Here is a 57,671-nt window from a genome sequence, read left to right as displayed (position 1 = left end):
AGCAGCCAGCGCTGCGCCGGCGCAACACCACGTCGCGCCTTTTGCCACTGCAGGAACTGCAGCATCCGCTTCAGGTATGTGTAGACCGGCGTGAGATCCTGCCGCGCGAGCCACGCCGTGTAGCGCGGTACGTTCGCGTACGAATCCATCGCGCACACGAACGAATGCTCCATCAGCATGAATTCCTCGTCGGCGAGCATCGCATCGAGCGGATGGATCGTCAGGATCTGCGGAATGCAGTCGATCATCATCGCGACCTCGGCCTGCGCGCGCGCGATGCGCACGGCCGGCGCGTCGAGCGTCTCGCCGGCGAGCGGCGCCGGGTAGCGCGTTTCCCACCATGCAGCCGAATGAAAGCGCGGATCGACGGCCAGCAGCCGCTGCAGCAGCGTCGTACCCGTGCGCGGCAGGCCGACGATCACGAGCGGATCGTCGATCGCGATATCCGCAATTTCCGGATGACGCCCGAAGTAATCCTCGACGACGAGCCGGTTCACGAGCTGGCCGACGAGCTTCTCGCGCATCATCTGCGCGCCGCGTGCGGACAGCTTCGCTTCGTCGATCAGCGATGCGCACATCACGTCGAGCGCCTCGCGATACGGCCCGTCGCCGAACGCAGTGAGCCCGCCCGTGCGCGACACGGCCTCGGCGATCAGGCCGTCGGGAGCCAGCAGTGTACGAATCTGGTCGAGCGGCGCGTTCATGCGGCCTCCTTCAGCGTGGCGAGCTTCACGACGCGCGTGCGCGGATGCACCGGTTGCGCCGCGCCGACCCAGCGCCAGCAGATCGTGCCGGTGCGATGTCCGGCCGTATCGAGCCAGTTCGCGTCGCCCGGCCGCGCGGCCGCAACGACGACCGTCACGCCGCCGTCGGCATTCAACCGTGCGCTGTGCTTGTTCACGCAGATGTCGAAGTGCCGGTAGTCGAGCGACTCCATCCAGTAGTTGTTGAGCTGTACGTTCCAGAAGTCGCAGTCGGGCACCGTGTCGACGTCGATCACGAGCGCCTCGTCGTCGGCCAGCGCCCAGCACGAGTGGTAGTAGTAGATATTCGGGTCGCCGCCGACCGACTGGCACAGCGCCTGGTCGGCGGGCGGCAGTGCGTTCACGTGCGACCGGTAGCTCGCGGCCCAGTCCGCGAACAGCTTCGACGTCTGCTCGACGAATTGCGCGGCGCGCGTGAGGCCGCCCTGCAGCACGAGCGGATCGAGAGGCGCCGGCCGAGCGTCGGCGCCGATGCGCTCGATCTTCAGTTGCGCAGGCGTTTCCGTGCGCCGGTCGAGGAAGGTCTGGCGCACCAGCAGCGCGTTCGTGCCCGGCTCCATGCGCACCCAGTTGCCCGCGCGCGGCGTCTCGCCCAGCACGATCTCGAAGCTGCCGTCCGGTGCGATCTCGAGCTGTTTCGCGTCGAGAAAGCCCGTCTGCAGCATCTTGCCGTCGGTTTCGTAGCCGCCCTTCTGCGTGCCGAAGCTCAGGTACGCGACTGTGCCGCGCCGCCCCGTCACGCGATATTCGCAGCGGCCGTCGAGGCGCGCGTACTGGTACAGGTTGTCGGGATTGTCCGCGCCGATCTTCGCGGTCTCATGCGACGGCGAGAAAAAGCCGGGCCACGCGCCGTCCGCGAACTCGACGTGCATTTCGAGCGCGATGCGCATCAGCCGGCTCAGGTAGCGGAAGCCTTCCGCGCGTGTCAGCGGATCGTCCGGCGCTTCGGCGCGCAGGATCTGTTCTCCGCTGCGTTTCAGGGTGTCGCAGAAATCGGCCCAGGTCTGGCCCGAAAGCAATTGCGTGGCACGTGTGTCGTCCGTCATGTGTCGTCTCCGCCGATGGTCGAGCGCTCACCTTAAGCGCCGCCGCCGCGCGCCACTTCGTCCGGGTGGACTAAGGAAAGATCCGCTCCGCCGCCGCATGACGGTTTAGTCCACCCGGACGAAGAGCGGCATGCCGCTCGCTCGATACCGTTGGCGTCATGCACGAAACGCCGCACATGTCGCGCGGCACCGGCATGAAACAAGGAGACGAACGATGTTGACCCACTTGGAGCGGCTGGAGGCCGAAAGCATCCACATCATGCGCGAGGTGGTGGCCGAGAGCGAGAACCCGGTGATGCTGTATTCGATCGGCAAGGACAGCTCGGTCATGCTGCATCTCGCGATGAAGGCGTTCTACCCGGCGAAGCCGCCCTTTCCGCTGCTGCACGTCGATACGACGTGGAAATTCCGCGAAATGATCGCGTTTCGCGACGAGACGGCCGCGCGCCTCGGCCTCGACCTGCGCGTGCACATCAACCCCGAGGGCGTCGCGAACGACATCAACCCGTTCACGCACGGCTCGGCCGTGCACACCGACGTGTGGAAGACGCAGGGGCTCAAGCAGGCGCTCGATCACTACGGCTTCGACGCCGCGTTCGGTGGTGCGCGCCGCGACGAGGAGAAATCGCGCGCGAAGGAGCGCATCGTGTCGCTGCGCTCGGAACAACACCGCTGGGACCCGAAGCGCCAGCGCCCCGAGCTCTGGTCGCTGTACAACGCGCGCAAACGCAAGGGTGAAAGCCTGCGCGTGTTCCCGATCTCGAACTGGACCGAGCTCGACATCTGGCAGTACATCCAGCTTCACGACATTCCGATCGTGCCGCTCTACTACGCGAAGGAACGGCCCGTCGTCGAACGCGACGGCGCGTTGATCATGGTCGACGATGAACGATTGCCGCTGCGCGACGGCGAGCAGCCGCAGATGCGCAAGGTGCGCTTTCGCACGCTCGGCTGCTATCCGCTGACGGGCGCGATCGACAGCGATGCGAGCTCGCTCGACGACATCCTGCAGGAAATGCGCGAGACGCGCACATCCGAGCGCCAAGGACGACTGATCGACAGCGATTCGGCCGGTTCGATGGAAAAGAAGAAACAGGAGGGATATTTCTGATGGCACACGTACTCATTGCGCCCGACGAGCTCGCGCGCCACACCCCCGAAGCGCCCGCGACCGGCGACGCGCCCACGCAAACCCAGGACCTGCTGCGGTTCATCACCTGCGGCAGCGTCGACGACGGCAAGAGCACGCTGATCGGCCGGCTGCTGTACGAGTCGAACATGCTGTTCGACGATCAGCTCACGCAGCTCGAAGCCGATTCGAAGAAGGTCGGCACGCAAGGCGGCGAACTCGATTTCGCGCTGCTCGTCGACGGCCTGTCGGCCGAGCGCGAGCAAGGGATCACGATCGACGTCGCGTACCGCTTCTTCGCGACCGCACGACGCAAGTTCATCGTCGCCGATACGCCCGGCCACGAGCAGTACACGCGCAACATGATCACCGGCGCGTCGACCGCCGATCTCGCGGTGATCCTGATCGATGCGCGCAAGGGCGTGCTCACGCAGACGCGCCGCCACAGCCATCTCGTTGCGCTGATCGGCATCAAGCGCGTCGTGCTCGCGATCAACAAGATGGATCTGGTCGACTACGGCCAGGCCGTGTTCGACCGCATCGACGCCGACTATCGCGCGTTCGCGGCCGAACTCGGGCTCGCGGACATCGTCAGTATCCCGATGTCGGCGCTGCGCGGCGACAACGTGATCGCGCCCAGCGCGCGGATGCCGTGGTACACCGGAGCGTCGCTGATGCAGCATCTCGACCACCTGCCGCTCGCCGCGCGCGTGACGCGCGACGAGCCGTTCCGGCTGCCCGTGCAGTGGGTCAACCGTCCGCACCTGAACTTCCGTGGCTATGCGGGCAGCATCGCGTCGGGCGAGATCCGCGTCGGCGAGCGCGTACGCGTGCTGCCGTCCGGCAAGGAGAGCCGTGTCGCATCGGTGATCACGCAAAGCGGCGACAACGACATCGCGCGCGCCGGCGACGCAGTGACGCTCACGCTCGCCGACGAGATCGACATCAGTCGTGGCGACATGATCGCGAGCGCCGACGCACCGCCGGAAGTCGCCGACCAGTTCGAGGCGACGCTCGTGTGGATGCACGACGAGCCGATGCTGCCCGGCCGCCCGTATCTCGTGAAGCTCGGCACGCAGACGGTCGGCGCGACCTGCGCGACGCCGAAGTACAAGATCGACGTGAACACGCGCGAGCATCTCGCCGCGCGCACGCTCGCGCTCAACGAGATCGGCGTGTGCAACCTGAGCTTCGACCGGCCCGTCGCGTTCGATCCGTACGACCGCAATCGTCATACGGGCGGCTTCATCGTGATCGACCGCTTCACCAACGACACGGTCGGTGCCGGGATGCTGCACTTCGCGCTGCGCCGCGCGCACAACGTGCACTGGCAGGCCGTCGACGTCGATCGCGACGCGCGCGCGATGCAGAAGGCGCAGACACCGCGCATCGTGTGGCTGACGGGGCTGTCGGGCGCAGGCAAGTCGACGATCGCGAACCTCGTCGAAAAGCGGCTGCACGCGCTCGGCAAGCACACGTACCTGCTCGACGGCGACAACGTGCGGCACGGGCTCAATCGCGATCTCGGCTTCACCGAGGCCGATCGCGTGGAGAACATCCGGCGCGTTTCCGAAGTCGCACGGCTCATGCTCGACGCGGGGCTCATCACGCTCGTGTCGTTCATCTCGCCGTTCCGCGCGGAACGCGAGATGGCCCGCGCGCTCGTCGGTCCCGACGAGTTCGTCGAAGTGTTCGTCGACACGCCGCTCTCGGTCGCCGAGGAGCGCGATCCGAAGGGCCTGTACAAAAAGGCGCGGCGCGGCGAGCTGAAGCACTTCACGGGCATCGACTCGCCGTACGAGCCGCCCGCGCAGCCCGAACTGCGCGTCGACACGGTGGCCGAGTCGCCAGAAGAAGCAGCCGATCGCATCGTCGCGTACCTGCTGCGCGAGCGCGCGGCGTAAGCGCCGCAGGCGGGCGGCCCGATGCTTGCCCGCCGGCCCGCGTCGTCTACTCCGTTCGGATGACGCGGGCCGCCAGCCGGCCGGTATGCTGGTCCGGGAACCCTTCATCCCGACCAAGGAGAACACGAGCATGCGGATCGCGCTGGCACCCGGCGATACGACCACGCACGACGGCTTCGACGACGCGGCCTGGACGGCGCGCGAACTCAGCGCGTGGCTCGGGCTCGTCTATCAGGGGCCGTCGGAAACGACGCCGTGGGCCGGCTTTCTCGAAGCGGCTCGCGTACGGCTCGAAGCGAGCTTCACGACGCTCGTGCTGCGCAATCCGGGCGGCGCACGGCACGGGCTCATCATCAACGCGTCGACGCACGGCCCGATGCTGCCCGGCGAGCCGTCGTACAGCGAGCAGTTCTATGCGCTGTGCCCGTTTCTCGACCAGCCGCCTGGCCAGGTCTTCACGGCCGACCGGCTGTTCGGCGAAACCGCATGGCGTGCGCACGACTTCTACCGTCAGTACCTGCAGCCGCTCGACCTGCGCTACATCCTCGGTGCGAACCTGCGCGGCGAACGCGGCGTCGAGTGCGCGTTCTTCGTGAGCCGCGCACACGGCAGCCGCGATTTCGACGCCGCCGAGCGCGCGCAGGTCGCGACGCTGCTGCCGCACCTGCAGCGCGCGGTCGAACTCCATGCGGCATTCGATGTGCTCGATGCCGAACGCGCGCTGTACGCGGGCACCGTCGACCGGCTCGATGTCGGCACCGCGATCGTCGACGAGGACGGCCGTGTGATCAAGCGCAACCGCATCGCCGAACGGCTGATCGAGCAGCAGGACGGGCTGTGCGTACGCCAGGAGCGGCTCCACGCGTCGTGCCCGCTCGACGAGCGCCGGTTGCAGAAAGCGCTGCAGGCCGCGCTCGAGCATTTCCGCGCCGGCGCGCTCACGCGCATCGAAGCCACCACGCTGTCGCGCCCCGGCGGCGCAATGCCGCTGAGCGTGCTGTTGCGCCCGCTCGCGCCCTATCGCGGCGCCGAGGACCGCCAGCACCGGCCGGCCGTCGCGGTGTTCGTGCGCGATCCCGCGTCGTCGCCGCAGACGTCGCGCGACATGCTGCACCGGCTGTTCCGGCTCACGCCGATGGAAACCGAGATCGCGCTGCTGCTCGTCGACGGGCTGACGCTCGACGAAGCGGCCGCCGCGACGGGCATCACGAAGAACACCGCCCGTGCGCACCTGCGCGGCATCTTCGCGAAAACGGGCGCGACGCGGCAAGCCGTGCTCGTGAAGACGCTGCTCAACAGCGTCGTGTCGATGGCGTAGCGCGCCAGCGGCCAGGCGCTGGTTGGTCGGCGCTATCTTGGCTCATGTCATACGTCATCAGACATTGATGATCATCACGCCAGCCTCGTGAAATTCCCCAATATTTGGGTTTTTTCGGGTAAACCCGCGACGTCTTCATCCGCACTCAGGCGTACCATGTCATACGACGACATACTACATCGACTGCTACCCAGACGCCGACGCGGGCCGCCGCCCCGTCCGCCGCCGCCCGACCGGAGACACCCTTGAACCCGCCCTCGTCCGCCCTGCCCGGCCGCGACCCGCTCGCGTCCGCCGTCTCGAAAGTGAAGTGGCACGTGCTGCCGCTCGTGCTGATCATGTTCATCGCGAACTACATCGACCGCGTGAACGTCGGCTTCGTCGATCGCCACCTCGAAGCGTCCATCGGCATCGGCGCAGCGGCGTACGGGCTCGGCGCCGGGTTGTTCTTCGTCGGTTATGCGTTGTTCGAGGTGCCGTCTAACCTGTTGATGCAGCGTTACGGTGCACGCGTGTGGCTCGCCCGCATCATGGCGACGTGGGGCATCGTCGCGGCCGCGATGGCGTTCGTATGGAACGACACGTCGTTCTACACGCTGCGCTTCCTGCTCGGCGTGGCCGAGGCCGGTTTCTTCCCGGGCGTCGTGCTGTACCTGTCGCAATGGCTGCCGCCGCAGGAGCGCGGCAAGGCGATGGCGATCTTCCTCGGCGGCTCCGCGTTCGCGTCGGTGCTGTCCGGGCCCGTGACCGGCGCGTTGCTGTCGATCCGCGGCTTCGGCCTCGAAGGCTGGCAGTGGATGTTCCTGATCGAAGGGTTGTTCTCGGTCGCGCTGTGCGGCGCGAGCTGGCTGCTGCTGAAATCGCATATCCGCGACGCGACGTGGCTCACGGCCGAAGAACGCACGGCGCTTCAGAACGCGCTCGACGAGGAACGCGCGGCGCGCGACGTCCGCTCGAACGTGCCGGTGCGCGCCACCGCGCTGCTGCGCGACCCGCAGATCATGCTGTTCTGCTTCCTGTACTTCTCGATCCAGCTGACGATCTACGCGGCCACGTTCTGGCTGCCGACGATCATCCGCAAGATGGGTGGCCTCACCGATTTCCAGGTCGGCCTGTACAACACGATTCCGTGGATGATCGCGATCGGCGCGATGTACGGCTTCGCGGTACTGTCGTCGAAATGGAAGCATCCGCAGCGCTGGCTCGCCTGTGCGCTCGTGCTCGCCGCCTGCGGGCTGTTCGCATCGACGTCGCACGATCCGGTGTGGTCGTTCGCGTCGATCTGCTTCGCCGCGCTCGGCTTCAAGGCCGCGTCGTCGCTGTTCTGGCCGATCCCGCAAGGCTATCTCGACACGCGCGTGGCCGCGGCCGTGATTGCGCTGATCAACTCGGTCGGCAACCTCGGTGGTTTCGTCGCGCCGACGGCGTTCGGCTATCTGAAGCAACATACGGGCTCGATCACGGGCGGCCTGTATGCGCTCGCGATCGCTTCGCTCGTCGCCGCGGTCGCCGCGCTGTTCGCTCGCACGCATCGGCGCAGCGATCCGCCGCGCGGCCTGCCGGCCGACGCATCCTTCACGAACGCTTCGATGCTCCGCCATGCCGAACACTGACCGCCTGACCGTCGTCGTCTCGAATGCCGCCGACGGCGACCTCGCCACGTTCTCCCTCGCCGGCGACGGCACACTCGCGCCGCTCGCGCGCTACCCGGCGGCCGACGTCGCGATGCCGATCGCCGTACAGGCCGACCATGCACGGCTGTACGTCGCGACGCGCGGCGAACAGCCGACGATCGTCGCCTTCCGCATCGCCGTCACGGGTGTGCTCGCACGCATCGGCACGACCGCGATCGACGCGAGCCACGCGTACCTGTCGCTCGAGCGCAGCGGCCGCTGGCTGCTCGGCGCGTCGTACGGCGGGAATTCGCTGAGCCTCTACGACGCCGCGCGCATCCGCGACGGCGACGGTACGCCGCTGCAGGTCGCGGGCGGCATCGCGAACGCGCACTCGGTGATCGTGTCGCCGGACAACCGTTTCGCGTACGTCAGCTCGCTCGGCTCGGATCGCGTGTTCGGCTTCGCGCTCGTCGAGGATGCGGCCGGCCTGCGTGCGGTCGAACACGGCGAAACGCGCGTGCCGGCCGGTTTCGGCCCGCGTCACCTGCAGTTCGCGGATGACGGCCGCACGCTCATCGTCGTCAGCGAATTCCAGGCCACGCTCGCGACCTTTGCACGCGACCCCGACACCGGCCGGCTCGGCGATGCGCACGTGAGCCCGCGCCATCCGGCCATCGCCGAACTCGCGCCAGGCCATGCGCGGCCGCCCGCGCCCGCCGAGCCTTCCGTCTGGGCCGCCGACCTGCACCTGACGCCCGACGAACGCTTCGCGTATGTCAGCGAGCGCACGTCGAGCCGCCTGCTCTGCTATCGCCGCAACGAAAACGGGGCGTTCGAACCCGCACACGCGACGGCGACCGAGACGCAGCCGCGCGGGTTCGCGATCGATCCGTCGGGACGCTGGCTCGTCGCCTGCGGCGAACAGTCGGAACACGTGGCGGTGTATGCAATCGCACCGGACGACGGTGCGCTGACGCCGCACGCACGCGTGCCGGGCGGACGCGGCGCGAACTGGATCGCGATCGTCTGAGAAAAGGAAACGTGGGGCATGAATCGGCACGCCCGCCACGCAGGCCGATGCACGCCCGCGTTCAGCGCCGCTCGCTCGGCGCGACGCCCGTCCAGCGCTTGAACGCACGCGTGAAGTTCGCGCGATCCGTATAACCGACGCGCACCGCGATCTCGTCGACCGGCAGGCGCGTGCCTTCGAGCAGCCGCAGCGCGTCGCGCAACCGGATCTCGTCGAGCAGCGCCGAATAGGTCGCACCGTAATCGGCGAGCTTGCGCTTGAGCGTGCGCGCCGACACATGGAGTTCGCGCGCGACGTCGTCGACCGACGGATAGCCGTCGTCGCCGCAGATCAGCAGGTTGCGCACGCGCTCGACGATGCTCTCCGCATAGCCGAGCCGCGCGAGTTCGGCCTCGCATTGCTGGACGATCATCTGCGCGGTCTGCGCGTTCGCGGTGCCGATCGGCTCGTCGAGCAGCGCGACGTCGCAACGGATACGGTTCGCGCTCGCATCGAAATGGCAGCGCGGCAGCCGCGCGCGATAACGCTCGAACCACGGCGGCTCGGGCCATTCGAAGTGGAGTTCGGCACGCGACTGGAGCGTGCGGCCAGGTGCCGGATACAGCAGCGAATTGAACAGGATCGCGGTCTCGACCAGGAAATTCTCGACCGCGAACTGGCGCAGCCTGCCGAGCGGAAACGCTTCGAGCACGTCGATGTCGACGATGCCGTCGAGCTGCGTGAGCCGCACCGAGAAGAACGGCACGCGCGTCGGCAGGTAGCGGATGCCGAGCGCGATCGCCTCGCCGAGCGTCGCGCAGCTCATCAGCCCGAAGCCAATCAGCCCCGCTTTCGTCAGGCTGCTGCGCAAGCCGATCTCGATTGCGATCGACGGATCGTCCGTCGCGTCGAGCAGATTGAACACGATCGCCGCCTGCTGCAGCGGCGTGATGCGCGCATCGGGCTGCGCGAGCCGGTCGCGCTCGACGCCCGAGCCGGCGAGAATGCGGCCGCCGTCGATGCCGCGCTCCTCGGCCAGCATCAGCATGAACAACGCATACGCGGACGACACCGTCGCCTTGTTCAACTGGCGCGCGGCATCCGGGACGGACAGGACCATGCGGCGGACTCCGGAGCGGTTTCGGCGGATTGTAGCGTCGCTGGCCCGCAATGACACCACGGCGGCACTCTAGCCCGGCGGCCAGCGTGGCCCGAAATGACACCGTCATTGGCACGGGCGGCCCTCGCATGCGGTCCGGCGGGCGCCTATGCTTGTCACATCGGCATTGCGCCCTACTCTTTCCGCACGGATTCCGTTCGATGAGCCAACCCGCACGAACCGTCTTTCGCCACGACGCAGACAAGGTCGCGTACGTCCGCCGCGAAGTCAACGCCGCCAGCGATGCGATCCGCGCGCGCTTTCCGCTGCTCGACAACCAGAACCTCGTCGGCGCAACCGTGATGGCCGTGTCGGTGAGCGCGATGCTCGCGATCGCATGGCTGTATGCGCGCGGCACGATCGCGTGGTACGTCGCGTTGCCGCTCGCCGCGTTCGTCACGTCGCTGATCCACGAGCTCGAGCACGACCTGATCCACCTGATGTACTTCAAGAAGACGCCGTGGGCCTATCACCTGATGATGGCGCTGTGCTGGCTCACGCGGCCCGGCACGATCAACCCGTGGACGCGGCGGCGCATGCACCTGCATCACCACAAGGTGTCGGGCGGCGAATCGGATCTCGAGGAATTCGGCATCACGAATGGCGAACGCTGGGGCGTGAAGCGCCTGCTGATGATCGCCGACGGCATGCTCGCCGTCGTGCTGCGGCCGGCCGCGATGCGTCGCAAGGTGAAGCAGTACGTGGCCGCGCAGCCGGTGCAGGATCCGTCGGAACGCCTGCAGCTGCGCGTCGAGCAGGTGTCGTCGTACATGCCGGTCGGTCACCTGTATTACGCGCTGTGGCATGCGTTCGTCGTCTATCACGTCGGCCTGTTCGCGCTGCATGCGTTCGGCTACGCGGTGACGGTGCCGGCCGTCGTCGAGCGCGCGATGAATGTCGTCGACTTCCTCGCGGTGGTGTGGCTCGGTCCGAACTTCGTGCGCAGCTTCTGCATCAACTTCGTCAGCTCGAACATGCACTACTTCGGCGACATCGATTCGCGCAACGTGATCCAGCAGACGCAGGTGCTGAACCCCTGGTGGATGGTGCCGTTCCAGCTGTTCTGCTTCAATTTCGGCAGCACGCACGCGATCCATCACTTCGTGGTGCGCGATCCGTTCTACATCCGGCAACTGACCGTGCGCACCGCGCATGCGGCGCTACGTGAAGTCGGCGTGCGCTTCAACGACGTCGGCACGTTCGCGCGCGCGAATCGCTGGGGCGGTTATCGTCCGTCGCGCGGGACGCGTCAGGCACCGGCCGACGCGTAACGCGCCGAATCAATCGCCGATCGGCGGCATCGGGCCCTGCCCGCGGATCCACGACCAGTTCGCGAGTTCGGCCATTTCCTTGTCGCCGCGGCTGTCGCCGTACGCGAACAGCTGCTTCGGGGGCCGGTTGCCCCACCATCCGCGCAGCCGCACGACCTTCTGCGGCCCCCAGCAGTTCTCACCGTCGAGCCGACCGGCGAACCTGCCGCCCTCGAACGCAAGCTGCGTCGCGAGCACCGCATCGAAGCCGGCCGTCTTCGCCCACTTCTCCAGATACAGCGACGGCGACGCGCTCACCAGCACGACTTCGTGCCCGCGCGCCCGATGCTCGCGAATGCGGTCGAGCATTTCCGGACGCACGAGGCCCGGCAGATAGCTGTCGACGAACGTGCGCGCCTGCGCATCGAGCGCGTCCTTGCGGATCGGCCCGAATGCGAACGACGCGAACTTCGCCTTCGCGTCGCCGCGCGACAGCAGCCCGGCCTTCATCGCGATGATCCACGGCAACGCGCGCAGCCCGGCCCATGCGAAGCGCGGCGTGCCGACCGCGTAGCGGACGAAATGGCGAAAGCTGTCGGTAGTCGTGATGGTGCCGTCGAAATCGAACGCGGCGACGATGCGGTCAGTCATGGAGAATCGGCGGGAAAGCGATGGAATGCCCGGGAAGATAGCAGACTCGCGGCGCCACGCGTGAAACGCCGTGATGCGGCGTGGCTCGGGCAGCGGCTGCACGCGCCGCCATGCGCATGGCCGCCGTGCCGTTTGCTCAGCGCTGCGGCCGCGCGGCGAATGCCGCCGGCAACACGACGTTCATCAGGTGATCGGCGCGCGACAGCAGATCGGTCACGCGCTCGTCGAGCCCGCGCAGTTGCGCCGGCTGCATGCGGATCTGCTGGACGGCCTGCCCGACGATGTTGCGGCGGTCGAACAGCGTGCGCTCGACGCCGGCGTCGTCCGGTGCGCGCACGACGTCCGACACCGCGCTCAGCGCCGCAAGCACGACCACGAGGTTTTCTTCCGCATGGCGGACCTTCGCGGCGAGCTCCTCGGTGCGGCGCGGGAAGAAGCCGAGCGACTGCTTGAGCGCACCGATCGCCGCGCGGTAGTCGACCTGCCCCGACGCCGCGCCGAACCAGCGTTCGAACACGCCGGCCTTGCGCGTCGCCTGCGAGAGCATCCCGGCCATCATGTCGGCCGCGCCGAGTTCGTTGAATTCGCGCGTCGTCGCCGCGACGGCTTCGACGAGATTGCCGGCCGTCTCCAGCGCGCCGTCGCCGATCGTCGCGACCGTCGCGAGCTTCAACGGCACCAGTTGCCGGATGTGCCGCTCGATGCGCGGCGCGTAGTCGGGATAAAGATTCGGGAAGCTGGCCTGCGCGGCGCGGAAGCAGGCTTCGAGCTGCGGGTGGTTCGATTCGCCGAACAGCGCGCGGCCGACCGCTTCGGCCGGCGCCGCGCGCACGGCGCGATCGGACGACGGCGCCGGCCCGAAGTCGAGCGCCTGCGGCGCGGGCCGCTCGGGCGCACGCGCGGACGGCGCATCGGCCGCGGGCGGCGCGTCGAACGCAAGACGCCCGGGCGTGCGCTCGGGCGTCGTATCGAACTCGAGCTGCTTCGGCTCGTCGGACGGATTCGTCATTGCCGCTTCCTGCCCGGCGCGGCGGTGTTCCGCACGCCGGGCTGCCGCCAGTCAGACCGCGCCGCCGTACGCGCGCACGAAATCGCCGAGGCCACGGTTGTAACCGGCGCCGACCGCCTTGAACATGAAGTGGCCGTCGCGGCGATAGAAGCTGCCGACCTGCACCGACGTCTCCATCGAGAAGTCTTCCTCGAGCGCGTACTTCGCGATCACCGCGCCCGTCACCTCGTCGGCGATCTGGATGTAGCTGTTGCGCACCTGCCCGAAATTCTGGCGACGCGCTTCGGCCTGGTCGATCGTCACGACCACCGAGATTTCCTCGATGTCGGCCGCGAGCTTCGTCACGTCGATGAAGATCACTTCGTCGTCGCCATCACCGCTGCCCGTGCGATTGTCGCCGCTATGCACGACGCCCAGGCACTTCGACGCCGGCATTCCGCGCTTCGGGAAATCGTCGCCCGGCTGGATGAAGGTGTCCTTGCGCTCCATCGTGCGCACTTCGCTGTTGTAGAACACGAAGTGCTGATCCGAGATCAGCCTCGGATTGCTCTGCGCGTCGTACTTGCACAGGAACACCGACACGTCGAGATCGAAGTCCGTGCCCGTGTCCGTTGCGTTCGCGTCCCAACCGAGACCGATGCGGAATTTCTGCGTGCCGGGCGCTTCCTTCGACAGGTTGACGCGACCGCCTTTCGACAAATTGATCATCTGAACCTCTTCTGCTGGAACCGCCGTTGCGCCGGCGGCAATGCCGGGCCGCACGGCGCGGCCCTTCGTTGATGGTTTTCGTGACGCGCGTGACGCGCGCTTATTCGCCCGCCACCGCGGTGCGGTCTTCCCTGCGCTGCACGACGATCGACGACCACACGGCCGCGGCGATCATCGCCGCGCCGATCAGGCCAGTGACGACCTCGGGTACCTCGAACTTCACGCCGAGGAACATGATCGTTGCGAGCGCACCGATCGCCCAGAACGCGCCGTGCTCGAGAAAGCGGTACTGCGCGAGCGTGCCCTTCTTCAGCAGCACGAGCGTCATCTCCCGGATGTAGGCCGCGCCGACGCCGAGGCCGAGCGCGATCAGGAAGATGTTGTTCGACAGTGCGAATGCGCCGATCACGCCGTCGAAGCTGAACGACGAATCGAGCACTTCGAGATACATGAAACCCGCGACGCCTTCGCGGACCACGCGTGTTCCCGTCTCGCCGCCGCCGACCAGGTCGCCCACGCCGTGCGCGATCACGAAGCCGATCACGCCGAACGCGCCCGCGAGCAGGAAGCTGACCTGCTCGGCTGCCGGCACGTAGAACGACGCGACGATCACGATCGCGAGCGTCAGCGCCACTTCGAGCGCGGTGATGCGGCCGAGATGGCGCATCGGTCCTTCGAGGAAGCCGATCCAGTGCTCGTCCTTCTCGGTGTCGAGCATGAACTTGAAGAACACCATCAGCAGGAACGCGCCGCCGAACGCCGACACCTCATGATGCGCGGACGTCAGCACGGCCGCGTACTTCTCGGGCGACTCGATCGCGAGTGTCAGCGCATCCCACAGGCCGATGTGACCGATCACCGCGACGATCAGCAGCGGGAACACGAGCCGCATGCCGAACACCGCGACCGGCAGGCCGAACACCATGAAGCGGTTGCGCCACTTCTCCGACCAGTTCTTCAGCACCGATGCGTTGACGACCGCGTTGTCGAGCGACAGCGAAATTTCGAGCACGCACAGGACCGCGACGATCAGCATGTCCTTCACGCCGCCGAGGAGATAGGCCGCGATCAGCGCGAGCGCCGTGAGCGACAACGGGATCTTGAAGTCTTTCAACATGATGGGGTAATCGAGTTCAGAAAAATGGGCGTGCGGGCCGCGCTTACTTCGCGCGCACCCAGTCGCAGAATTCCTGCGTGATCAGCTGTTCGTAGATCTGTTCGTCGCTGATATTCAGCGATTCGAGATGCAGGAAGCCGACGTTCGGCATTTCGTCCGCGATTTCCGCGAGGAAGCCGAATTCGCTCGGATCGCCGACGCCGACGAGCGACCAGTACAGCGGGAAATGCTGCGACTCGGCCAGCAGCTGACGCACGCGCTTGCGGTCGTTCTTCGGGTTCTGGCCGTCGGTGACGAACAGCACCCATGCGGGCAGATGGCCGTTCACCGGCGCGGAGGCGGCCTGCGCGGACGTGTCGTCCGCACTGCCGAACAGCCGGCTCAGGAAACCGCGCTTTGCTTCGCGCTTCGGCTCCGGCGCGCGGAAGAAGAAGTCGACGATGTCGTTCATCACCGGCGCGTACTGCGTGCCGCCCCACTTCTCGATCCGTGCCTCGAGCACGTGATCCGAGATGTACGAGCCGTAGTTGTCCGGCGTCGCGGTCGGCAGGCGGTCGTAGCCTTCGGTGAAGGTCCATGTGTCGACTTCGCCGTTGTCGTCGAACTTCAGCGCGATGCCGAGGATCCGGTCGTGTGTCTCCTGGATCACGCCCGACTGGTACAGCGGCTTCGCGGAACCCGAGATGTCGAGCGCCGCGCCGACACGCACGACGGGCGGCTTCAGGATCTGGCGTTTTTCGAGGACGATCGCGACCTTCGCCGCGCGTTTCTCAAGCGTAATCATGCGGTGTTCTCTCAGTTCTCTCAGTTGTGCTTCGGAGCGAATCGGGTGATCAGGTCCTGTTCGAGCTGGCGCAGGCGCGGCGCGTCCTGCTCGCGCTGGCGCTTGCCGTCGGCGATGATCTGCGTGATGTCGTCGAACGCACCGAACAGCTGCTGCTGCGCGTATTCGAACGTATCGGTCGAGATCACCGGACGCTGGCCGAGCTTCGCGACTTCCTGCGCGTTCTGGCGGTTCAGGTCGGCCTGCGCGCGGATCGCCTCGTCGGCCGCGTCGTACGTCGCGTTCGCGAGCGCCGCCGCGCGCTTCGTGCTGAGCTGCTCGAGGTAGAGCGCGAACGCGTTGGTCCACGCGGGGATCAGCACGGTCTTGATCGTCATGAACTTCGACGTCAGCGTGCGTTTCTGGTCCTGCTCCATCCGGATCTGCGGCGCGAGCTGCTTCGACATCAGCATTGCGCGATCGAGGTCGTCGAGCTTGCTTTCGAGCGCGTTGACCTTGCGCTTCACGTCGAGCAGGCGCTGCGCGGCGAACGCATCGTCCGCCGGCTGCTGGCCGGCCGCCAGATGCGCGCGCAGCGTCGCGAGCGCCGTTTCGCCGTGCGCCTTCGACTGCGCGAGCTCCTGGTGCAGCGCGTAGTTGTCGTTGTACATCCGCTCGAGCTCGTCGATGCCGGCCTTCTGCCGCTGCGCATGGTTTTCGAGCTCGACGACGAGCGTATCCATCCGCTTGCTCACCGACTCGTATTGCGACAGCAGCTTCTCCTTGGTCGAGCGGAACAGCCGCGTGACCTGCGTGAGCAGCCCGCCCTTGTCGGCGCCGCGCGGGTCGAGCCCCTTCGCGGTGGCGATCAGTTCGTTGAGCTTGTCGCCGAACTGGTCGGCATCCGACGCGCGAACGCTCGCGAGAATCTGCTGGGAGAAGGCCGCGATCCGCGTGCCCTGCGTCGCGCCGAGCTGATCGATCTCGTCAACGGTGATCAGGCGCGCATGCTCCGTCGGCGGTGCGCCCGGCACGACGACCTCGGCGACGGCAGCTGGCGCGGCGACGGGTGACACAGACGGGGTGGAAGGACGGACGCTTACCGCATCGGATTTCTTGTCATCGAATAGCGGCTTCATGTGGCTACCACGTTTCCTTTTCTGCTTTTTGCTACGTGTTGTCGTCGTGCGCGCAAGGCGCGCATTCGCGATTGCCGTCGTGCTCTCTCACGGGCGGCAGACGGACAATAAATGGCGACGGTGCGGTGCGTCAAGCGATGCAAATCTTTCCATTACCATACGCTTCGTAATATGTTCGACAAAAATCTCGGCAATGCTTCTTGTGACGTCGAGGCCAATGCCTTGATGGAGCGAGAATCCGGATTTCTCGCGAAGCGTCGGCAACGAAGAATAGAAAGTATTTTGAAAGATCATGCTTCTCGCCATTCCGCAGATTATTACATGTTGATTAACGTCGGAAGGACGTTGTCGCCACGCACGGCGGGCGGTGAATCCGCCGATGCCTGCCGTGCGCGCATGCGATGTATTGCGGCAGTCGCCTGCGCCAGGCCCTACTCCGAATAACCTTGCGACGCTGGACGCGCATCGTGACGGCGACCCCACCACGGCAAGTACGCGTTGTTTTCGCCACGTGCGCGGAACCAGTTCTTGCTGGCGTCGATCGGTGTCAGCTTCGACGGCGCAACGACGACCACTGCAGTCGGATGCTCGGTGTCAGTCGTTCCCGCCACGAGCACGTTTCCACCGAGGTGATTCGCACGGCCGATCGCAAGCGCCACATTGGTCAAGGCTGCACCGGCACCCATGTCACCGAGTAACGCTGCGGTGTTGAAGGTCTGTCCGCGAAGGTCGCTTTCCGGCAGGGCTTCCGCGAGTCCCAGCAAGAGGGGCGCAGCCCTTGCCGACGCGGCATCGCGACCCTTGCCCGCGTCATGAATGACGTAGTTCAGCGACGAGACGGTGACACCCGCATTGCGTGCCGCCGCATCGATAATCGTCGATCTCCATGCATGTGCCGCACGGTTTGCATCGGTGCCCCCGTCGAAATCCCGAAGGTCGCTCTGTGCGGCCTTGCCGATCCAGGCAAGCGGCTCACGGTCGGTCTTCAAGCCCGGACCAGCGAGAAACAGCACCACCATGTTTTCGTTGATCTGTTCGTCGTGCGGGGGGAAACTGGGTGCGTCCCAGTTCATCACCCACACGCTTTTGTCGGGGTGCGCAGCGAGATAGTCCAGCGCGGCGTTCAGCGACGTGAAGCCGGCGTTTCCCTGGCCCGACGTCACGCGCACATCGGGCGGCGTGTCACGACTCCAAAGATTTTTTGCGGACGGGTTGCCGATTTCATACGCATTCACCATTTCGTCGCGCAAGTACGCTCCGGCAGCTATCGGGTCGAGGCGGCCGACAGGAAGTGCGATTTCGACTCGCACCCCGGCCAGTTCACGCCACTCCCTCTTGTACTTCGAACTGACGGTGTAAAAATAATCCGGATTCGTCACATAGCGCGTACGAAACAACACAAGCAGCTCGTCGACGTACTTTTCATAGAATCCGGAAAACGTCTCACTTCCCCGGTTGCCATCCGCGACGATGGATACCGGTTGCAAGGTCGAGTATTTCACGGGCTTTGTCCGCACCATATCGTCATTGCTGTTCGGCTTCACCAACCCGAGCGTCCACAGCAACTGCCACTCGGTCGGATAGTCGCGACGCTGCAACGGATTGAGCCATTCAAGTCCGACAACCTGGGCAACGAACGGCGCAGCGGACACACCTTGGACCGATTGCTTCGGCGCGGTACTCGTCTCAGCCCGCAACGGCGAGTCCGACAAAAGGGCGGCCATGACGAATGAGACGAGCCCAATGCGTCTTGCAAGAGTGATGCGATGCATGGATATTCCCGGTCGACCCTGCCAACGACGACTGCCGGTTCGGCAATTCATTCCCGTCCGGACGACGCCAGACTCGAAATCAGCGTCGCGCCACACGATGTCTTGTGACCATCGAAGGCGGCGGGTTTTCCGTCGACGATGACCTGCGGATCGCCTTCGGCGATAAAGCAGGCCTGATGGCCCGCGATCGGGCAGACACATGTATCACCGAGTCGGGCAACCGGCCGCCCCATCACTTCACTGACCGCACTGCCGGTCACGACCTGACCGCCGTGGCTTGTCGCATCACCGACTCGAATGATTCCACGCATGCGTGCTCCTTATTGCGAATAGCCTTGTGTCGTCGGGCTCGCATCGTGACGGCGGCCCCACCAAGGCAAATAGGCGTTGTTTCCGCCACGCGCGCGGAACCAGTTCTTGCCTGCGTCGATCGGTGTGAGTTTCGACGGCGCAACGACGACCACTGCAGTCGGATGCTCGCTGTCGGTCGTTCCTGCGACAAGCACATTTCCACCGAAGTGATTCGCTCGACCGATCGCCAGTACCACATCGGTCAAGGCTGCGCCGGCTCCCATATCACCAAGCAGAGCCGATGTATTGAAGGTTTGCGTACGGAAATCGTATTCCGGCAGCACTTCCGTCAGCGTCTGCGACAGTGAGGCGATCCGCGTCGATGCAGCATCGCTGCCCTTCCCCGCGTCATGCACGATGTAATTCAATGACGACACCGGCACACCTGCATTACTCGCCGCCGTATCGATCGTCGACCTCCATGCCTGTACCGCACGGCTTGCACCTTGCTTCGCTTCGAAATCCTTGACGTTGCTTCGTGCGGCTTTGCCGATCCATGCCAGCGGTTCACGCTCGGTCTTCAGATCCGGGCCGGCAAGGAACAGCACCACCATGTTCTCGTTGATCTGTGCATCGTTCGGCGGAAAGCTCGGCGCGTCCCAGTTCATCACCCATGCACTCTTGTCCGGATGCGCAGCCAGATAGTCCAGCGCGGCATTCAGCGATGTAAAGCCGGCATTCCCTTGGCCCGTCGTCACATGCACGTCGGGCGGCGTATCGCGGTTCCACAGATTTTTTGCGGACGGGTTGCCAATTTCGAAGATATTGACGATACGCTTGCGCAGATATGATGCAGCCCGTGCAGGCTCAATCCGACCAGAAGGAATAGCCAGCTCGACGTGCATGCCGGCCAACTCTCGCCATTTCGCTCTATCATCCGGACTGACGGTATAAAAATAGTCTTCGTCGGTAAAATACGGAACACGAAAAAGCAACGTCAATTTATCGACATATTTTTCATAAAATCCGGGGAAAGACTCACTCCCTCGATTACCATCCGCGACAATGGAAATTGCCTGCAACGTCGAATACTTCTTCGAATTTGTCCGAACCATATCATCGTTGACATTTGGCTTGACCAGACCAAGCGTCCACAATATTTGCCACTCGGTAGGGTAGTCCCTGCGCTGAAGAGGGTTCATCCATCCAAGCCCTACAACCTGAGCAACGAAGGGCTTGGATGAGCCAGCCGCTGTTGTCGGGACTGCCTTCTCGGTCGATGAGGCAGCAGTCGCACGAGGGACTGCAATCACTGTTGCGAACGCAAATACCATGATTGCGACAAGCCCCGGGACCAACACCAATCGTTTCATCAGATTACCCATACTTAATAGCTCTCCCGCCAGCCCACCAGACGAAATCAATACAAAAAACGATGCCCCCAAAGCAAAAAGCAACGCCAGGATCGCAACCCCAAATCGACGCGGCCACGTGGCAATGACCGCCCTCATACGATACCCCCCAAGTTCAGGAAAAACCCACCATCACGTTCGTCATATATCTTTTCCGGCATCGTTGCATGCTCATCTTTTTTTGCCCAGTCAGGCAAAAATAAATCGCCATGCTTCCCGGTATTTATATAATCCATCAAATCGAAATTCGGGTCATCCTTCCTGGAATCACTAGCAAATCTCCAATCAGCCTGAACTCTGAGCTTGCTGAAATCGTCCTCAGTCAGATAGCAAAGTCCAATTGCAACATCGTAGGCCAACGCCTTCTCAGCGTGGTCCTTGTTGGTCATGATAGTCGAATGATTGGTGGGGTTATTCTTGTCCCCTCCGTTCAGAATCTCGAAGATCTGCTTGTTCCTCCATTCGGTATAGTCGGCCCTCGCTGCGTCCGGATTATCCTCGCCGACCACCTTTCCCGCCTTGTTGACCCAATGACGATTCTTGGATCTCCGCGCTTCCATACGGAGAATGGAACGATCCTCATATCGCTGTGCAGCCTCGGATGCGGCATCGCCCTGCGCTTTCAGCGCATCGCCCTCGGTCGTGAATTTTTCCGACTTCGCATCGAAGTTGTCGTATGGATCGTCATCCCGTTTGTTCTCCTTGCCAGCATCGCGCCCAGCCGACGGCGGATCGTAGCCCTCGTTGAAAAGCCCTTCGTCGATTAGCTTCCCATCCGCGTCGCGAGCACCTGATGGCTTGCCGTAGCGCAATGCTTTCGGGAGAAAGCGCGTTTCCTTGTCGAGCATCGGTGCCGTAATTGGAACTTCCCAGTTTTTCGGCGGCTCGGCGTTCACCCTCACGTCCGTCAGATTGAACAGATAGATGACCGGGCTCGTGACCAGAGTGAAAAATTGCGCAATCCACCCCTCGTTGGAATGCATGCCTCGCGCAAAACCGTATCGTGAAGGCGGGGATGGCGGATACCAGAAACCCTCCTTTTCGTTCTTGTCGCGTCGCCAGTCATCCTGCCAATACTTGTATAGCGTGGTTTCACCGCCCACCTGCAAATTCGACGCGAACACACGTTGAGAAAAAACACCCCATCCGTTTGTGTCAGAAATCTCGTCGATACTCATGCCGCGCCAGCCAATTCCCTGAACGGTCAAGGCGGAAATGACCTGATCATGCGGGCAGCAGTACAGCGTCACCCTTCCGTACGTGTTTTTCTGGTACAACCCGTGCGCCTCCCGGTCCTTGGCTGCGCTATACGGTTTGCCCCCATCCTTCGACGGTCGCGCGTTTTCCATCGCACGGTCGAGATCCTCCGCAGGCATCTCCAAGTCGGCCCTGGCACGCAGGATATCGAAGTACTCTCTCAGCGTTTCCTTACGCGCAACGTAGGTTTCGCGCCCCACATGCCCGTCCTTGTCGCGCACTCCGCGCTGTGCCCACGTATCGGTAAAGTTGCTCTCCACGAGGCTGTACGGGGGATTGGCGAGAACATATGTATCCGCGACGCAACGTCCTTTCATGCCCCATTGATCCGTCACTTCGGGCAACCGGTCACCGAGAAACGCTGCGGCGAGACCGATCATGTTTCCCTGGCTGTGACATACGATCGTGATCGGCGCGTCGGCCTGCCGCTTGCGGATCGATTCGACCAGGCGTGCAAGCCGCAGTGCGCCCAGCACGCCATAGGTCCGCGGCGGCGTCGAGTAGATCTTGCGATTGCCGAGCGAATTCATGTGCTGGACCGTCAACCACAGAAAAAGCCGATCGTTCAACCCGTCGTTCCACAGATCAGGAAGACTCGAACACCCTCCCGCAAAGGGGCCCCCGCCCCAGTAATTGTTCTCGTTGAGCATGATCTTGTCGCCATACTCCTTCAGCTCGTCCGCATTCGCGGCATAGCCCCACCGAAAGTGAATGACGGGCGAAAAGGACGGATCGGGCTTGATGTACGTCTGCGACGACATGTCCGGATTCAGGAAACCGTCAGGCGTCAGGCTGTCGATATAGCTGACCGGCGTCATCTGACCGGCTACGGGACCGCAATGGAACAATTGATCGTCATAACGCCCCATACGCCGGTTCAATCCGTCACACAGCCCCTTCTCTGCCTCCTTGAACCATTCCCCTTCCGAATTCACCCCGTGCACGAAGATGACCACGCCCGGCAGCGGCATCTGCATCACGCATTCGAGGTCGTTGCGGTTGAACAGCGTCGTCCCCGCTCCACCGCCCACTGAAGTCTGCGACGCGTCGTCAGCCGACGTCTGTCCGCTCGGGTTCTGCGCAAAGTTGTAGTTGAACATGTTGTTTTTCTTGAAGACTCAGCTCAGGTTCTCGACTTGAAGAAGCGAACCGCCAATTGTTCGAACTGATCGCTGCTGACCGGCGCCAACTTGCCCTGCGCATCGGTCTTCCCCTTGATCAACTCGCCCGACGCCTTTCGCACCTCGGCCTCCATACCCTCGACCGGCTGCCCGTCGGTGGCCCGGACCAGCTTCGGCACGCGCCCCAGCGAGCCCTGGTCGAACTTCGGAAAATCGGCGCTCATGCTCGCCGGCCCGGCCCACGTATGCGACGCGGACTTGACGGTGAAACTCCCCGGACACCCGAGCTCGATATCGCCGCCATGCAGCTTCAGATACGCGCCGCCCGACGTCACGAACACGACCTGCTCGCTGGCCATGCCCGCAAGCTTCCCCCCGCCCGCCGTCATCTGGATGTTCTTCGCCGAATCGATCTGCGTATCGTCGTTCTGGCTCTGCAGCGTCACCTTCCCCTGGTTGGCGATCGCCGATACGCCTTCGCTGTGCGCGAACATCGCCACGCCATGCCCTGCCTGCAGGTTGATCCGCTGACCGCTCGTGTACTGCAGGTGGTTCTGCGCGACGACATCGACGTTGCCGCCCGCATGGGTCGTCACGGTCTTCGGCGTCGCCATGCTGATGCCGGCAGGCGCGGTGATGCCGATCGCCGCCACCGACGCGCCTGACGATTCACCGCCGCCGGACACCTCGCCATTCGGCCAGCCCTTCACCGTGGTCATGAGCGCGTCGTGCGGCTGCGTATCGGGCGCCACGCCCTGATGCTGACCCGCATAGTCGCCAAGGCTCTTGAACAGTTCGACGCATTCCTGCATCAGCTGCAGATACTCGTCCCGCGCCAGGTGCCCGTCGCTCGCGCGCAGCCGCTCCCAGGCCGATATCAGCATCGCCTTGCCGCTGCGAATCGCCACGTGCGCATCGCTGCGCAACTCGGCGCCCTCGCCGCGCGCCGTACCCTGCCCGTTGTCGCGCGGCTGCGTCAGATAGCCAAGGTTCAACTGACTGTACGCATGCTCGCTCGCCAGCTGGCTGCTGATCTGCCCGGGTGTATCGTCGAAGCGGATCTGGTTGTACCGCTGCCCCTTGATTTCCTTCGTCTTCGTACCGGACAGATAACGGTTGCCCGGCAGCGCGCCGGTATGGCTGAAGGTCGCCGGCATGTTCGGCCCGTTGGCCAGCACGCCCATCACGACGAGCCGGTCCGGATCGCCGCCGATATGACCGATCAGCACCTCCATGCCGACGCGCGGCAACGTATTCGCGCCGAAACTCGGCCCGGCGAGCGCGCAGGCAACGCGCACCGGCGCGCTGTCGGACGGCGTGCCGCTCGTGCCGGCGCCTTGCGCGTGCGCATGATCGTCCGCACTCAGCCCCTGGATCTGCACACGGATGCGACCCATTTCATCGCAGAACACCTCCTCGCCCTCCGGGCCGACGACGACTGCCGTCATCGGATGCACGGGCGGCAGGTCGACGTGGGGATCGTAGGCAGGCGTCAGCGGCACACCACGCCGCACGCACGAGAACGTGTTTTCGTAGCGCCTGTCGCTTTCATCGCCCGACTTCCCGCTCACGTCGGCCGGCACCGCGTTGAACAGCACGCGGCTCGCCGCGAACAACGATTGCGCGCTCTCGTTCAGTTCCTTCGGCAGGTTGTTCCGCACGCGATGATGAAGCGACGTGACGATGAATTGCCGCTGTTCGGCCGGCAAGGTGTCGAGTTGCGGATGCTCGGCAAGCGCAAACCAGTGGCCGACGGCCAGATCGCGCACATTGCTCACGCCGTCGACGGATTCGGCACGCAGTTCATGCGCCAGCATCCGGTCCTTGCCGATCCGGTCGAGGTCGGACGACGAATCCCCGGCGTGCGGGATATCGATGACGGCGTCGGCCAGCAGATGCCCGAGGTCGTTGCCGCCGTCGCCCTGGTCGACGATCGTCGCCTGCTCGGTTTGCGACATCCGGCCGCTCTTGTAATCCCACGTCGGCCGGACGATCTTGCCCGGGATCAACCGGCGGCTCGTCGCCCACAGCGTGATCGAGTCGCGTTCTTCGGTGGCGGCGTCGCGGTGATAGCGGATGGTGCCCGCGGCCGTCTCCGGCAACTTCATCGAGTCGTCGGCGAAGACGAGCGTATGAACCGGCGTGTCGTGCGTGTTGCCGTTCGCCCGCTCGCCGGCCTTGCCCGCCTTGACGAATACGGTCGCGCCGTCGCGCCGCAGCAACCGCCGGATGAAGTGCGCGTCCGATTCGTTGACCTGCCGCGTCAGCTCGCGCGCCGGATATCGCTCACCCTGCAGGCCGGACAAATCGAATTCGAATGCGCCGGCGAGCGCCGAACTGCGCTGGCGCCACTCCTGAAGCAGCACGCCCAGGATGTCGGGCAGGCTCTTGGAGCGAAACAGACGCGAATTGGTCCGCCGCTCCATCACGGACAGCACGTCGCGAATCGTCAGCTGGTAACAGGTCAGCGAACCGTCCGACTGTCCGGTACGAACGTCGGTGACGATGCCGTTGATGGTGTGGAGACGCCCGCGATCGGTCGTCATCTCGACGGAAACCGGCAGCCCGATGAAGCTGCGGATCGGAAGATCTGCCCGTGCGGACACGCAGGTCAGATGCCCCTCGACGCCCGTCATCAAGCCTTCGCGGATGTCGGCGTACTGAAGCGCAAGCACCTGCTCGAGCGTCTTCTGAGCAGGCCCCCAGTTCATGCGAACCGGCCGATTGTTCTGATCGACCACCCCGGACGCAAACGTGCGTAGCAATTCGGCTGTATTCACAGCGTGACTCTCAGGATTTGTTTTACTTCGTTATTCGTCGGACACTCACGCCCGCTGGTCCGTCCTGGGAGTGCCGCCCGTCTGGTTTTCGGCGAGCATAGCAAAATTGTCAGGTTGGTGATGGTTTTTTGACAGAATTTAGAATGCTTTTTGCAAAGCGTCCGGCCGGACTCAGAAACTCACATTCTTTCAAATCGGTTCAGGCCTCGTCCCGCGGCACCCGATCGTCGTCCCGGCGTCATCCCCGTACGTGCCGCATGCCCAATCCGGGCAGGACAAACGGCACCGCCCGGTCACGAATCGTGAAATCCCATCGTCCGTCGTACCCGACGAAGGTCGCGCTGAAATGCCGGTCGTCGGCCCAGGTCAGCTCGTCCAGATGGCACGACGCATACATCGCGCCGACCGTACGCCGCGCGAGCACCTTCAGCGAACCCTTCGACACGAGCGTGAACGTGACGGCTTCCTCGAACGGGCAGTCGTAGTCGGTGACGAGCAGATACGCGGCCGGCGTCTCGAACTGGCGCAGCAGCACGTAGCCGGAAACGGCGAGCGCGGAACGCACGCCATCGACAAACACATGCGTGCGCGACGGCCACGACTCTTACGGCCCGTCGTGCGTCTCGAGCGCGAAGCGATCGACCGGCTTCATCGTGGCGCCGGTGTCGGCGTGACGCTTCCCCGTTGCAGCGCCGCGTCAGTGAGCGGCCTTGCGATACAACGCGACGTACCCCGCGAGCATCAGCAGCAGCGATCCGCTGACCCGGTTCAGCCACTTCTCCCCGGCCGCTTTCCACACGCGGACCGAATGCACGCCGAGCAGCGCGTAACCGGTCATCCCGATCACGTCGATCGCGACGATCGTCGCCGCGAGGATTGCGTACTGCGGCGCGATCGCGTGCGACCGGTCGACGAACTGCGGCAGCAGCGCGGACATGAACAGGTAGTACTTCGGATTACTCATCGCGACGAAAAAGCTCTTCAGGAAGGCGGTCCGGCGATCGGGCGTGGCGGGTACGTCTGCCTGCTCGACCGCGGCGCTACCGCCCGACATCAGCATCCGGACGCCAACGTACGCAAGCCACGCCGCGCCGAGCAGCTTCAGCGTCACGAACGCCGTTTCCGACGCGTCGAGCAGCACGCCGAGGCCAAGACCGACCAGCGCGACAAGCACGACGTCGGCCGTGACGGCGCCGAGCATCCCGACCATCGCGTGACGCAATCCATACCGCGAGCCGTTGCTCATCGCGAGCAGCACCGTCGGGCCGGGCGTCGCGACGCCGACGGACAGGATCAGGGCGAATGCAAGCAAGGCGGAGAGCGACATGGCGTGGCGTTCCTTCTGAAGAGAGCGGATGGCATCGTCGTCCATCGGCCGCGCGGACAGAAAGCAACGCGCGCCATTTGTTACGACGAATGCGGCCTGTCAATGATCGCACGTTCATCGCGATCCCCGCTCGGCAGTTGTGCACCGGCGATCCTGCCCGGCGCCCACCCGCTATCCCGAATAGTGAGCCGATCATTTCGTAAACGACAATCATTCGCGTTTACGTTAGACTCCGCCGCTCGATAAAAACACGTCCGCGACAGCACGGACGCGTCACACCGCCCGGATTCCGATTTGCCGCCCTGGGATGGATCACCGACCACACCCGATTTGCGTCCCATGTCGACACTTTCGTTACCTGTCCGGCGTTTCACGCCGATTGCCCTCGGCATTGCGCTCGCCTGTACCCTTCCTGCCTCCGCGCGGGCCCAGCAGGCCGCTTCCGCCGCCAATGCGACGCCCGACGCGACCGTGTTGCCGTCGATCAACGTAACCGGCGCCGCCGAGCCGCTGCCCGGCGACCTCGCCCCGACCTACGCGGGCGGCCAGGTCGCGCGCGGTGCGGATTACGGCGTGCTCGGCCGGCAAAAGGCCAGCGACGTGCCGTTCAGCATGACCACCTACACGTCGAAACTGATCGAGGACCAGCAGGCGCGCACGCTCGCCGATGTGCTCGACAACGATCCGGCCGTGCGCAGCGCGTCCGGTTACGGCAACTTCTCGCAGGTGTTCGTCATCCGCGGCTTCGAGCTCGCCGGCGACGACGTGTCGCTGAACGGCCTGTACGGCGTCACGCCGCGGCAGCTCGTCGAAACCGAAGCGGTCGAACGCGTCGACGTGCTCAAGGGGGCGAATGCGTTCCTGAGCGGTGCGTCGCCGAACGGTTCGGCGGTTGGCGGCGGCGTGAACCTGCAGTTGAAGCGCGCGGACGACAAGCCGCTCACGCGCGTCACCGTCGACGGCGCGACGTCCGGTTCGCTCGGCACGCACGTGGACATCGGCCGCCGCTTCGGCAGCGAAGGCCAGTTCGGCGTACGCGTGAACCAGTCGATAGGCGGCGGCGACACGGCCGTCGACGGCGAGCGCCACCGCAACAACGTGACGGCCGTATCGCTCGACTGGCGCGGCGACAAGCTGCGCCTGTCCGGCGACTTCCTGTATCAGCGGGCGCGGATCGACAACGGCCGCCCCGTCGTGCTGATCAGCGGCAACCAGTTGCCGGCCGTGCCGTCCGCGACGCACAACTATGCGCAGTCGTGGAGCTTCAGCGAGCTCGAGGACACGGTCGGGATCGTGCGCGCCGAATACGATTTCCTGCCCGCGTGGACGGCCTACGTATCGGCCGGCGCGCGCCATACGAACGAGCACGGCGACTACTACACGCCGACCTACTCGTCGTCCGGCACGACCGGCTCGCGCCTGAGCGTGCCCCACAAGGAAGACGCGCAATCCGCCGAAGCCGGCGTGCGCGGCCGCTTCACGACCGGCCCCGTGTCGCACTTCGTGACGGCCGGTGCGTCGTTCATCCGCATCGACAGCCAGTCCGCGTACACGATGTCGAATGCGTTCCCGACGACGCTCTACGATCCGTCGCCGGTCGGATTCCCGGCGACGGCCTACGCGGGCGGCGACATGAGCGATCCCGGTACGGTGACGAAGACCTGGCTGCGCAGCGTCGCGGTGTCCGATACGCTCGGCTTCCTCGACGACCGCGTGCTGTTCACGATCGGCGCGCGCCGCCAGTCGATCTCGGTCGACAATTTCGACTACACGGGCGCGGTCACGGCCGCCCACAGCGACGCGATCACGACGCCGGTGTTCGGCCTCGTCGTGAAACCGTGGCGCAACGTGTCGATCTTCGCGAATCGCAGCGAGGCGCTCGCGCAGGGCGAAATCGCGCCGAACACCGCCCGCAACGCGGGGCAGGCGCTGTCGCCGTTCCGGTCGAAGCAGGTCGAAGCGGGGATCCGCTACGACACCGACAAGTACGGTGCGTCGCTTGCGCTGTTCCAGATCGAAAAGCCGATGGCATACACCGACCCGGCGTCGAACCTGTTCGGCGCCGACGGCACGCAGCGGCACCGCGGCATCGAAACGGCCGTGTACGGCGAACCGTGGAAAGGCGTGCGGCTGATCGCGGGCGCGACGTATCTCAATGCGACGCTGCAGAACACGGCAGGCGGCGCGAACGACGGCAACCGGCCGATCGGCGTGCCGTCATTCCTGTTCAACGCGGGCGCTGAATACGACGTGCCGATGCTGAACGGGCTCACGCTGACCGCGCGCTGGATTCACACGGGGCCGCAGTACGTGGACGTCGCGAACACGATGTCGATCCAGGCGTGGGACCGCTTCGACCTCGGTGCGCGCTACGCGACGGACGTGTTCGGCAAGAAGACGACGTTCCGCGCGACCGTACGCAACGTCGCGAACAAATCGTACTGGTCGTCGACGATCGGCGGGTATCTGACGCAGGGCGATCCGCGGTCGGTGTGGCTGTCGATGACGACGGATTTTTGACGCAAGCGGAAGGGAGTGGCGGGCTGCCGCCAGAGTTTGCTATACTCTCGGTCTTCCGGAGAGATGGATGAGTGGTTTAAGTCGCACGCCTGGAAAGCGTGTATAGGTTAATCGCCTATCGGGGGTTCGAATCCCCCTCTCTCCGCCAGGACATCAGCAAAAACGGGCCGCTCGGCCCGTTTTTCGTTTCTGCACGCCAAAGCGCCCGCCAATCGACGGCGTGACGGCTGCCGGCGGCACCCATGATGCGTTCTTCTTGCATCGTCGATTCGCCCCCCCCCCGCCTGCCCCGAACGCGCGCGCTGCGCCGACACACCCGCCATCACGCGCTTCGCATCGCTTTTCGCCGCCATGCATCGAGCGCAGGCGCAGGCCCTGCTATTCAATCCACTCTCGATCGCTTCATTGTCTTTCTCGACCCGACGAAGCCCACTCAATCCATCCGTCGAAATTGAATAACGATCGCATACCGGCATCGCCGACAAGGATGCAGACTCGTTTTCTTCCCGCGCCGACTTTCTATCGCTGCGCGAAAACCTGCGTGTGCGATTCATGACCGTGATGCAAGCGAAACATGACGAATTCACCCGACATGAACGGAAATTCATTCGCTGGACCGGGAATGATGATGGCCATGTGGCTTTGCGAATCAGGTCATCGACACGATGGTTACGCCGGCGCGCGTCGCGCCATGAATCCCGAACACCACACGCTAAAGATGTGTATTCTTCTGACGATATCCGAGGTTTCAGCTCCGCGAGTCAGATCCATGCGATTCAGTCCAGGGTTCGCCATGACGGTTGTCGCTGCGACGATGCTGTCAGCTTGTACAACGGCATTTGCGCCGCGGTCGATCAGTACCACCGTCGCGGTGACCTCTCCCCCGCCGGTCGAGAAGGCGCTGCGCGACGGCGGATCGTCAACCGACGTGTCGGTCATCGGTCAGCCTGCCTCCCCATTTCGCACGCTGCTTTCCGTACGCGAGTGCGCTGCCGGCAAATGCGCGGCGGGAATCGCCATGCCGACGCTCGCGGTCACGGTTCAACGCGTGACCGAAGGACAGGCGGCAATACGCTTCTCGGTCAACGGCGATATCGGCAGCAGCCAGACGTTGAAATCGCAAACCGGAAACACCGCGTCGGAAGTGACGATGTCGATCCCGTCGAGCGCGACACCGATCAACGATCGATTTGCCGTTGACCGGGTCGCGACGATCAAGGTTGGCGAGTTTCGGCACGTGGCATTGCCGCACGGCATCCGTGCCTATGTCTGCGTCGCAATACCGAACGCCAATGGCATGACGGACGGAAGCTGCGACTTCAGCCGGGTGCAGACAACCAAGGGGGCCGAGCTCGGCATTTCCGCGCTCTGACCCGCCCGTCGCGCCGCCAGTACGGGCGGGCTCCGGCACGTGAGCATGCCGGAACCCGCATCACGGATGCCGGATGTAATCCACCAACGCCCGCGTATATTCATCAGGCTTTCGATCGAACAGACTCACGACGATCGCCACTGCAAACCCCGCCGGCACCCCGAACACCCCCGAGCTGATCGGCTCGATCCCGAACCACGTGCGCCCGGCGAACCCGGTCAACTGCGTGAAGAACGGATACGTCGACACGATGTAGTACACGCACACCGTCAACCCCGTCACCATCCCGGCGATGGCCCCGCGCGTCGTCGTGCGCTTCCAGAACACGCCGAGCACCAGCACCGGAAAGAAGCTCGAGGCCGCCAGCGAAAACGCCGCGCCGACGAGAAACAGGATCTTCCCCGTATTGAGCGACGCGACATACGACGCGAACAGTGCGACGCCGAGCAGCAATACCTTCGAGATCGTCACGCGCCGCTGGCTCGATGCATCGGGTGCGACCATGCAGTAATAGACGTCGTGAGACAGCGCGTTCGCGATCGTCAGCAGCAGCCCGTCCGCGGTCGATAGCGCCGCGGCCAACGCACCGGCCGCGATCAGCCCCGACACGACATACGGCAGCCCCGCGATTTCCGGCGCAGCCAGCACGACCATGTCCGGCTGCATCTGGATTTCCGACCAGTGCACGATGCCGTCGCGAATCACCTCGACGACGCTGATCAGGTCCGGTTCGAAGTGATGCCATTGCGTGACCCACGCCGGCAATGCGGCGAACGGCCGCCCGACGAGGTTCGCGAGGATCTCGTACTTGATCAGCACCGCGAGCACCGGCACGCTCAGGTAGAACAGCGCAATGAAGAACAGCGTCCAGCCGACCGAGCGTCGTGCCGACGCGACCGACGTGGTCGTGTTGTAGCGCGTCAGGATGTGCGGCAGGCTCGCGGTGCCGAGCGACAGGCACAGCAGCAACGCGAGGAAATTGCGCTCGCGCGGCTTGCGTTCGTCTTCGCTCGCGGCGGGAAACGGCTCGTGCATCGGCACGGGCGGCTCGGCGCGCGCCAATAGGTCGTCACGCGCCTGCGTCCACGCGACGCGCGCCGCCGCCGGGTCGCGCGGGAAGTCGGCCAGTTCGCGCTCGCGCTGGCTGATCTCGCGCAGCGGCCCGTTATGGCGCCGCAAGTCGGCAAGCTGGTCGGTGAGATGCCGGCGTGCGTCCGCATACGACGAAGGCAGCCGGTCGAGCCGCGTCTGGATGTCCGCGGCTTGTCGTCGATACGCGTCGCGCACCTGCTGTTCGTCATGCGCATCGCGCACCTGCGCCTCGCGCGCCGCGACACGCTCCATCAGCTTGCCGTAATTGAACTGCGGCACCGGGCCGAGTCCGTTCTTCATCGCGATCAGCGACACCGGAATCAGGATCGCGCTGATCAGGATGATGTACTGCGCGACCTGCGTCCACGTGACCGCGCGCATCCCGCCGAGAAACGAGCACACGAGAATGCCCGCGAGCCCGCAGAAGATCCCGATCGCGAAATCGACGCCGATGAAGCGCGTCGCGATCAGGCCGATCCCTTGAATCTGCGCGACCAGATACACGAACGAACACAGGATCGCCGCGCCGGCCGCGAGCGCGCGCACGGCCGTGCTCGAAAAACGCGTGCCGAGAAAATCGGGAATCGTGTAGCGTGCGAGCTTGCGCACATACGGCGCGAGCAGGAACGCGACGAGGCAGAACCCGCCCGTCCAGCCCATCACGTACGCGAGCGCGTCGTAGCCGGTCGAGTACAGCGATCCCGCCAGACCGATGAACGACGCAGCCGACAGCCAGTCAGCCGCCGTCGCCATCCCGTTGAACGCGGACGGCACGCGCCGCCCGGCCACGTAGTACTCGACGAGATCGGAGGTGCGCGACAGCAGCCCGATCACCGCATACACGGCGATCGGCACGAACAGGAACACGTAGCCGATCCAGACGCCGGAGCCGGTCGCGCGCTCGATCCGCCACATCAGCAGCACGAACCCGAGAAACCCCAGCGTGTAGAGCGCGTACGCGCGTATCAGTCGATGCGTCAGCATGAATCAGCGCCCGCCGTTCACGTAACCGACCTGCGCCGCATGATCGTCGTACGCGCGACGCAGCGTGCGGTCCGCGCGCTGCATCAGCCCGATGTAGACGACGATCAGCACGAGATACACCAGAATCGCGCCCTGCGCGCCGACATAGAACGGCAGGCTGAACCCGGCGAAGCGGACGCCCGCGAGCGCGGGCCCGAAGAACGGCACGATGAACGACACCGAAAAGCCGATCACCATCAGCACCGCGATCAGCGCGACGTTGAAGCGCCAGTAGCGCGCGTGGGCACGCGCGAGCGGCTCGGGAACGGGCGGTGGCGCAGCAGGCGCCGAACGGGTCGGAACGGTCATGCCGTTATGTAGCAAAAAGCCCCTGCGCGGGCAATCGGGATTGCCGCGCAGGGGCTCGTGCGCGAGACGCGCAACCGGTACGATCAGCGCACTTCCGTGAGCTGTTCGAGGATGGCCGGATTCTCGAGCGTGGACGTATCCTGCGTGATCGCCTCGCCCTTCGCGAGCGAGCGCAGCAGGCGCCGCATGATCTTGCCGGAACGTGTCTTCGGGAGGTTGTCGCCGAAGCGGATGTCCTTCGGCTTCGCGATCGGCCCGATCTGCTTGCCGACCCAGTCGCGCAGCGTCTTCGCGAGCGCCGCGGCTTCCTCGCCTTCCGGACGCGAACGCTTCAGCACGACAAACGCAACGACCGCCTCGCCCGTCGTATCGTCCGGACGGCCGACCACGGCCGCTTCGGCCACGAGTTCGTGCGAGACCAGCGCCGATTCGATTTCCATCGTGCCGAGCCGGTGGCCCGACACGTTCAGCACGTCGTCGATCCGGCCCATGATCGTGAAGTAGCCGGTGTCCTTGTCACGCACGGTGCCGTCGCCAGCGAGATACAGCGTGCCGCCGAGTTCTTCCGGGTAGTAGCTCTTCTTGAAGCGTTCCGGGTCGCCCCAGATCGTGCGGATCATCGCGGGCCACGGGCGCTTGACGACGAGGATGCCACCCTGCCCGTTCGGCACGTCCTGGCCCGTCTCGTCGACCACCGCGGCCATGATGCCCGGCAGCGGCAGCGTGCACGAACCGGGCACGGTCGGCGTGGCGCCCGGCAGCGGCGTGATCATGTGGCCGCCCGTCTCGGTCTGCCACCACGTATCGACGATCGGGCAGCGCTCCTGGCCGACGTGCTTGTGATACCACATCCATGCTTCCGGATTGATCGGCTCGCCGACCGTGCCGATGATGCGCAGGCTCGACAGGTCGTAGCTCTTCGGATGCACCTTCTCGTCGGCTTCGGCCGCCTTGATCAGCGAACGGATCGCGGTCGGTGCGGTGTAGAACACGGTGACCTTGTGATCGCCGATCATCTTCCAGAAACGGCCGGCGTCCGGGTAGGTCGGCACGCCTTCGAACACGACCTGCGTACCGCCGCAGGCGAGCGGGCCATACGTGATGTACGTGTGGCCCGTGACCCAGCCGATGTCGGCCGTGCACCAGAACACGTCGTCGGGTTTCCAGTCGAAGGTCCACTTCATCGTCTGCGCGGCCCACAACAGGTAGCCGCCCGTGCTGTGCTGCACGCCCTTCGGCTTGCCGGTCGAGCCCGACGTATACAGGATGAACAGCGGATGCTCGGCGCCGACCCATTCCGGCGCGCACGTGTCGGACTCGCTGTCGGCGATGTCGTGCATCCACAGGTCGCGGTCGGCGTGCCAGTCGATCTTGCCGCCGGTGCGGCGATAGACGATCACACTCTTCACCGCCTCGCAGCCGCCCATCGCGATCGCTTCGTCGGCGATGCTCTTGAGCGGCAGCGTCTTGCCGCCGCGCGCCTGTTCGTCGGCCGTGATCAGCGCGACGGCGCCGACGTCGACGAGCCGCTCGTTCAGCGATTTCGCGGAGAAGCCGCCGAACACGACCGAGTGCGTCGCGCCGATGCGCGCGCAGGCCTGCATCGCGACGATGCCTTCGATCGACATCGGAATATAGATGACGACGCGATCGCCCTTGCCGATCCCGCGTTTCTTCAGCGCATTCGCGAAGCGCGACACGCGCGCCAGCAGATCCGCATAGGTGACGCGCGTGACCGTGCCGTCGTCGGCCTCGAAGATCACCGCGACGCGCTCGCCGTTGCCGGCGTCGACGTGACGGTCGAGACAGTTGTACGACGCGTTCAGCTCGCCGTCGTCGAACCACTTGTAGAACGGCGCGTTGCTCTCGTCGAGCACCTTCGTAAACGGCTTGTGCCACGCAAGGCCTTCGCGCGCGAGACGCGCCCAGAAGCCTTCGTAATCCTGCTCGGCCTCGGCGGCGAGCGCACGATAGGCCGGCATGCCGGAAATGGTTGCCGCCTTCTCGAGCGCCGCGGGCGGCGCAAACTGACGGGTTTCGTGAAGAACCGATTCAATCGCAGACATCGACTACCCCTTGGTGAACATGAATCCTCTGCATGGCGGCGCGATCGTGCGCGCCGCGCGTCTTGGCCGGCGCATGCGCGCCGCTGTCTCCTACCCACCACCCGCACACGGCCCGGAGGCCACCGCGCGATGCTGCGTCGCACCACATCGCACGATGGCGACCGGGCGACCCGACAGTGTCCACAATAAGCGCTCCAACTTACCCGTCACTTACGCGGCACGGCCGTTTCGCCCAGCGGGCGGCGGCGCTTGCAGCTTTACGCTGTAACGAGCGCGACCCTACAATCCTAACTGAACTCGCCTCCCGGATTCCAGCTTGAATCGCTACGCTTTCTTTCTCGTTCTGTCGATGCTGTTCGTCGGCAGCAATGTCGGTATCGGCAAATCGATCGTCGTCTTCGTTCCCGTCGCCATCCTCGCCACGCTGCGCTTCGTGATCGCGATCGCCGTGCTGTGGCCGCTGTTCAGCCCGGTGAAGATGCGCACCGTCAAACGCGGCGAATGGCTGAACCTGTTCCTGCAGGCATTCTTCGGCACCTTCATGTTCACGCTGCTGATGCTCAACGGCGTGCAGCGCACGAGCGCGGTCGCGGCCGGCGTGATCACCAGCACGATCCCGGCGATCGTCGCGCTGTTCGCGTGGCTGATCCTGCGTGAAAAACCGAACGGCCGTGCGCTCGTGTCGATCGCCCTCGCGATCGCCGGCGTCGTGACGATCAACCTCGCCAACGGCGGCGCGGCCGGGCATGGCGCCCACGGCGACGCGTCCGGCTCGCTCACCGGCAACCTGCTGATCCTCGGCGCGGTGTGCTGCGAATCGATCTACGTGATCCTGTCGCGCCGCCTCACGCAGACGCTCGCGCCGATCGACATCTGCGCATACACCCACCTGTTCGGCCTGTGCCTGATGCTGCCGCTCGGCGCGACGGCCATGTGGCATTTCGATTACGCGAGCGTGCCGGCCGGCACCTGGGCGCTCGTCGTCTGGTATGGCCTGTCGGCCAGCATCTTCTCGTTCTGGTTGTGGATGAAAGGCATCCGGCACGTGCCGGGCAGCCTCGCCGGCGTGTTCAGCGCGGTGCTGCCGGTCGCCGCGGCCGCGTATGGCATCGCGTTCCTCGGCGAGCGCCCGACGCTCGCGCACGGCGTCGCGCTCGCCTGCGTGGTCACCGGTATCGTGCTCGCGAGCCTGCGCGTGAAACGCGTGCCCGCTGCCGCCTCCTGATCCGTCCCCGGCAGTGCCGGCGCGTCACTGCAGTCGCGCCGGCCGACGCGTTACAATAGCGCGCCTTTTCAAAGTTACCCCCGATACCTGCGCACCGCGCCCGTACCCCCAACATGTCCGCCCCGCATTCGCCCGGCCGTCCCGCCCGTCGCCCGCTTCGCCCGCTCCCCGCGCTGATTTTCATGAGCCGCTGGCTCCAGGTTCCGCTTTACCTCGGCCTGATCGTCGCGCAGGCCGTCTACGTGTTCCTGTTCCTCAAGGAAGTCTGGCACCTGCTGTCGCATGCGACGAGCCTCGACGAAATCAGCGTGATGCTCGCGGTACTCGGCCTGATCGACGTGGTGATGATCTCGAACCTGCTGATCATGGTGATCGTCGGCGGTTACGAAACGTTCGTGTCGCGCCTCGGCATCGAGGGCCACCCCGACGAGCCCGAATGGCTCGACCACGTGAACGCGGGCGTGCTGAAGGTCAAGCTGTCGATGGCGCTGATCAGCATTTCGTCGATCCACCTGCTGAAGACGTTCATCAACCCCGACCAGCACACGATGCACGCGATCATGTGGCAGGTGATCATCCACGTGTCGTTCCTGGTGTCGGCGCTCGTGATGGCGTGGGTCGACCGCCTGACGACGCACACGCACCCGGCCCATTTCCACGAGCCGCGCGCCCACGACGGGCAAGCGCCTGCAGCGAACGAGCCCCGCAAGCCGGCCGAAGCAGCCGTCAACGCATAAACGCATTCCCCACTGTCCCCACAGAGTCTCAGCCATGACCGTCATCAAACAGGAAGACCTGATCCAGAGCATCGCGGATTCGCTGCAGTACATCAGCTACTACCACCCGCTCGACTACATCCAGGCCCTCGGCCGCGCGTACGAGCTGGAAGAAAGCCCGGCCGCGAAGGACGCGATCGCGCAGATCCTCACGAACAGCCGCATGTGCGCGGAAGGCAAGCGCCCGATCTGCCAGGACACCGGCATCGTCACGATCTTCGTGAAGGTCGGCATGGACGTGCGCTGGGACGGCGCGACGATGGGCCTCACCGACATGATCAACGAAGGCGTGCGCCGCGGTTACACGCACCCGGACAACGTGCTGCGCGCGTCGATCGTCAACCCGCCCGAAGGCGCCCGCAAGAACACGAAGGACAACACGCCGGCCGTGATCCATTACGAGATCGTGCCGGGCGACAAGGTCGACGTGCAGGTCGCCGCGAAGGGCGGTGGCTCGGAGAACAAGTCGAAGTTCGTGATGCTGAACCCGTCCGACTCGATCGTCGACTGGGTGCTGAAGACGGTCCCGACGATGGGCGCGGGCTGGTGCCCGCCCGGCATGCTCGGGATCGGCATCGGCGGCACCGCCGAGAAGGCGATGCTGATGGCGAAGGAATCGCTGATGGAGCCGATCGACATCCAGGAAATCATCGCGCGCGGCCCGAAGGACTGGGTCGAGGAACTGCGTGTCGAGCTGCACGAGAAGGTCAACGCGCTCGGCATCGGCGCGCAGGGCCTCGGCGGCCTGGCAACGGTCCTCGACGTGAAGATCATGGCGGCACCGACGCACGCTGCCTCGAAGCCCGTCGCGCTGATCCCGAACTGCGCGGCCACGCGCCACGCGCACTTCGTGCTCGACGGCTCGGGCCCGGCCAAGCTCGAAGCGCCGTCGCTCGACGCCTGGCCGAAGGTCCAGTGGGAACCCAACACGGAAACGAGCAAGCGCGTCGACCTGAACACGCTGACGCCGGAAGAAGTCGCCAGCTGGGCGCCGGGCCAGACGTTGCTGCTGTCGGGCAAGATGCTCACCGGCCGCGACGCCGCGCACAAGCGCATCGCCGACATGCTCGCCAAGGGCGAGAAGCTGCCGGTCGACTTCACCAACCGCGTGATCTACTACGTCGGCCCGGTCGATCCGGTGCGTGACGAAGTGGTCGGCCCGGCCGGCCCGACGACGGCCACGCGCATGGACAAGTTCACCGAGACGATGCTCGCGCAAACCGGCCTGATCTCGATGGTCGGCAAGGCCGAGCGCGGCCCGGTCGCGATCGACGCGATCAAGAAGCACAAGGCGGCCTACCTGATGGCGGTCGGCGGTGCGGCCTACCTCGTGTCGAAGGCGATCCGCGGCGCGAAGGTACTCGCATTCGAAGACCTCGGCATGGAAGCGATCTACGAGTTCGACGTGCAGGACATGCCGGTGACGGTTGCCGTCGATTCGTCGGGCACGTCGGTGCACCAGACCGGTCCGAAGGAGTGGCAGGCGAAGATCGGCAAGATCCCGGTCGCAACCGCTTAAGCGCGATCGGACGAAAGGCCGGACGGAAGTCCGGCCTTTTTGCTTCTCGTTCTCATTATTGTGTGCGGCCGGTTATTCGGGGCTGATTCTCATTACATGCAAAAGGCAGGCCCGGCAAGGCTTTGAGGCTTGGCTTTTCTCGTTCGAGCGATTATCTTTCGGTTTCTGAAGCCCCACTGAACAAGGAACAAGCCATGCAAGGCGACAAGAAAGTCATCGAATACCTGAACGCCCAGTTGAAGAATGAACTCACGGCGATCAACCAGTACTTCCTGCATGCGCGCATGTACAAGCACTGGGGCCTCGACAAGCTCGGCAAGCACGAGTACGACGAGTCGATCGGCGAGATGAAGCACGCCGACTGGCTGATCGAGCGCGTGTTCATGCTCGACGGCCTGCCGAACCTGCAGGATCTGCACAAGCTGCTCGTCGGCGAGGAAACCGAAGAGATCCTGAAGTGCGACCTGAAGCTCGAGCAGATCTCGCAGTCCACCTGCAAGGAAGCGATCGCCTACTGCGAATCGGTTCGTGACTACGTGTCGCGCGAGATCTTCGAGAAGATCCTCGACGACACCGAAGAGCACATCGACTGGCTGGAAACGCAGATCGACCTGATCGGCAAGGTCGGCCTGCAGAACTACCAGCAAACGATGATGGGTTCGCCGGAGTAAATTCGCTCCGCCCTTCCCGCCATCGCCACCAGCCCGTTCATGTCGACACCTTCCGTTATCGCCGCGACGGCCACGACCGTCGCCCCCATCGGCATCTTCGATTCAGGGCTGGGTGGCCTGTCGGTGCTGCGCGCCGTGCGCGCGCAGCTGCCCGACGAGTCGTTCATCTACGTCGCCGATTCGCATCATGCGCCGTATGGTCCGCGCGATGAAGCGTTCATTACGGAACGCACGCTGGCCATCGGCGAGTGGCTGGCCCGCGAAGGGGCGAAAGCGCTCGTCATCGCCTGCAACACCGCGACCGCGCGCGCGATCGCCGCGATCCGCGAACACCTGCCGATGCCGCTCGTCGGCGTCGAGCCGGGCATCAAGCCGGCCGCCGCGCTGTCCGCGACCGGCGTCGCCGGTGTTCTCGCCACGCAATCGACGCTGAACAGCCCGCGCTTCCAGGCGCTGCTCGACCGCTACGGCGCCGGCCGCCGCTTCATCTGCCAGCCCGGCCACGGGCTCGTCGAGGCCATCGAGCGCGGCGACACGAATTCGCCCGCATTGCGCGCGTTGCTCGACAGCTACCTGCAGCCGATGCTCGACGACGGCGCCGATACGCTGGTGCTCGGCTGCACGCATTACCCGTTCTTCACGGACACGATTCGTGACCTTGTTGGCGACCGCCTGACGATCGTCGACACGAGCGACGCGATCGCCCGCCAGCTCGCGCGGGTGCTCGACGAACGCGGCCTGCGCGCGCCGGCCGGCACGCATGCCGCGCCGCCCCGCTTCTGCTCGACGAGCGACGGCGTGCAACTGCGCGCCCTCGCATCGACGCTGCTCGGCCTCGACGCACCGGTCGAGTCCGTCACCATTTCCTCACCGAACGCGCACGCCTGCGCGACCGCCTGACGCAGGCCTGCAGGCCCGCTCCCGCCGCGGCTCCGCCGCCCCAGCCGTTTCAAGGGTCTGATGACCTTAAAAAAAGCCCGACCCAGGCTTGTCAACGTCTGCAAAATTAATGATAATAATTCGCATTAATGTTAGCTATCGCAACTCATCATGATCGTCTGCGTGTGCAAGTCTGTTTCCGATCGCAAGATTCGCGCGTCCCTCGCCGAGGGCGTCACCTCTTTCGATGAACTCCAGTTCGAACTTGGCGTGGCCACGTGCTGCGGCAAGTGCGAGGAGTCCGTACGCGACCTCATGGCCGAGCAAGGCGTCTGCGCAAGCCGGTGCGGTGTCGAGCATCACGCTCACCCGATCCCGGTCACGTTCTACGAACGCAAGGCAGCCTGACCGGCGCCGAGTGTGCGCATGCGGCCCAGGCCGCATTTTTTGTTTTGACCGTCAGCAAGCCATCGTCCGCGCGAGCCAGCGGCTTACCTGCCAAGGAGCCTGTCATGGAATTGCTGATCGGATTTGTGACCACCGTTTGCATCTCGCTGCTGATCTTCCGCAAGTGATGCCGATTCACCCGCCGCGCCCCGGGTGCGACATCGTTCTTTCAAGCTAACATGCAGGCTTCGCATCTCGCTCCTGCCGGCGCCATGCCGGCTGCACCACGTATGAATCCCCGAGTGATCGTCGTCGCGGTCGGTGTGCTTGCCGCACACGCGATCATGCTGACGGCCGCCTGGCTCCATCGCAATGCGCCGCCGCCGAAATCGGTCGAGGTCCAGACGATCACCGCGCAGCTCATCACGCCTGCACCGATCGCGCAGCAGGTTGCGGCCGAATCGATCCCGCAGCCCGCGCCGCCGAAGCCCGTGCCGCGCGCGAAGCCGAAGGTCGAGCCGAAGCCGGTGCAGAAAGCGGCGAAGCCGACGCCCCAGCCGGTTGCGCAATCGCCGACACCCGCGCCTGCCGCCGATCCGACGCCCGCGCCTGCCGCGCCCGCCCCCGCAGCGCCGGCCGCCACGCCCAGCCCGGCGCGCGAGACGATGCAGGTCAGCGCGCCGAAGAACGTGCCGACGCTCCAATGCAATTTCGTGAAGCCCGACTACCCGTCGATGTCGCGCCGTCGCGGCGAATCGGGCACGGCCTATGTTCACTTCGTCGTCGGCGTGACCGGCAAGATCGAAAGCATCGATCTGCAGAAGAGCAGCGGCTACCCGCGCCTCGACGATGCCGCACTCGACGCGATGCGCTCGACCAGCTGCCGTCCGTACATCGAGAACGGCCAGGCGATCCGCGCCGCCCGCACTCAGCCCTACAGCTTCGGGCTCACCGACTAACCTGCCTCATCCGGAAGATTCAAAGGAAACAAGAAAATGCAAAGCTACGGTATCGCGCACGTCTGGGCGCAAGGTGATTTCGTCACGCGCGCCATCGCGATCACGCTGCTCGTGATGTCGGTCCTGTCGTGGATGGTGATCGTCATCAAGGGCTGGAACGTGATCCGCCTGAACCGCCTCACGAAGAATGCCGAACAGGCATTCTGGCATTCGGACGATTTCGACGACGGCATCAAGAAGCTCGGCCTTGCCGCATCGACGCCGAACGACAACCCGTTCCTCGCGCTCGCGCTGTCGGGCAAGGAAGCCGCCGATCACCATCACCAGACGCAACCGCACCTGCACGACCGCATGGACGTATCGGACTGGGTCACGCGCTGCCTGAAGGACACGATGGACGAAGGCATCTCGCGCATGCAGAGCGGCCTCGCGATCCTCGCATCGATCGGCAGCACGGCGCCATTCGTCGGCCTGTTCGGCACGGTCTGGGGTATCTACCACGCACTGCTCGCCATCGGCGCAACCGGCCAGACGTCGATCGACCAGGTTGCAGGCCCGGTCGGGGAATCGCTGATCATGACTGCCTTCGGCCTGTTCGTCGCGATTCCGGCCGTGCTCGGCTACAACGCACTGACGCGTGCGAACAAGGGTATCGTCAGCAAGCTGCGCCGCTTCGCGCACGGCCTGCACGCGTACTTCGTGACGGGCGCGAGCCTCGCATCGTCGTCGACGCGCGACGGCCTGCGTCTCGCCGCGCGCGCCAGCTGAGACGAGGTGAACCATGGCCATGAATACCGGTTTCAGCGACGATGACGACGATGCAGTCATGAGCGAGATCAACATGACGCCGCTCGTCGACGTCATGCTCGTACTCCTGATCATTTTCCTCGTGACGATCCCGGCGATGCAGCATGCGGTGAAGATCGACCTGCCGCACGCCAGCAGCCAGCCCGTCGACGAAAAACCGCAGACGGTCGACGTCGCGATCCAGGGCGACGGCACGATCCTGTGGGATGACCATACGGTCACGCGCGAACAGTTGCAGGCTCGCATCGCGGAAGCCGCGAAACGCACGCCGCAGCCCGAGTTGCACCTGCGTGCGGATCGCAAGGTTGCATACGAGCACGTCGCGGAAGTGATGTCGGATGCGCAGGCAGGCGGCCTGACGAAGCTCGGCTTCGTGACGGAGCCGGGCGCTAAAGCGAAGTAACGCGCGCACGTCTTGCGGTATCGCATCGCCGGCAACTAGCCGGCCACACCTCGCCGGCCGCACCTCGCCGGCCGCACCTAGCCGGCCGCGCACAAAGTAAAAGGCCTTCATCGCCAGATGAAGGCCTTTTTTCATGCGCACGCGGGCGCCTTCGGGCGGCGGGCTCTTTGGCGGTATCGGTTGCGCCTCGAGCAACGCAAATGCGACTCTGCCGTGGTCTGCACGGACTGCGCGTTCTGCCCTATCTGGCTCACAATATATGCGGCCACCTGATTTCGCTCAGAACTTCCTTCACGAAATGGGATTTCAATATAGGCCCGCGCGCGCACGCATTCAAGGTTCCGGCGATTGAAACTTGCGATTGCAGGCGACGCTTCAATGACAAAACAAATTTGCGTCGTCGCGCGCACCGTGTTCAGGTCGCCGAAACATCGGCCGCGGCTTCCTTCTTCGCGCGCTCGGGACAACCGGGCTCCTTGTACGCGCCATGATCGAGCTTCTCGACCAGATAGTCGACGAACGCACGCACCGCGGGCGGCATCCCCTGCCGCGACACGAACACCGCATACAACTGCGGCACCGGCAGCGTCCAGCCCGGCATCACGGGCGACAGTTGCCCCGCACGCAGCGCGTTGCCGTACATCATCTCCGGCAGCGCCGCGATGCCGAGGCCGTCAAGCACGGCCTCGCGGATCGTCATCAGGTCGGCCGTCACGAGCCGCGGGTCGTGCTCGTGCACATGGCGCGTCCCGTCCGGCGCGATCAGGTTGAATACATGCCGCCCGTCGACGCTCGGCGTATCGAGCGTCTCGAAGCCGGTCAGGTCGTCCGGCACCAGCGGCGGCGCATTCTGGCTCAGCAGGCTCGGCGCACCGACCAGCATCTGCTCGGTACGCCATAGCGGCCGTACGACGATGTTGGCGTTCTGTGGCGGCTCCGAGCGCACGCGCAGCGCGACGTCGATCGAATCCTCGAACAGGTCGATCACGCGATTCGTCACGCGGACGTGCACCTTCACCTCGGGATAACGACGCAGGAATTCGGGCAGGATGCGCGACAGCATCGTCTGCGACAGCGTGACGGGCACGCTGACCCGCACCGAGCCGCGCGGCGACGCACGCAACTGCTGCACCGCGTTCATCGCGGCCTGCGCTTCGGCCAGCATCGCCTGGCAATGCTGGTAGAACAGCTCTCCCGCTTCGGTCAGCGCGAGCTTGCGCGTCGAGCGCTGCAGCAGGCGCACGCCAAGCGCCGCCTCGAGCTCGGTCAGGCGCCGCGACAGGCGCGATTTCGAGATGCCCAGCACGCGCTCCGCGGCCGAGAAACCGCCATGTTCGACGACCTGCGAAAAGTACATCAGGTCGTTCAGGTTATGTGCATCGATATTCATCTCATCGTTCCAATTTCAGAACAATCCATTGCGAACCGCCGCAAATCGAACGGTAAAACGCCCAATATAATAGCGCTATGTTTCAAAAATAACGCTATTCCGACGATTTCGAGGGCTTCCCCATGACGACCGCTCGCTCGCTTGACCGTATCTACCCCGCCCTTCGCACGACCGAAGGCGGCGGCTTTGTGGTTCACCGTCCGTTCCCGACCCGGCTGCTGATGGACTTCGATCCGTTCCTGCTGCTCGACGAAATGGGCCCCGTCGACTACGCGCCCGGCGAAGCCGTGGGCGCACCCGACCACCCGCATCGCGGCTTCGAGACCGTGACGTATGCGCTCGACGGCCGCTTCCGCCATCGCGATTCGTCCGGCCATGCAGGCACGCTCGGCCCGGGCGACGTGCAGTGGATGACGGCCGGCGCCGGCGTCGTGCACAGCGAGATGCCCGATCCCGCGTTTGCGCAGACGGGCGGCCGCTCGCACGGCTTTCAGCTGTGGGTCAACCTGCCGCGCCGCGACAAGATGATCGCACCGCGCTACCAGGAGATTCCGGCCGACCGCATCCCGACCGCGACGTCGCCGGACGGCCGCGCACGCGTGCGCGTGATCGCCGGCGAAGCGTTCGGCGTCCACGCCGCGATCGAGACGCGCACACCGATCCTCTACCAGCATTTCACGCTGGAGCCCGGCGCAACGGTCACGCAGCCCGTGCCGGCCGGTTATCGCGTGTTTGCCTATCCGATCGACGGAACGGGCCTCTACGGGCCCGACAGGCAGGCTGTCGACGCGCGACACATGATCGTCTACGGCGACGACGGCGACACGGTCACGTTCGCCGCCGGCGACTCGCCGCTCGACCTGCTGCTGATCGGCGGCGTGCCGCTCAACGAGCCGATCGTCCGCTACGGCCCGTTCGTGATGAATACCGAGGAAGAGATCCGGCAGGCCGTCGTCGACTACCAGACGGGCCGCATGGGCCGCATCGAAGCATGAAGCCCGATCGGGGGCGGCAGGTGCCGCGAAACGCGTGGTTTTGCGTCACAATGCCTTCTTGAACCATGTGGCCACCCGCCACCAGAAGGAACCCGTCCCCTTGAACTTCGAACATCTGATCCAGATCAACGCCGACGATCCGTCAGTACCGACCCTCACCCGCGACCAGCTCTGGGAGGGTCTCGTACTGCGCGCCGAACAGCCGCAACTGTTCGTGCTCGGCCTCGACAGCTGCGTCGTCCTCGAACGGACGGACACGACGCTCGAGCGTGAACTGCACTACGGCCATGCGACCGTGCGCGATCACGTGACGTTCACGCCGAACCAGCAGGTTCGCTACGACATCCGCGCGGCCGATGGCGAGATCGGCGGTTCGCTGACGATGACGATCGAGGAACGCGACGACCACGAACTGTTCCTGCGTTTCGAGTACCGCACCACGCTGACCGTTACCGACGACAGCGAAGATGCGCGACAGACGCACGGGATCGTCAAGGAGGCCTACCGCACGTCGGACATCGACACGGTCCGCCTGATCCGCGAATACGCCCAGGGCCGCAAGGACCCCGATCCGCTGCACTGACCCCGACGGCGGCCTGCAGGCCGCCATTTGATTCAAGCTATCAGGTCTGACGTTTCGATCGATAAAGATTTTTTGTAAATGGGAATAGTTATCATTTAGAATTCATTCCATCGTATCGACAGTCACCGATCAAACCGAATGACCGACACCATGCGCCCGACCACGCTGACTCTGCACCGCACGACCGGCACCGCAGCCAGCAGCCGTCAGAAGACGGCAGCGGTCACCACGCCGGCGAAGCCCGCCGGCAACCGCGATGCAGGCACGCGGGTCGTCAACAGCGACGCGCTGTTGCAAGGTCAAAGCCACATCAGCATCGCGCATAACGGAGAGACGTATCAGTTGCGCGCCACGCGGCTCGGCAAACTGATCCTGACGAAGTAAGACAGAGTATTGTGGGGACCACCTCCCTGAGAGGTGTTGGGCAGTAGCCAGCGTAACGGCTTGCACGCGAGATCTAGACCCCTTCGTGCAAACACACTCAAGCAGCCGTTGCAGCAAGCCAAGCCACTTTTTTTGGTTCTCGCACAAGGTAGAAAAAAAGCGGCACGTCGAAGGACGTGCCGCTTTTTTGTTTGCGCGGTCAATGCGGAAGGCATGCCGCTTACATACGTTGGTGCGCTGTTGCATGCGGCCGAAGCCGCATGCATGCAAGACGCTTCAGAAGCCCCAGAACATCAGCCACCATGCGCTGTCGACGACGGCCAACCCAGCGGCAAACAATGCGAATGCCGCGAGCCGGCGCGGCCACGCCGCATAGCGCCCCGTCACCTTCCACGCGAGCCACGCACTCCATGCATTGGCGCCGACCAGGATCGCGATGCGCACATCGGTCGCCCAGCCGAGCGGCACATGCTCCGCGCGCAGCAGCGACAGCGTCGTGGCCGACAGGCCAAGGAAAACGCCAGCGCCCGCGATCGGGATCAGCGCCTGCGCAAGATGATGCAGCCGCACGCGATCGAAGCGGCCGAGCATCAGCGTGGCACCGGCCAGCAGTACCAGCAGCGCCGTGCCGTACACGAGCCCCGTACCGACGATGTAGCTGACGATCAGCCCGCCGTCGAGCCACGAAAACACGTCGTTGCGATCCGGATAGTGCGTGAGCAGGAACCACGGCGCATTCGTTTCGAGCGGCCACGTGATGTCGTGGTCGATCAGCCAGCCCGCGAGCCATTGCTTGATCTGTACGAACCACGGGCTGACGGTCCAGTGGAAAGCACCGATCGCGACGCCAAGCAGGCCGTACAGGATCAGCGCGGTGTCCCACGGGTTCGCCTTTTGCGCACCGAGGTTCACGACTTCATCGGACGGCGAGCGCAACGACAACGAGATCGCATCGCGGTGCCCGCTGCAGCGGCCGCACATATGGCAGTCCGCCGCGCCCTTCATGCTGCGCAACGGCACGAGCGGCGCGCAGTTGATCGGAATCACGCGATGGCCGTGCTCGCCGTTCTTGTACGAACGGCGCCACGCATCCTCGTCGACCTTGTAGCGCATCGGCGCGAGCCGCGCGAGCAGCCCGAACACGCCGTTGACCGGGCACAGGTACTTGCACCACACGCGCTTCTCGCGGCCGTACAGCACACCGATCACGATCGCGCCGACGGTCGACCCGCCGAGCACGAACAGCACCGCGAGCGGGTACTGGTACACGCTCACCATCTGCCCGTAGATCGTCGTGATCCCGAAGGCGACGAACGGCCAGCCGCCCCACCGGATCCAGCGCGGAATCGGACCACCGCGACCGAACTTGCTCGCGTATTCGGTAAGTGCGCCTTCCGGGCACAGCACGCCGCACCACACGCGGCCGAGCATCACCATCGACAGCAGCACGAACGGCCACCAGATGCCCCAGAACGCGAACTGCGCGATCAGCGTGAGGTTGCTCCACAGATGCGCGGAATCGTCCGGCAGCGGCAACACCGCCGGGACGATGATCAGGAATGCGTAGACCGCGACGACGATCCACTGGATGCCGCGGATCAGCGCGCCGTGGCGCTGCATCCACTGGCCGGCCTGTGCGAGCCAGCCCGGCTTGGCTGCGGCGACCACGCTCATGCCGCGCGGCCTGCAGCAACGGCCGGACGACGGCTCGCGCGCTTCATCAGCAACCACACGACCGCCCAGTACACCGCATAGGCGACCAGGTTGGTCAGCGCCGGGTGCGCACGATAGCCGGTCAGCGTTGCAATGAGCGAGCCGAACGTGCCCGAATCATCGAGGATCGCGGACGTATCCCACACCTGCGAAATGCCGAGCGGCAGGATTTCCTTGTCGATCAGCTTGTCGACACCCGTCTGGAACAAGCCCGCGCCGAGGAACAGCAGCATCACTTCGGTGACACGGAAGAAGTGCCGCCACGAGAAGTACTTGCCGCCGAGCTGCAGCAGATAGAACGTGAAGAACGCCAGGCCGAGACCGATCAGGACCGCAAGCATCTGGCTGCCGTCGACGTGACCCGACTGACCGAAACCGAGGCCGTACAGGAAGATCACCGTCTCGCTGCCTTCGCGCGCGATTGCAAGCGCAACCAGCACGGCGACGCCCCACCAGTTCGAATCGCGCGTACTCTGCTGCAGCGATTGCTCCATGTCGCGCTTCAGCGTGCGGCCGTGCCGGCGCATCCACAGCACCATCTGCACGATCAGCACGCATGCGATCAGCACCATCGCGGTCTGGAAGTAGTCCTGCGCGTCGCCGGACAGCACTTCGGTGAAACCGACCAGCGCGGCGCCGAGGCCCACGGCCATCAGCAAGCCGACACCGACGCCGGCCCACAGGAAAGGCAGGCCGCGGCGCGCGTCGTCGTCGCCGTTTTTCAGCCATGCATAGAGAATGCCGACGACGAGCAGCGCTTCGACGCTCTCCCGCCAGACGATGAACAAGATCTGACCCATCGATACCTCCTGACGCGCGGGGCAAGGGATTTGTGCGCCCGCACGCAGATAAAACGCGTTACTTCGCGACGATCACGCCCTGTGCCTGCTGGTGGAAATCGTCGAAAAACTTGTATTCGCCCGGCGACAGCGGAGCGACGACCACGAACGAATCGGCGCCCGGTGCGAGCACCTTCTCCTTGCGCAGCTGCACGCTCTCGAATTCGGCGGCGCCCTTGCCGGTGTTCTTGATCTCGATCTTGAAACGCTGGCCGGCCGGCACTTCGATGCGGGCGGGATTCAGCTTGCCGTCCGTCATCTCGAGCTTGAACGTCGGCAGGTCGGCGGCGTGTGCTGCGCCGGCAAGCCACAACGCAGCGGCTGCGGCAACGATTTTCTGGGGAATTTTCATTCTGGGTTCTCTACGCCGACGGCGCGCCGAAGCGCGCCGTTCGTGATGCCACCGATCAGTAACCGCCCTTCTTGCCGATGCCGGCGAACGGGAAGTCGTACTCGAGCGTAACGGGCTTGAACCATGCGCCCACGCCCGTTTCCTTGTCGATGTGGCGACCGAATGCCATGTGGCCCGACTGCATCGGCGGCTTGACGACCATCGTCAGGTGATACTTGCCCGGGCCGTTCAGCTTCACGTTGTCGCCATAGTGCGGGCCGTCGCTCGCGACCATGCCCATCAGGTCGCCTTCAGCCTTCCACTTCGTGTCGCCCTGCTTCGTCAGCTTGTACGTGACCTGCAGGTACGGCATCCAGTCGCCTTCCGCGAAACCCGTCGGGTTGTTCTTGACCGCATGAATGTCGGCCTCGAGGTGGATGTCGGAATCCGACGCCTTGCGCATCATCCCTTCCGGATCCATCGTGATCGGCTGCAGGTACACCGCGCCGATTTCCATGCCGCCCTGGATCTGCTGCTTGCCGATCGGATATTCGGCAGCCGAGGCCGACATCGCGGCAAGCGCCGCCGCTACCGCAACCGTCGTGCGGATGAACGAAGAACCCAACATGGACACTCCTTGTTATTTGTCTGACTATCTTGACGACACGCGGGCCGTCGCCGGGGCCGCCCGCTGGAAACACTAACGCGACGAAGAACGTTAATGCGAACAATTCTCAATAATTGCGAAGTTTAGCACCGAACCCGTTTCGGAACAAACGAAGGGCCGTGTAAAACCCTGATCCGACAAGGCTTACAGGCTCGTTACCAACCCGTTTCGGTGACGCTTGGAAAGATTTACCGGCCGCCGCTGATGTGATCGCCGACGTTCGCGCCGAACACGCGCTCGCGCAGCACGGCGAGTTGGTCGCGCGTCGCGGCGGCCTTCTCGAACTCGAGGTTCTTCGCGTAGTCGGCCATCTGCTTCTCGAGACGCTTGATTTCCTTCGCGAGCTGCTTTTCCGACATGTCCTCGAATTTCGCGCGCTGCTGCGCTTCCTTCAGCTCCGCGCGCGCCTCGTCCGCGTTGTAGACGCCGTCGATGATGTCCTTGATGCGCTTCACGACGCCGCGTGGCGTGATGCCCATCTGTTCGTTGTAGGCCATCTGCTTCGCGCGGCGCCGCTCGGTTTCGCCGATCGCGCGCTTCATCGAATCGGTCATGTTGTCGGCGTAGAGGATCGCCTTGCCGTTCACGTTCCGCGCGGCGCGGCCGATCGTCTGGATCAGCGAGCGCTCGGCGCGCAGGAAGCCTTCCTTGTCCGCGTCGAGGATCGCGACGAGCGACACTTCCGGAATGTCGAGGCCTTCACGCAGCAGGTTGATCCCGACCAGCACGTCGAACGTGCCGAGCCGCAGGTCGCGGATGATCTCGACGCGCTCGACCGTGTCGATGTCGCTGTGCAGGTAACGCACCTTGACGCCGTGGTCGGCGAGGAACTCGGTGAGCTGTTCGGCCATGCGCTTGGTCAGCACGGTGATCAGCACGCGCTCGCCGGCCTTCACGCGCTCGTTGATCTCGGTCAGCACGTCGTCGACCTGCGAGCTCGCCGGCCGCACCTCGATTTCCGGATCGACGAGGCCCGTCGGCCGCACGACCTGCTCGGCGATCTGCCCCGTCACGCGCTTCTCGTAATCGGCCGGCGTGGCCGACACGAACACGACCTGGCGCATCTTGCGCTCGAACTCGGGGAACTTTAGCGGCCGGTTGTCGAGCGCCGACGGCAGGCGGAACCCGTAATTGACGAGGTTTTCCTTGCGCGCGCGGTCGCCGTTGTACATGCCGTTCAGCTGGCCGATCAGCACGTGCGATTCGTCCAGCAGCATCAGCGCATCGGGCGGCAGGTAGTCGACGAGCGTCGGCGGCGGATCGCCGGGCTCCGCCCCCGAGAAATGCCGCGAGTAGTTCTCGATGCCCTTGCAGAAGCCGAGCTCCTGCAGCATCTCGAGATCGAAACGCGTGCGCTGTTCGAGGCGCTGCGCCTCGACGAGCTTGCCGTCGCGATGGAAAAACTCGAGGCGTTCGCGCAATTCGTCCTTGATCGTCTCGACCGCCCGCATCACGGTGTCGCGCGGCGTCACGTAGTGCGACGACGGATACACGGTGAAGCGCGGAATCTTCTGCCGCACGCGCCCCGTCAGCGGGTCGAACAGCTGCAGCGTCTCGACCTCGTCGTCGAACAGTTCGACGCGCACGGCCATTTCCGCGTGTTCGGCCGGGAAGATGTCGATCGTGTCGCCGCGCACGCGGAACGTGCCGCGCTGGAAATCCTGCTCGTTGCGCGTGTACTGCATCGCGATCAGCCGTGCGATCACGTCGCGCTGGCCGAGCTTGTCGCCGGCGCGCAGCGTCAGGATCATCTGGTGGTATTCCGACGGGTTGCCGATACCGTAGATCGCCGACACCGTCGCGACGATCACCACGTCGCGGCGCTCCATCAGGCTCTTCGTCGCCGACAGCCGCATCTGCTCGATGTGCTCGTTGATCGACGAATCCTTCTCGATGAACAGGTCGCGCTGCGGCACATAGGCCTCAGGCTGGTAGTAGTCGTAGTACGAGACGAAGTACTCGACCGCGTTGCGCGGGAAGAACTCGCGGAATTCCGCATAGAGCTGCGCCGCGAGCGTCTTGTTCGGCGCGAACACGATGGCCGGGCGGCCGAGCCGCGCGATCGTGTTGGCCATCGTGAAGGTCTTGCCCGACCCCGTCACGCCGAGCAGCGTCTGGAAGGCAAGGCCATCGCCGACGCCTTCGACGAGCGTCTCGATCGCGGTCGGCTGGTCGCCCGCGGGCAGATACGGCTGATACAGCTGGAACGGCGACCCTTCGAAGGTGACGAATTTGGATTCGTCGAGCGCGTCGCCGACTTCGGCATGATGTTCGGACATGGAATGCGGCCGGAGCAAGGGCAAAGAAAGCATTCTAGCGCTTCGCGGCGTCCCGAACTGCTGTCGGCTCCTGACGCACGGCGGCCGGCCGAAATCGCGATTCGCCGCCGAATCGCCCGCCCCCGCCAGCGCGAATTCGCTACAATATCAGGCTGCTGCGCTTTCCGGCGTCGCGCCGTTGGCGCGCGGTCCGCTGCGCCCGCCCCGCCGGCTGAAAGCCTGACCCTCTTTTCACTACTGCCGAATCATCATGTCGCTCTTCTCCGCTGTCCAGCTTGCTCCCCGCGACCCGATCCTGGGCCTGAACGAAGCCTTCAACGCCGATGCGCGTCCGACCAAGGTCAACCTCGGCGTCGGCGTGTACACGAACGAAGAAGGCAAGATTCCGCTGCTGCGCGCGGTGCGCGAAGCCGAGAAGGTGCGTGTCGAGGCCGGCCTGCCGCGCGGCTACTTGCCGATCGACGGGATCGCCGCCTACGATGCGGCCGTGCAGAAGCTGCTGCTCGGCAACGATTCGCCGCTGATCGCGGCGGGCCGCGTGGTCACGGCCCAGGCACTGGGCGGCACGGGCGCGCTGAAGATCGGCGCCGATTTCCTGCGCACCGTGAACCCGAACGTGAAGGTCGCGATCAGCGATCCGAGCTGGGAAAACCACCGCGCGCTGTTCGAAGCTGCCGGTTTCGAAGTGGTCGCGTACCCGTACTACGACGCGGCCACCAACGGCGTGAACTTCGAAGGCATGCTGTCGGCGCTAAACGGCTACGAAGCCGGCACGGTCGTCGTGCTGCACGCGTGCTGCCACAACCCGACCGGCGTGGATCTCACCGAAGCGCAATGGCAACAGGTCGTCGACGTCGTGAAGGCGCGCAACCTCGTGCCGTTCCTCGACATGGCGTATCAGGGCTTCGGCGAGAACATCGAGGCCGATGCCGCTGCCGTGCGTCTGTTTGCCGCGGCCGACCTGAACGCGTTCGTGTCGTCGTCGTTCTCGAAGTCGTTCTCGCTGTACGGCGAGCGCGTCGGCGCGCTGTCGATCATCACGTCGAGCAAGGAAGAAGCGACGCGCGTGCTGTCGCAGCTGAAGCGCGTGATCCGCACGAACTACTCGAACCCGCCGACCCATGGCGGCGCCGTCGTCGCAGCCGTGCTCGCATCGCCGGAACTGCACGCTTCGTGGGTGCAGGAACTCGGCGAGATGCGCGATCGCATCCGCGCGATGCGCAATGGTCTCGTCGAGCGCCTGAAGGCAAGCGGCGTCGATCGCGATTTCAGCTTCATCAACGCGCAGCGCGGGATGTTCTCGTATTCGGGCCTGACCTCGGCACAGGTCGATCGCCTGCGCGACGAGTTCGGCATCTATGCAGTCGGCACGGGCCGGATCTGCGTTGCTGCGCTGAACATGCGTAACCTCGACGCCGTCGCCATTGCAGTCGCAGCCGTCCTGAAGTAATACGGCGTCGGGTGGCGGCCGTCACCGGCCGCGCCCTGCCGACATGAAAAACGCGCTCCACGGAGCGCGTTTTTTTATTGCCGTTCGCCGGCGGGCAGCTACGCCGCCCGCGCCCGCGTTACTGCATGAACCAGCCGTGGCTGACGACGACCGACTGGCCCGTGAGCGCGGCGCTCGGGAACGCCGACAGGAACAGCACCGTCTGCGCGACGTCCTGCACCGTCGTGAACACGCCGTCGACCGTGTTGCCGAGCATCACCTTCTTGATCACTTCTTCCTCGCTGATGCCGAGTTCCTTCGCCTGTTCCGGAATCTGCTTGTCGACCAGCGGCGTGCGCACGAAGCCCGGACACACGACATGCGAGCGCACGTTGTGCTTCGCGCCTTCCTTCGCCAGCACGCGGGCGAGGCCCAGCAGGCCGTGCTTGGCCGTCACGTACGCCGACTTCAGCGGCGACGCTTCGTGCGAGTGCACCGAACCCATGTAGATCACGACGCCGCCGCGATCGTCCTTGTACATGTGCTTGAGCGCGGCCTTCGTCGTCAGGAACGCGCCGTCGACGTGGATCGCCTGCATCTTCTTCCAGTCGGAGAATGAATAGTTCTCGATCGGGTTGACGATCTGGATGCCCGCGTTCGACACGAGGATGTCGACCGAGCCGAATGCTTCGGCCACCTTGTCGATGCCGCTGTTCACGGCGTCCTCGTTCGTCACGTCCATCGCGACACCGATCGCCTTGCCGCCCGCCTTGATGATCTCGTCGGCGACCGCGTTCGCGCCGTCCTGGTTCAGGTCGGCGATCGCCACGGCCGCGCCCGCCTTGGCGAGCTCGAGTGCGATTTCCTTGCCGATGCCGCTCGCGGCGCCCGTGACGACTGCGGTCTTGCCGTTCAGATCTGCTGCCATGTCCGTCTCCTCCCGTTATCGGATCGAAAAAGTACGTGCCCGCCACCTCGGCGTTCGTCGCATGATCGACGCGGCGGGCCAGCCGTCATTGTGCACGATCGGCCCCGCCGTTCGCGCGCAAAACGTCTAAGCTTAAGGTCGGCTCTGTCACGCAGGAGATTCGCATGCACTATCGACGGCTAGGCCGCTCCGGCCTGCAGATCAGCGCGCTTTCGCTCGGCTCGTGGGTCACCTACGGCAACCAGGTCGACCAGCGGGTCGCGCGCGAATGCCTCGCCGCGGCGCGCGACGCGGGCGTCAATTTCTTCGACAACGCCGAGGTCTACGCCGGCGGCAAATCCGAGGAAATCATGGGCCACGCGCTCAAGTCGCTCGACTGGCCGCGCGTCAGCTACATCGTGTCGACGAAGTTCTTTTGGGGGCTCGCGGAAGCACCGAACCAGTATCACACGCTGAACCGGAAATACCTGTTGAACGCCATCGACAGCTCGCTACGCCGGCTCCAGCTCGACTATGTCGACCTCGTCTATTGCCATCGCCCCGATCCGAACACGCCGATCGAGGAAACCGTCTGGGCGATGAGCGACATGATCGCGCGCGGCAAGGCGCTGTACTGGGGCACGTCGGAATGGAGCGCCGACGAGATCCGTGCCGCGTGCGAGATCGCCGAGCGGCACCACCTGCGCAAGCCCGTCGTCGAACAACCGCAGTACAACCTGTTCCACCGCACGCGGGTCGAGCAGGAATATGCGCGGCTCTACGATGACTACGGTCTCGGCCTCACCACCTGGAGCCCGCTGGCGTCGGGCCTGCTCACCGGCAAATACCGCAACGGCGTGCCGCCCGGCAGCCGCGCGCAGTTGCAGGGTTACGACTGGATGCGCGACCGCCTGACCGATCAGGCGGCCAACGACATCGTCGAGCGGCTCGGCGGGATCGCAGCCGAACTCGGCTGCAGCACGGGCCAGCTCGCGATCGCGTGGGTACTCGCGAATCCGCACGTGAGTTCGGTCATCACGGGCGCGTCGCGGATCGAGCAGATCGGCGACAACATGCGCGCACTCGACGTTGTGGCGAAGCTGACACCGGACGTGAAGCAACGCATCGAGGAGGTGGTCGGCGACGCATACGAATAAGGCGATGCGCGGCCACTCGCGTACAATACGCGGCCGCATCGGCGCCCGGCTTGACGGCCGCGCACGATCGACCGCTTTCATCGATTCACCTTTCGTTTCAGGCAGCCCGCCATGCTCAGTTATCGTCACGGTTTTCACGCAGGCAACCACGCGGACGTGCTCAAGCACGCCGTCGTCGTCCAGCTGCTGCGCTACCTGAACAAGAAAGACAAGTCGTACTGGTACATCGACACGCACGCAGGCGCTGGCGTGTACTCGTTGCGCGACGGCTACGCGGCGAAGACGTCGGAATTCGACACCGGCATCGGCCGACTGTGGAACGAGAAGAACCTGCCGGAAGCGCTGGGCGAGTATGTCGACGAAGTCCGCGCGCTGAACGACGATGGCGAACTGCGCTTCTATCCGGGTTCGCCGTACATCGCATGGCGATCGATGCGCGAACAGGACCGCATGCGTCTGTTCGAGATGCACACGACCGAAATCGATGTGCTGCGCCACAATTTCCGCGACGCGGGGCGACGCGCGATGATCTTCGCCGGCGACGGCTTCGAAGGGATCAAGGCGCTGCTGCCGCCGCCGCCGCGACGCGCACTCGTGCTGATCGACCCGTCCTACGAGGACAAGAAGGACTACGCGCGCACGGTGAGCTGCGTGACGGAATGTCTGAAGCGATTCGCGACGGGCTGCTATGCGATCTGGTACCCGCAGGTCACGCGGCTCGAGTCGCAGCGCTTTCCCGAACAGTTGAAGCGCCTGCAACCGAACAACTGGCTGCACCTGACGCTGACGGTATCGAATCCGCCGACGGATGGTCTGGGCCTCTACGGCAGCGGAATGTTCATCCTGAATCCACCGTACACGCTCGCGCAGAGCATGAACGAGGCACTACCTTATCTGGTCGAGAGGCTGGGACAGGATAGCGGTGCCCGCTTTCAGATCGAGCAGCGCGGCAACTGATCGGGCGACCGACCGTTACGGCTGCGGTCTCGGTGCGAGCCTCGGCTGGTTGGCTGGCTGCCCGCCCCACGCGGGAACGTTGATGTACGGCGCGACGAACAACGGAACCGACGTGTTCGGCGCCTGACCGGCCGGGGCTCGCATGCCGGCCGGCTCCACGATCGGCTCCGAAGACAGCGGTGCTGTCTGCAACACCAACCCGCCCTTGCCGTCCTGGATGCCGCGCTGCGTATCGAGAACCAGCGGTTTGGACGACGTCGTGGCACTGGCCGCGAGGCCATGGACAAGCACGGCCGCGCCCAGAACGAGACGCGCGCGGGCACTGCGACGCACATCGAGACGCAAACGCATGATCGTGTCCTTCAGGATGACAAGCAGGCCCATACCATAGCGCTGCACTGACGATTTCGCCAGATCCGGCGCACAAAAAACAAAGCCCCGTCAATACGGGGCTTGCTTATCGTTCGGTGCCACACGGCACCTGACGGTGACTCCGATTACAGCGAGTAGCCGTTGGTTTCGAGCGAGCGGATACGGCTCTCGAGCTGGACGATGTCCGACGACGTGGCGAGGTAAGCCTCACGGCGCTCACGTTCAGCGGATTCGAACCAGTTGCTCAGCTTTTCGACGATGTAGGCAATCATGACATTCTCCAAGGAAGAGGGACCCCTGGTGAATCGAAATTCAGGGATTTCCCGTATAGGGTTATCCCGAATTATAGCGATGCCGCACCAAGATGCTAGTGAAATACTTGCATGGAAACCATTCCAAATCGGAATGGACGACCATCGCCCAACCCTAACTTGTTGATTTTCATAGACATTGAATCCGAGGCCGTTTTGAGGCTCGAGTGCACGCACTAATTTGGTTCACTGACAGGGTCGGCCAGGCGCGCCAAAATCGGGCATTCGGGCCGCCCGTCACCATGGCAGTGCGCGGCCAGGTCGGCCAGCGTGTCGCGCATGTCGCTCAGCTCCGCGATGCGTTTGTCGAGTTCGGCCACATGCTCGAGGGCGATCGACTTCACTTCGGCGCTCGCGCGGGAGCGATCCTGCCAGAGCATCAGCAGCTTGCGGATGTCCTCGACCAGAAAGCCAAGCCGCCTGGCCTGACGGATGAAGCGAAGGATATGGATTTCGTCCGCGCCGTAGATCCGGTAGCCAGCGTCGGTCCGCTTGCTCGGTGCAAGAAGGCCAACCTGTTCGTAGTACCGGATCATTTTTGCGCTGACTCCGGATTCGCGCGACGCATCGCCGATATTCATTCCCTGCCCTCTCCATCAAACCCCGGTCTTGACCGTGAACGTCGACGAATGCAATCGCAGACGACACGTCGATCGTATCAAATCACGCGACTTCGTTCCGCGATCGGGGCTGGCAACAGGATTGGAAGGTAGGTAGATCCGGCAAGCGGTGACGAGATGCGAGGAGTCGAGCGCTTTTCTGCCGCCCTCCCTGCATTTCCATCACCGAAATGCAAAAACCCCCGCC

General features: G+C 64.7%; 53 protein-coding genes and 1 tRNA gene (1 of these 54 running past the window's edge). 25 read left to right on the top strand and 29 right to left on the bottom strand.

Annotated elements, in window-relative coordinates:
• On the bottom strand, positions 1–704 hold the 5' portion of the coding sequence (locus tag U5809_RS32675) for a sulfotransferase (protein WP_322089572.1). 490 nt of this gene lie to the left of the window's left edge; 704 of the gene's 1,194 nt are visible here — the first part of the coding sequence; its start codon is at positions 702–704; its stop codon lies beyond the left edge, outside the window.
• The gene (locus tag U5809_RS32670; protein WP_322089571.1) at positions 701–1,810 is read right to left on the bottom strand and encodes a DUF1214 domain-containing protein; all 1,110 of its coding nucleotides are present in this window, start codon (positions 1,808–1,810) and stop codon (positions 701–703) included. The genes U5809_RS32675 and U5809_RS32670 overlap by 4 nt, the downstream gene beginning before the upstream one ends.
• A 130-nt stretch (positions 1,811–1,940) precedes the next feature.
• Here U5809_RS32670 and cysD point away from each other — a divergent pair, with 130 nt between their 5' ends.
• From cysD to U5809_RS32645, 5 genes are all read left to right on the top strand, one after another.
• Positions 1,941–2,921: a sulfate adenylyltransferase subunit CysD gene (gene cysD, locus U5809_RS32665; protein ID WP_322089570.1), complete on the top strand. Its 981-nt coding sequence runs from the start codon at positions 1,941–1,943 to the stop codon at positions 2,919–2,921.
• Entirely contained in the window at positions 2,921–4,843 is a 1,923-nt protein-coding gene (cysN, locus tag U5809_RS32660; RefSeq protein ID WP_322089569.1) for a sulfate adenylyltransferase subunit CysN, read from the top strand. Before cysD ends, cysN begins: the two co-directional genes overlap by 1 nt.
• Positions 4,844–4,973: 130 nt before the next feature.
• On the top strand, positions 4,974–6,161 hold the full coding sequence (locus tag U5809_RS32655) for a helix-turn-helix transcriptional regulator (RefSeq protein ID WP_322089568.1): 1,188 nt from the start codon (positions 4,974–4,976) through the stop codon (positions 6,159–6,161).
• Positions 6,162–6,406: 245 nt separating this feature from the next.
• Positions 6,407–7,774 carry an MFS transporter gene (locus U5809_RS32650; RefSeq protein WP_322089567.1) on the top strand — a complete coding sequence of 456 codons (1,368 nt, stop codon included), beginning with the start codon at positions 6,407–6,409 and terminating at the stop codon, positions 7,772–7,774.
• Positions 7,761–8,807, top strand: coding sequence for a lactonase family protein (locus U5809_RS32645; RefSeq protein ID WP_322089566.1), 1,047 nt, complete (start codon positions 7,761–7,763; stop codon positions 8,805–8,807). The genes U5809_RS32650 and U5809_RS32645 overlap by 14 nt, the downstream gene beginning before the upstream one ends.
• Positions 8,808–8,868: 61 nt before the next feature.
• Here the strand turns inward: U5809_RS32645 and U5809_RS32640 are convergent, their stop codons facing one another.
• Entirely contained in the window at positions 8,869–9,906 is a 1,038-nt protein-coding gene (locus U5809_RS32640) for an AraC family transcriptional regulator (protein WP_322089565.1), read from the bottom strand.
• A 200-nt stretch (positions 9,907–10,106) separates the two neighbouring features.
• On the opposite strand from U5809_RS32640, the gene U5809_RS32635 reads away from it, so the two are divergent.
• Positions 10,107–11,216, top strand: a complete 1,110-nt coding sequence (locus tag U5809_RS32635; RefSeq protein ID WP_322089564.1) for a fatty acid desaturase — start codon at positions 10,107–10,109, stop codon at positions 11,214–11,216.
• A 9-nt stretch (positions 11,217–11,225) separates the two neighbouring features.
• On the opposite strand, the gene U5809_RS32630 is transcribed toward U5809_RS32635, so the two are convergent.
• The 6 genes from U5809_RS32630 to U5809_RS32605 form a co-directional block, all read right to left on the bottom strand.
• On the bottom strand, positions 11,226–11,846 hold the full coding sequence (locus U5809_RS32630) for an HAD family hydrolase (RefSeq protein WP_322089563.1): 621 nt from the start codon (positions 11,844–11,846) through the stop codon (positions 11,226–11,228).
• Positions 11,847–11,982: 136 nt separating this feature from the next.
• Positions 11,983–12,855: a hypothetical protein gene (locus tag U5809_RS32625; RefSeq protein WP_322089562.1), complete on the bottom strand. Its 873-nt coding sequence runs from the start codon at positions 12,853–12,855 to the stop codon at positions 11,983–11,985.
• 51 nt (positions 12,856–12,906) lie between these two features.
• A complete protein-coding gene (locus U5809_RS32620; RefSeq protein WP_322089561.1) occupies positions 12,907–13,563 on the bottom strand; it encodes a TerD family protein in 657 nt (218 codons plus the stop codon).
• Between the two features lie 100 nt (positions 13,564–13,663).
• Positions 13,664–14,680, bottom strand: coding sequence for a DUF475 domain-containing protein (locus tag U5809_RS32615; RefSeq protein ID WP_322089560.1), 1,017 nt, complete (start codon positions 14,678–14,680; stop codon positions 13,664–13,666).
• A 43-nt stretch (positions 14,681–14,723) separates the two neighbouring features.
• A complete protein-coding gene (locus U5809_RS32610; protein ID WP_282505581.1) occupies positions 14,724–15,464 on the bottom strand; it encodes a VWA domain-containing protein in 741 nt (246 codons plus the stop codon).
• A gap of 20 nt (positions 15,465–15,484) precedes the next feature.
• On the bottom strand, positions 15,485–16,582 hold the full coding sequence (locus U5809_RS32605) for a toxic anion resistance protein (RefSeq protein WP_322089559.1): 1,098 nt from the start codon (positions 16,580–16,582) through the stop codon (positions 15,485–15,487).
• A gap of 171 nt (positions 16,583–16,753) precedes the next feature.
• On the opposite strand from U5809_RS32605, the gene U5809_RS32600 reads away from it, so the two are divergent.
• Entirely contained in the window at positions 16,754–17,026 is a 273-nt protein-coding gene (locus tag U5809_RS32600; RefSeq protein WP_322089558.1) for a hypothetical protein, read from the top strand.
• Here the strand turns inward: U5809_RS32600 and U5809_RS32595 are convergent.
• The 7 genes from U5809_RS32595 to U5809_RS32565 form a co-directional block, all read right to left on the bottom strand.
• Positions 17,014–18,354 (bottom strand): virulence factor, encoded by a 1,341-nt coding sequence (locus U5809_RS32595; RefSeq protein WP_322089557.1) that lies wholly within the window; start codon positions 18,352–18,354, stop codon positions 17,014–17,016. The two genes, U5809_RS32600 and U5809_RS32595, sit on opposite strands and share 13 nt — an antisense overlap.
• A gap of 47 nt (positions 18,355–18,401) precedes the next feature.
• The gene (locus U5809_RS32590; protein WP_027784933.1) at positions 18,402–18,665 is read right to left on the bottom strand and encodes a PAAR domain-containing protein; all 264 of its coding nucleotides are present in this window, start codon (positions 18,663–18,665) and stop codon (positions 18,402–18,404) included.
• 9 nt (positions 18,666–18,674) lie between these two features.
• The gene (locus U5809_RS32585; protein ID WP_322089556.1) at positions 18,675–20,156 is read right to left on the bottom strand and encodes a virulence factor; all 1,482 of its coding nucleotides are present in this window, start codon (positions 20,154–20,156) and stop codon (positions 18,675–18,677) included.
• Positions 20,153–22,414, bottom strand: a complete 2,262-nt coding sequence (locus U5809_RS32580) for a hypothetical protein (RefSeq protein ID WP_322089555.1) — start codon at positions 22,412–22,414, stop codon at positions 20,153–20,155. The genes U5809_RS32585 and U5809_RS32580 overlap by 4 nt, the downstream gene beginning before the upstream one ends.
• Before the next feature lie 23 nt (positions 22,415–22,437).
• Entirely contained in the window at positions 22,438–25,215 is a 2,778-nt protein-coding gene (locus U5809_RS32575; protein ID WP_322089554.1) for a type VI secretion system Vgr family protein, read from the bottom strand.
• 238 nt (positions 25,216–25,453) lie between these two features.
• Positions 25,454–25,795, bottom strand: a complete 342-nt coding sequence (locus U5809_RS32570) for a hypothetical protein (RefSeq protein ID WP_322089553.1) — start codon at positions 25,793–25,795, stop codon at positions 25,454–25,456.
• Positions 25,796–25,912: 117 nt separating this feature from the next.
• Positions 25,913–26,542, bottom strand: coding sequence for a LysE family translocator (locus tag U5809_RS32565; RefSeq protein ID WP_282505589.1), 630 nt, complete (start codon positions 26,540–26,542; stop codon positions 25,913–25,915).
• 339 nt (positions 26,543–26,881) lie between these two features.
• Here U5809_RS32565 and U5809_RS32560 point away from each other — a divergent pair, with 339 nt between their 5' ends.
• The 3 genes from U5809_RS32560 (at position 26,882) to U5809_RS32550 (ending at position 30,434) form a co-directional block, all read left to right on the top strand.
• The gene (locus U5809_RS32560; protein ID WP_322089552.1) at positions 26,882–29,062 is read left to right on the top strand and encodes a TonB-dependent siderophore receptor; all 2,181 of its coding nucleotides are present in this window, start codon (positions 26,882–26,884) and stop codon (positions 29,060–29,062) included.
• 57 nt (positions 29,063–29,119) lie between these two features.
• Positions 29,120–29,210, top strand: a tRNA-Ser gene (locus tag U5809_RS32555).
• A 645-nt stretch (positions 29,211–29,855) separates the two neighbouring features.
• Positions 29,856–30,434, top strand: coding sequence for a hypothetical protein (locus U5809_RS32550; RefSeq protein ID WP_322089551.1), 579 nt, complete (start codon positions 29,856–29,858; stop codon positions 30,432–30,434).
• A gap of 60 nt (positions 30,435–30,494) precedes the next feature.
• On the opposite strand, the gene U5809_RS32545 is transcribed toward U5809_RS32550, so the two are convergent.
• From U5809_RS32545 to acs, 3 genes are all read right to left on the bottom strand, one after another.
• Positions 30,495–32,510, bottom strand: a complete 2,016-nt coding sequence (locus U5809_RS32545) for a sodium:solute symporter family protein (RefSeq protein WP_322089550.1) — start codon at positions 32,508–32,510, stop codon at positions 30,495–30,497.
• Positions 32,511–32,513: 3 nt separating this feature from the next.
• Positions 32,514–32,858 (bottom strand): DUF4212 domain-containing protein, encoded by a 345-nt coding sequence (locus U5809_RS32540; RefSeq protein WP_322089549.1) that lies wholly within the window; start codon positions 32,856–32,858, stop codon positions 32,514–32,516.
• A gap of 83 nt (positions 32,859–32,941) precedes the next feature.
• Positions 32,942–34,924 carry an acetate--CoA ligase gene (gene acs / locus U5809_RS32535; protein WP_322089548.1) on the bottom strand — a complete coding sequence of 661 codons (1,983 nt, stop codon included), beginning with the start codon at positions 34,922–34,924 and terminating at the stop codon, positions 32,942–32,944.
• 316 nt (positions 34,925–35,240) lie between these two features.
• Between acs and U5809_RS32530 the strand changes: the two genes are divergently transcribed.
• The 9 genes from U5809_RS32530 to U5809_RS32490 all read left to right on the top strand — a co-directional run bounded on the left by U5809_RS32530 (position 35,241) and on the right by U5809_RS32490 (position 42,550).
• Positions 35,241–36,149 (top strand): DMT family transporter, encoded by a 909-nt coding sequence (locus U5809_RS32530; protein ID WP_322089547.1) that lies wholly within the window; start codon positions 35,241–35,243, stop codon positions 36,147–36,149.
• A 113-nt stretch (positions 36,150–36,262) separates the two neighbouring features.
• Positions 36,263–36,886, top strand: coding sequence for a TIGR00645 family protein (locus U5809_RS32525; RefSeq protein WP_322089546.1), 624 nt, complete (start codon positions 36,263–36,265; stop codon positions 36,884–36,886).
• Between the two features lie 34 nt (positions 36,887–36,920).
• Positions 36,921–38,444 (top strand): fumarate hydratase, encoded by a 1,524-nt coding sequence (locus U5809_RS32520; RefSeq protein ID WP_006762441.1) that lies wholly within the window; start codon positions 36,921–36,923, stop codon positions 38,442–38,444.
• A gap of 194 nt (positions 38,445–38,638) precedes the next feature.
• Positions 38,639–39,115 carry a bacterioferritin gene (gene bfr / locus U5809_RS32515; RefSeq protein WP_006482753.1) on the top strand — a complete coding sequence of 159 codons (477 nt, stop codon included), beginning with the start codon at positions 38,639–38,641 and terminating at the stop codon, positions 39,113–39,115.
• Positions 39,116–39,154: 39 nt separating this feature from the next.
• The gene (gene murI / locus U5809_RS32510; RefSeq protein ID WP_322089545.1) at positions 39,155–40,015 is read left to right on the top strand and encodes a glutamate racemase; all 861 of its coding nucleotides are present in this window, start codon (positions 39,155–39,157) and stop codon (positions 40,013–40,015) included.
• Positions 40,016–40,165: 150 nt separating this feature from the next.
• Positions 40,166–40,402, top strand: coding sequence for a bacterioferritin-associated ferredoxin (locus U5809_RS32505; protein ID WP_226273853.1), 237 nt, complete (start codon positions 40,166–40,168; stop codon positions 40,400–40,402).
• Positions 40,403–40,620: 218 nt separating this feature from the next.
• Positions 40,621–41,340 (top strand): energy transducer TonB, encoded by a 720-nt coding sequence (locus tag U5809_RS32500; protein ID WP_322089544.1) that lies wholly within the window; start codon positions 40,621–40,623, stop codon positions 41,338–41,340.
• A gap of 36 nt (positions 41,341–41,376) precedes the next feature.
• On the top strand, positions 41,377–42,108 hold the full coding sequence (locus U5809_RS32495; RefSeq protein ID WP_176051570.1) for a MotA/TolQ/ExbB proton channel family protein: 732 nt from the start codon (positions 41,377–41,379) through the stop codon (positions 42,106–42,108).
• A 13-nt stretch (positions 42,109–42,121) separates the two neighbouring features.
• Entirely contained in the window at positions 42,122–42,550 is a 429-nt protein-coding gene (locus U5809_RS32490) for an ExbD/TolR family protein (RefSeq protein ID WP_006478310.1), read from the top strand.
• A gap of 415 nt (positions 42,551–42,965) precedes the next feature.
• On the opposite strand, the gene U5809_RS32485 is transcribed toward U5809_RS32490, so the two are convergent.
• Positions 42,966–43,940, bottom strand: a complete 975-nt coding sequence (locus U5809_RS32485; protein ID WP_034190356.1) for a LysR family transcriptional regulator — start codon at positions 43,938–43,940, stop codon at positions 42,966–42,968.
• 122 nt (positions 43,941–44,062) lie between these two features.
• Between U5809_RS32485 and U5809_RS32480 the strand changes: the two genes are divergently transcribed.
• From U5809_RS32480 to hemP, 3 genes are all read left to right on the top strand, one after another.
• Positions 44,063–44,935, top strand: coding sequence for a pirin family protein (locus U5809_RS32480; RefSeq protein WP_322089543.1), 873 nt, complete (start codon positions 44,063–44,065; stop codon positions 44,933–44,935).
• Positions 44,936–45,035: 100 nt separating this feature from the next.
• Complete coding sequence (locus U5809_RS32475; protein ID WP_282505606.1) at positions 45,036–45,518, top strand: SRPBCC family protein; 483 nt, start codon at positions 45,036–45,038, stop codon at positions 45,516–45,518.
• A gap of 138 nt (positions 45,519–45,656) precedes the next feature.
• On the top strand, positions 45,657–45,902 hold the full coding sequence (gene hemP, locus U5809_RS32470; protein ID WP_282505607.1) for a hemin uptake protein HemP: 246 nt from the start codon (positions 45,657–45,659) through the stop codon (positions 45,900–45,902).
• Between the two features lie 276 nt (positions 45,903–46,178).
• Here the strand turns inward: hemP and U5809_RS32465 are convergent, their stop codons facing one another.
• The 5 genes from U5809_RS32465 to uvrB all read right to left on the bottom strand — a co-directional run bounded on the left by U5809_RS32465 (position 46,179) and on the right by uvrB (position 51,731).
• Positions 46,179–47,576 (bottom strand): 4Fe-4S binding protein, encoded by a 1,398-nt coding sequence (locus tag U5809_RS32465; RefSeq protein WP_322089542.1) that lies wholly within the window; start codon positions 47,574–47,576, stop codon positions 46,179–46,181.
• Positions 47,573–48,415, bottom strand: coding sequence for an FTR1 family iron permease (locus U5809_RS32460; protein ID WP_282505609.1), 843 nt, complete (start codon positions 48,413–48,415; stop codon positions 47,573–47,575). The genes U5809_RS32465 and U5809_RS32460 overlap by 4 nt, the downstream gene beginning before the upstream one ends.
• A gap of 58 nt (positions 48,416–48,473) precedes the next feature.
• On the bottom strand, positions 48,474–48,806 hold the full coding sequence (locus U5809_RS32455) for a cupredoxin domain-containing protein (RefSeq protein WP_034190351.1): 333 nt from the start codon (positions 48,804–48,806) through the stop codon (positions 48,474–48,476).
• A 55-nt stretch (positions 48,807–48,861) separates the two neighbouring features.
• Entirely contained in the window at positions 48,862–49,413 is a 552-nt protein-coding gene (locus U5809_RS32450; RefSeq protein WP_059233631.1) for an iron transporter, read from the bottom strand.
• Between the two features lie 227 nt (positions 49,414–49,640).
• Positions 49,641–51,731, bottom strand: coding sequence for an excinuclease ABC subunit UvrB (uvrB, locus tag U5809_RS32445; protein WP_322089541.1), 2,091 nt, complete (start codon positions 51,729–51,731; stop codon positions 49,641–49,643).
• Positions 51,732–51,981: 250 nt separating this feature from the next.
• Between uvrB and U5809_RS32440 the strand changes: the two genes are divergently transcribed.
• Complete coding sequence (locus U5809_RS32440) at positions 51,982–53,181, top strand: amino acid aminotransferase (RefSeq protein ID WP_322089540.1); 1,200 nt, start codon at positions 51,982–51,984, stop codon at positions 53,179–53,181.
• Positions 53,182–53,299: 118 nt separating this feature from the next.
• On the opposite strand, the gene U5809_RS32435 is transcribed toward U5809_RS32440, so the two are convergent.
• Positions 53,300–54,088, bottom strand: coding sequence for a 3-hydroxybutyrate dehydrogenase (locus U5809_RS32435; protein ID WP_322089539.1), 789 nt, complete (start codon positions 54,086–54,088; stop codon positions 53,300–53,302).
• 164 nt (positions 54,089–54,252) lie between these two features.
• Here U5809_RS32435 and U5809_RS32430 point away from each other — a divergent pair, with 164 nt between their 5' ends.
• Positions 54,253–55,224 (top strand): aldo/keto reductase, encoded by a 972-nt coding sequence (locus U5809_RS32430; RefSeq protein WP_322089538.1) that lies wholly within the window; start codon positions 54,253–54,255, stop codon positions 55,222–55,224.
• A gap of 111 nt (positions 55,225–55,335) precedes the next feature.
• The gene (locus U5809_RS32425) at positions 55,336–56,181 is read left to right on the top strand and encodes a 23S rRNA (adenine(2030)-N(6))-methyltransferase RlmJ (protein ID WP_176051822.1); all 846 of its coding nucleotides are present in this window, start codon (positions 55,336–55,338) and stop codon (positions 56,179–56,181) included.
• A 15-nt stretch (positions 56,182–56,196) separates the two neighbouring features.
• Here U5809_RS32425 and U5809_RS32420 read toward each other — a convergent pair whose 3' ends face one another.
• From U5809_RS32420 to cueR, 3 genes are all read right to left on the bottom strand, one after another.
• The gene (locus U5809_RS32420) at positions 56,197–56,565 is read right to left on the bottom strand and encodes a hypothetical protein (protein WP_415877980.1); all 369 of its coding nucleotides are present in this window, start codon (positions 56,563–56,565) and stop codon (positions 56,197–56,199) included.
• Between the two features lie 113 nt (positions 56,566–56,678).
• Complete coding sequence (locus tag U5809_RS32415; RefSeq protein ID WP_006478295.1) at positions 56,679–56,825, bottom strand: DUF3563 family protein; 147 nt, start codon at positions 56,823–56,825, stop codon at positions 56,679–56,681.
• Between the two features lie 215 nt (positions 56,826–57,040).
• A complete protein-coding gene (cueR, locus tag U5809_RS32410; protein WP_050018291.1) occupies positions 57,041–57,445 on the bottom strand; it encodes a Cu(I)-responsive transcriptional regulator in 405 nt (134 codons plus the stop codon).
• Between the last annotated feature and the right edge of the window lie 226 nt (positions 57,446–57,671).

Source organism: Burkholderia sp. BCC1999 (genome assembly GCF_905339975.1).
In the GTDB taxonomy this organism is placed as follows: domain Bacteria; phylum Pseudomonadota; class Gammaproteobacteria; order Burkholderiales; family Burkholderiaceae; genus Burkholderia.
Note: the sequence above shows the minus strand (reverse complement) of the source record. Positions and strands in the feature narration are given on the sequence as shown.

Bases quoted from the DNA above. Each gene is read 5' to 3' on its own strand.
- U5809_RS32670 (WP_322089571.1), bottom strand. From the start codon at position 1,810: ATGACGGACGACACACGTGCCACGCAATTGCTTTCGGGCCAGACCTGG.
- cysD (WP_322089570.1), top strand. From the start codon at position 1,941: ATGCCGCTCGCTCGATACCGTTGGCGTCATGCACGAAACGCCGCACAT.
- cysN (WP_322089569.1), top strand. From the start codon at position 2,921: ATGGCACACGTACTCATTGCGCCCGACGAGCTCGCGCGCCACACCCCC.
- U5809_RS32655 (WP_322089568.1), top strand. From the start codon at position 4,974: ATGCGGATCGCGCTGGCACCCGGCGATACGACCACGCACGACGGCTTC.
- U5809_RS32645 (WP_322089566.1), top strand. From the start codon at position 7,761: ATGCCGAACACTGACCGCCTGACCGTCGTCGTCTCGAATGCCGCCGAC.
- U5809_RS32640 (WP_322089565.1), bottom strand. From the start codon at position 9,906: ATGGTCCTGTCCGTCCCGGATGCCGCGCGCCAGTTGAACAAGGCGACG.
- U5809_RS32635 (WP_322089564.1), top strand. From the start codon at position 10,107: ATGAGCCAACCCGCACGAACCGTCTTTCGCCACGACGCAGACAAGGTC.
- U5809_RS32630 (WP_322089563.1), bottom strand. From the start codon at position 11,846: ATGACTGACCGCATCGTCGCCGCGTTCGATTTCGACGGCACCATCACG.
- U5809_RS32625 (WP_322089562.1), bottom strand. From the start codon at position 12,855: ATGACGAATCCGTCCGACGAGCCGAAGCAGCTCGAGTTCGATACGACG.
- U5809_RS32620 (WP_322089561.1), bottom strand. From the start codon at position 13,563: ATGATCAATTTGTCGAAAGGCGGTCGCGTCAACCTGTCGAAGGAAGCG.
- U5809_RS32615 (WP_322089560.1), bottom strand. From the start codon at position 14,680: ATGTTGAAAGACTTCAAGATCCCGTTGTCGCTCACGGCGCTCGCGCTG.
- U5809_RS32610 (WP_282505581.1), bottom strand. From the start codon at position 15,464: ATGATTACGCTTGAGAAACGCGCGGCGAAGGTCGCGATCGTCCTCGAA.
- U5809_RS32605 (WP_322089559.1), bottom strand. From the start codon at position 16,582: ATGAAGCCGCTATTCGATGACAAGAAATCCGATGCGGTAAGCGTCCGT.
- U5809_RS32600 (WP_322089558.1), top strand. From the start codon at position 16,754: ATGTTCGACAAAAATCTCGGCAATGCTTCTTGTGACGTCGAGGCCAAT.
- U5809_RS32595 (WP_322089557.1), bottom strand. From the start codon at position 18,354: ATGCATCGCATCACTCTTGCAAGACGCATTGGGCTCGTCTCATTCGTC.
- U5809_RS32590 (WP_027784933.1), bottom strand. From the start codon at position 18,665: ATGCGTGGAATCATTCGAGTCGGTGATGCGACAAGCCACGGCGGTCAG.
- U5809_RS32585 (WP_322089556.1), bottom strand. From the start codon at position 20,156: ATGAGGGCGGTCATTGCCACGTGGCCGCGTCGATTTGGGGTTGCGATC.
- U5809_RS32580 (WP_322089555.1), bottom strand. From the start codon at position 22,414: ATGTTCAACTACAACTTTGCGCAGAACCCGAGCGGACAGACGTCGGCT.
- U5809_RS32565 (WP_282505589.1), bottom strand. From the start codon at position 26,542: ATGTCGCTCTCCGCCTTGCTTGCATTCGCCCTGATCCTGTCCGTCGGC.
- U5809_RS32560 (WP_322089552.1), top strand. From the start codon at position 26,882: ATGTCGACACTTTCGTTACCTGTCCGGCGTTTCACGCCGATTGCCCTC.
- U5809_RS32550 (WP_322089551.1), top strand. From the start codon at position 29,856: ATGACGGTTGTCGCTGCGACGATGCTGTCAGCTTGTACAACGGCATTT.
- U5809_RS32545 (WP_322089550.1), bottom strand. From the start codon at position 32,510: ATGCTGACGCATCGACTGATACGCGCGTACGCGCTCTACACGCTGGGG.
- U5809_RS32540 (WP_322089549.1), bottom strand. From the start codon at position 32,858: ATGACCGTTCCGACCCGTTCGGCGCCTGCTGCGCCACCGCCCGTTCCC.
- acs (WP_322089548.1), bottom strand. From the start codon at position 34,924: ATGTCTGCGATTGAATCGGTTCTTCACGAAACCCGTCAGTTTGCGCCG.
- U5809_RS32525 (WP_322089546.1), top strand. From the start codon at position 36,263: ATGTCCGCCCCGCATTCGCCCGGCCGTCCCGCCCGTCGCCCGCTTCGC.
- U5809_RS32520 (WP_006762441.1), top strand. From the start codon at position 36,921: ATGACCGTCATCAAACAGGAAGACCTGATCCAGAGCATCGCGGATTCG.
- bfr (WP_006482753.1), top strand. From the start codon at position 38,639: ATGCAAGGCGACAAGAAAGTCATCGAATACCTGAACGCCCAGTTGAAG.
- murI (WP_322089545.1), top strand. From the start codon at position 39,155: ATGTCGACACCTTCCGTTATCGCCGCGACGGCCACGACCGTCGCCCCC.
- U5809_RS32505 (WP_226273853.1), top strand. From the start codon at position 40,166: ATGATCGTCTGCGTGTGCAAGTCTGTTTCCGATCGCAAGATTCGCGCG.
- U5809_RS32500 (WP_322089544.1), top strand. From the start codon at position 40,621: ATGCAGGCTTCGCATCTCGCTCCTGCCGGCGCCATGCCGGCTGCACCA.
- U5809_RS32495 (WP_176051570.1), top strand. From the start codon at position 41,377: ATGCAAAGCTACGGTATCGCGCACGTCTGGGCGCAAGGTGATTTCGTC.
- U5809_RS32490 (WP_006478310.1), top strand. From the start codon at position 42,122: ATGGCCATGAATACCGGTTTCAGCGACGATGACGACGATGCAGTCATG.
- U5809_RS32485 (WP_034190356.1), bottom strand. From the start codon at position 43,940: ATGAATATCGATGCACATAACCTGAACGACCTGATGTACTTTTCGCAG.
- U5809_RS32480 (WP_322089543.1), top strand. From the start codon at position 44,063: ATGACGACCGCTCGCTCGCTTGACCGTATCTACCCCGCCCTTCGCACG.
- hemP (WP_282505607.1), top strand. From the start codon at position 45,657: ATGACCGACACCATGCGCCCGACCACGCTGACTCTGCACCGCACGACC.
- U5809_RS32465 (WP_322089542.1), bottom strand. From the start codon at position 47,576: ATGAGCGTGGTCGCCGCAGCCAAGCCGGGCTGGCTCGCACAGGCCGGC.
- U5809_RS32460 (WP_282505609.1), bottom strand. From the start codon at position 48,415: ATGGGTCAGATCTTGTTCATCGTCTGGCGGGAGAGCGTCGAAGCGCTG.
- U5809_RS32455 (WP_034190351.1), bottom strand. From the start codon at position 48,806: ATGAAAATTCCCCAGAAAATCGTTGCCGCAGCCGCTGCGTTGTGGCTT.
- U5809_RS32450 (WP_059233631.1), bottom strand. From the start codon at position 49,413: ATGTTGGGTTCTTCGTTCATCCGCACGACGGTTGCGGTAGCGGCGGCG.
- uvrB (WP_322089541.1), bottom strand. From the start codon at position 51,731: ATGTCCGAACATCATGCCGAAGTCGGCGACGCGCTCGACGAATCCAAA.
- U5809_RS32440 (WP_322089540.1), top strand. From the start codon at position 51,982: ATGTCGCTCTTCTCCGCTGTCCAGCTTGCTCCCCGCGACCCGATCCTG.
- U5809_RS32435 (WP_322089539.1), bottom strand. From the start codon at position 54,088: ATGGCAGCAGATCTGAACGGCAAGACCGCAGTCGTCACGGGCGCCGCG.
- U5809_RS32430 (WP_322089538.1), top strand. From the start codon at position 54,253: ATGCACTATCGACGGCTAGGCCGCTCCGGCCTGCAGATCAGCGCGCTT.
- U5809_RS32425 (WP_176051822.1), top strand. From the start codon at position 55,336: ATGCTCAGTTATCGTCACGGTTTTCACGCAGGCAACCACGCGGACGTG.
- U5809_RS32420 (WP_415877980.1), bottom strand. From the start codon at position 56,565: ATGGGCCTGCTTGTCATCCTGAAGGACACGATCATGCGTTTGCGTCTC.
- U5809_RS32415 (WP_006478295.1), bottom strand. From the start codon at position 56,825: ATGATTGCCTACATCGTCGAAAAGCTGAGCAACTGGTTCGAATCCGCT.
- cueR (WP_050018291.1), bottom strand. From the start codon at position 57,445: ATGAATATCGGCGATGCGTCGCGCGAATCCGGAGTCAGCGCAAAAATG.